The organism is Methylomarinum sp. Ch1-1, assembly GCF_030717995.2.
GTDB classification, from domain to species: domain Bacteria; phylum Pseudomonadota; class Gammaproteobacteria; order Methylococcales; family Methylomonadaceae; genus Methylomarinum; species Methylomarinum roseum.
The window spans coordinates 2360858-2418528 of the sequence record NZ_CP157743.1 but is presented as its reverse complement, the minus strand read 5'-3'; the positions used below and the strand labels follow the sequence as shown (position 1 = coordinate 2418528).

Here is a 57671-nt window from a genome sequence, read left to right as displayed (position 1 = left end):
AAGGCCAACAGATTGGTTTGATCCGCGATGCCCTGAACATCACTCAATAATTTCTCCACTTGGCCCATATGCTCGCCGACATCATGAATCACGCTGACCATTTGCATGCTTTGTTTACTGATTTGCACGATATGATCGATAAAAAAGCCCAACACATCATCGGTTTCCTCGGCAAATTCCTTGAAATTGAGTCCTTCTCCATCGTTATCGCTGGTATCGCCAAAATCCGACACCAGCGAATAAACGATATTGGACTGCCCTTCGGTCAGCGAATGCAAACCATTAAAACTGTTCGACATCGTGACGACGGCATCGGCGACAACCGATTTTAGCTGTAGGAGTTCTTGCTGGAAATTATCGACTTCCTGGCCGATGCATTGCTCCAATTCGCCGACATAGGCGTCGATAGCCTCATCCAGACGCTCATAATCGTTGCCCGTTTCCTTATCCTGCTTGGCCAACCTTTCCTTATTAAAATTACTCGCCAACCATATTATCGCCATCAACGGCACGCCGAGCCAAAATGCCGTTTCCACACTGATGACAAAACTCAATAACAGTACAGCAATGGTGGTCGAAATACAAAGGCCGTTCGTTTTTATTAATTCTTTCATCGCATACCTGTCAGAGTAAAGTCAATAATTGCTCGGCTATTTTATCCAGCGCCAATACATGGTGAGCCGCCCCCAGCCTATAGGCCTCGCCGGGCATTCCCCACACGACGCTGCTGGCTTCATCCTGGACGATATTGATGCTGCCGGCATCGCTCATTTCCTTCATAGCCACCGCGCCATCGGTCCCCATGCCGGTCAGCATCACGCCTATCGCATTGCTGCCGACATTCTGCGCCGCCGAGCGAAACAGCACGTCGACAGACGGTTTATGCCGATTGACCGGTAGACCGTCATTGAGACGACAAATATAGCGCGCGCCATCTCGAGTCACCAATAAATGCCGATCGCCGGGAGCAATATAGATATTGCCCGGCAAGATCTGTTGACCGTCCACGGCGAGGCAGGCGTTCATCGCGCTCGCCTCGTCGACATGCTTGGCGAAAGAGGCGCTGAAGGCCGCCGGTAAATGCTGAGTCACCACGATAGGCGGCGTGTCCGCCGGCAAATTCGCCACGACATTTTTAAGCGCCTCGGTGCCGCCGGTGGAAGAACCGAAGACGATGAGCTTATCGGTGGTGGCGAAGTGTTTTTTGCCTGCCGACGGTCTCAGCACCGCATCGACCGAGTGTCTTCCGGAATGAAGCGCAGCGCTCACTTGACGTTTTGGCGCTGGCGTCAGCGTTCGGACATGGGCCTTGGCCGCCGCCTTGACCTTGGCGATGATCTCCTCGGCATAATCCTGCAGGGAATTAGCCACATCGATCTTCGGCTTGGATACAAAATCCACCGCGCCTAATTGCAAGGCATTCAAGGTGACTTCGGCGCCTTTCTCGGTCAACGTCGAAATCATCACCACCGGCATCGGCCGTAAGCGCATCAGATTGCGCAGAAAAGTCAAACCATCCATCCGCGGCATTTCGACATCCAACGTTAATACATCGGGATTTAGCTGTTTGATTTTCGTTCTCGCGACATAGGGATCCGCCGCCGTACCGACCACTTCCAGCTCACCCGACGAGTTAAAAATCTCGGTCAGCATTTTTCTGATTAAGGCCGAGTCATCAATGATTAATATCTTGATTTTTTCCATTAGAATAATTCCACTTCGCCCTCGACCGGGATATCCTTAATCGCCGAGCGATACTGTCTTTCTCTATTGACGATGGTGTCATTATGCAAGTCTTTGATCTTCTTAACCCTGACCCGTCCTGTACGGGGATAATAATTGACCTTGCGGGGATAGATGTCGCCTAAATCACGGGACACCAGCTTAAGCGCTTCGGTATCGATATATTCTAGAACAAAATCGATATTCCTTTGCCCCACATCGCCTAAGGTCGGAATAATTTTACCCCCGCCAAACAACTTAACCTCGAGATTTTTACGCTTACCGCCATAACGTAGAATGCTGTTGATTAAATGCTCCATCGCATAATTACCATAGCGCGTCGCAGTGCCGACGACCGCTTCATCGCCGCCTGTCAAGCGCTCTACCGATGTTTCCGGCAGCATGAAGTGGTTCATACCGCCGATGGCCAATTCGCGGTCCCTGATACAGGCGGAAATGCAGGAACCCAATACCGTCGTGATCAACTCATCGTCGCGGGTGACATAGTATTCACCGGGCAACAATTTAGCCGCCGTCATCTCATGTTGCCTATCCCAATAGCGTTTGATGCCGGAAAATCCCGGCAACGAAGGTTTGACAATGGTATTCAAGCTGCCCCCCGCTATTGGATTTTACGATAGATGGTATTGCCGATCAGTTTGAAACCGGTCTCAAGGGCATGCAAAGACTCGGAATGGCCGATGAATAGATGAGCGCCGGCCGGCATTAAAGCGCCAAACCGGTTCGCTAACGATTCCTTGGTCGTCCGATCGAAATAAATCAATACATTGCGACAAAAAATGAAATCGAAGGGTCCTTTTAGCGGCCACTCCTTCATCAAATTCAGTTGCTTAAAGTGAATCATCCGCTGCAGCTCCTCTTTCACCTTCACCTTGTCAGCATTCCTTCCCGTTCCTTTTCTGAACCATCGTTGCAGACGTTGACGCGGCAACGCCGCGACCCGATCCATCGTATAAACGCCATCGGCGGCGGCCCGCAATACCTGAGTATCGAGGTCGGTCGCCAGTATTTTGACCGTCCAATCGCCCGGTAAGCGCTCGGCCAGCGCCATGGCGATGGAATACGGCTCCTCTCCACTGGAGCAACCGGCGGACCAAACCCTGACTTGTTTTTCGGCCTTTTTTTCTTTCAACAGCTTCGGAAGCAGCTGTTCTTGCAGATAATCGAAATGATGCCGCTCCCGAAAAAAAGAGGTCAGGTTAGTCGTAATCGCATTGATGAATTCGCCAAACTCGCGATCGGGATGAGCCTGCAAAAATCGACAATAATGCTCGAAATCAGGCACACCCAGCTTACGCACGCGTTTCGAGAGGCGTGAATAAAACATGTCGAATTTGTCATCCGGGACCAAAATGCCGGAATGCTCATTGGATAATTTCCTGAGCACATTAAAATCGTCCCAAGTATAGGGGAATTCTCGCAAGTTCTCTTTCACTTTGTTCCGGGACTCCCTCATTAAAAAATACCTGAACCAACACATTGGCTAATATCGCGTCATCCCTCTGGGCGGGGCGGGTTATTTAACCCGCCCCAAACGTTTAACTGACTCTAGTCACGGTTGAATCGTTCAGGACCTCGTTGACCTGCATTTCGCATAGCGACATGCGGCTACTTGCGCCGTGGCTCCGCCAACGTCTGCCCGTAGGAGGCCCGCCCTCGGGCCGAATGGCTCTTTTCGCGCCGAGGGCGGCGCTCCTACGCAAAGCACCGCCTTGCCTTCGGATGTGCCGAGCAGCGTGAAGCGCATCAACACATGGTGCGCTTCCTATCGTCAGCACACCCTACCGCATCGTAGGGCGGCTTCGCGTAGGGTGGCTTCGCGAAGCAAGCCACCACAACCCGCACCGAGGGCCAAATTGGCGTAGGATGGATCAAGCGCAGCGGATCCGCCAACCCCCCGCACCGGAGCCAAATTAGCCGTTATTGGTATCCAGGCGGATTGCCTGGCGGCGAATCCACCCTACGGTTGCGATGCCCATGTAAAGCCGATCGTCGTGAAGCACATCGAAACATGGTGCGCTTCCTATCGTCAGCACACCCTACCCACACCGTAGGGCGGGGCGGAACGATGACCAACCCGGTCTAAATAAGTTACACGATCAGTTAAAAAAATCCGGCGGCAGCCTGGTCCACATCCAGCATTTCCGCCAAGCCCAGTAATTCAGCCGCTTCAATAAAGTTTTCCGAAGGAAAATCGATGACCACCTCCTTACCGGCCTTGAGCGCCGATATCTTCAATACGATCAACAACTGCATCACAGCGGTATCAATCGAATTAACCCGTGAGGCATCTATCTCGATTTTTTCACGACTGTCCAGCCTGGCGATCATATCCTGATGCAAAGCCGCGACATGAGCAATCGTCAACGTCGAGTCCAATAGCAACGCTGCCTGCTCGGAATATGCGCCAGTATCATCCTCGCCGTCCACTTGTCTCACCGCCATCGCCTCCGCTTCATTTTCGGCTTCGGCGAAAATATGCGCATCATCGCCGGGCCCTTCGACGGGGGGCGCCTCGACTTGATTTTCTTGCTGTTCCAGCCAAGCCAGCGGATCATAACCGATCAAACCATGCTGTTGTTTTTCCGCCATCACATCACCTTATTTTCCAAAAAGTCCTGCGCCAGATTCCTGAAATCCCTTGCCGAACGGCTGCCGGGCCGATATTCGTGGATTGTCTTGCCGGCGCTGGGACATTCCGCCAATAAGGCAGACTCCCGGATCACCGTCGCCAATATCTGTTTGGGGAAATGTTTCTGCAGCGTGTTCAGCACTTCCCGAGAGATCCTCCGGGTCGTCGCATAGCGAGACATCAGCAACGCCGTCTTGTAGTGCTTACGCAATGCTTTCTCAAAACGCTTGATCGTGCCCATCAAATAAGCAAGGCCCTGCAACGACAAGAAATCACCGCTCATCGGAATCAAAATCTCATCGGCGGCGAACAGCGCGTTGGCAACCAATACGCCCGAAGAAGGCGGGCAATCGATAAAGACGAAATCCTGATCATGCAAGCTTTGCCGTAGCGCCCTGCTCAACAAGCCTCCTCTAGCCGCGCCCCCTGCGGCCAATTGCTCAATTTCCTGCAGCCTCGGTCCGGCGGCGATCAAATTCAGATTCTCCCTGACCTCCAACAACTGCTGGTCAATATCGGCCGTTCCCAGCATCACCTCGTCGATGCCGGCTCTATCGACGGCGACCATGCCCAGCGAAACGGCCAGATGGCCTTGCGGGTCCAGATCGATGACGGTGACTTTGTAGCCCATCCTGGCCAGCGCATGCGTCAGATTCGCCGATATCGTTGTTTTTCCGACGCCGCCTTTCTGATTGAGTACGCCGACGATCCTCGCTCCCATCAAAGTCCCTCGACCCCGTCAAACTCTTCCGGATTCAGCAACTTGGCTACATTCAGCAATAACACCATCTTGTCCTCGATGACATACATGCCGCGCATATAGCGGGTGTCGATATGGGAACCGAGATTGGGCGCCTCCTTGATATCGACTGCATTGACATCCAAAACATCGGAAACCGAATCGGCCACAATCCCCATCACCGAGGTCCCCGATTGATGCTCGACACAGAGGACAATGACAACCGTCATCGGCGAGTAGTCGGTCCTGTCCATCTTAAAGCGCTCTCTCAAGTCGACAATCGGCACGATAGAACCGCGCAGATTTAAGGCGCCTTTGATGAAAGCCGGGGTATTCGGAATCTCTCGAACCGGCTCCCAACCTCTAATTTCCTGAACCTTCAGAATGTCGACCCCATAGACTTCGCCGGCGATTTCGAAGGTCAAAAATTGATCGATTTCTTTATTGGACAATGCGTCATCTGTCATGATTGGAGTTCCCGGCCATTAATCAAAACTCTTCCCATTCATCATCATCGAGGGTGGAACTATAACGCTTACTTTCTGAATACGAGACCTGACTCGGCTCCGCCGTCTTGGTCGGCTTTGACAGCCCGGCTTCTGTCCTGGCTTGCGACTGCCCGCTTTGGACGCTCTCCGCCTTGACGCCGTCGATCTTGAAAAAAGACAACAGTTCCACCATCTGATCCGATTGTTCGCTCATCGAAACGCTGGCGGCCGAGGCCTGTTCGGCCAACGCCGCGTTTTGCTGAGTAATCTCATCCATTTGGGCGACGGCCTGGTTCACCTGTTCGATGCCGGCGGATTGTTCGGCGCTGGCCGCGGCGATTTCCGCGACAATATCGCCGACTTTTTTAACGCCGCCGACAATTTCGTTCAGCGCACTGCCGGTTTCGTTGACAAACTCGGTGCCTGTTTTAACCTTTTGCACGCTGTTTTGAATCAGCTCCTTACTTTCTTTGGCCGCTGTCGCACTGCGTTGCGCCAAATTCCTCACTTCCGTCGCAACCACCGAGAAACCGCGGCCCTGCTCACCGGCTCTCGCCGCTTCCACCGAAGCGTTCAGGGCCAACAAATTGGTCTGGAAGGCAATCTCATCGATGACACCGATGATGTCGGCAATTTTATTACTACTCTCGTTGATCTCCTGCATCGCCGAAACCGCCGAAGAAACGACTGAGCCGCCTCGTTCCGCCAATTCCCTGGCGTTGTTAGCCAAGCTATTGGCCTGTTGGGCGTTGTCGGCATTATTCTTGACGGTGCTGGTCAGCTCCTCCATGCTGGAAGCGGTTTCCTCGAGACTGGAAGCCTGCTGCTCGGCGCGCTGCGAGAGATTATTATTGCCGCTGGCGATTTCCTGGGAGGAATTGTTGATGAAGCTGGCCGAACTATTGATCTGAGCGAAAATATCGGCCAATTTATCGATCGTCGCATTGATATCGTTTTTACAGGCCAAATACGCGCCTTCATATTCACTGCTGATTTTGTTGTTCAAATCGCCACCGGCCATGCTCTTCATCGTGCTGCCCACATCGCTGAAGACATTTTCGATGACGTCGGCCAATTCATTGATGCCTTCGCTCAATTTGGCGAAGAAGCCGTCTTTATCGGCCAATTCGATGCGATTATTCAACTGTCCCGTTTTCACCGCCTCGACGATATCGGCGATCTCCTGCTCGATTTTCACCTCGTGCGTTCTGTCCACCCATTCCACGACGATGCCGATGCGTTCATTGCCATCGTTCTTAACCGGGTTGGCGACGATATCCATGTGTCGATTGCCGATCACCAGCGTCGAAGCAAAGGTTCTGTCCAGACGCCCCAATAAATCGCGTTGATGGGCCGGGTTCTTATGAAACTGATCTATGTTCGCGCCCATCAGATCTGCCGCGGAGAAATTCGGCAACTGCTGGCGTATATCCGCCTCGGCGGTTTCAAACATCTTCTGAACGGTGTGATTCATGTATATGATGTCCAGATCATTATTCGCCACCATCACGCAAGAGCCGACGTTATCCAACGCCTGCTTGATCCGCAGGTTGGCGGCGCCGACCTCCTTGGAATGGGCCAAATCGGAATTCAATTTAACCTGCATGCTGTAAAGCGCACGCTGGAATTCGCCGATCTGATCGTTGCGGTTCAGCTCGATCTTGTTCCGGAATTGTTCATCGGCAAGGCGATAGAAGATATCGGAGGATTCGGCCAAGGTATCGACGAATTTTTTCACCATCGCCCCGCCGACAAAGACCGCGGCCACAGTCAACAAGGTCATCAACGCCAACAAACTCCAGTTTTGTTGCAGATAAAGTTGGTACAGCAAATACAGGTCGGGAGCCAGGAAGCCAGCCGTGGCCAGTCCGGCCTTTTTCCAGATGGACATTTCCTTGAGGTTTTTAACCACGGCGGCGACGCCCTTGGGCCTGAGCTGCGCCTTATTGGCGTTGAGTCGTCGATAAAGCTCCTCCGCCCGCATGATCTGCTCACGGGTCGGCGCATAGCGGACCGACAGAAATTCCTGCACCTTACCGTTTTTATAAACCGGCGTCACATTGGCTTCCACCCAATAATAATCGCCCGACTTAGTTCGGTTTTTGATCGGCGCCGTCCACGCTTTGCCCGCCTTCAGACACTGCCACAGATCCTCGAACGCCGCCGGCGGCATATCGGGATGACGGACGATGTTATGGTTCGATCCGACCAACTCTTCGCGAGTGAAGCCGCTGATCTCGACGAAGGCGTCATTGGCGTAAGTGATAATGCCTTTCAGATTGGTGCGGGTGACCAGTATTGTCCCCTGTTTCATCAAGACTTCGTGATCGGTGACCGGGTGGTTGATTCTCATGCTAAATTCTCCTTTGCGACCCAGTTATATTGATTATTCGTAATTATTCAGCGTATTTTTATCAGGGGGAGTAGGCTATTGATTTATCGGGCTGTCTGCAACAGGACGTTGCAGTCAGAGCTTACATGGAAGTATTCACGCGTCCCGAGAAATCAATGGTCTACTCCCTAAACCTTGAAAGATACTGAATAGTTACGATTATTCTTTATGTTCATCATCCCCATCCAGACTCTCAAGATTTAGTAATTTATCCACATCCAACAACATGACCATCTTGTCGTTGACAGCGGCCAGTCCGTTAATAAACTCTGTGCTGACCTTGACGCCGAAATTGGGCGTCGTCTGAATGACGCTTTTGTCGATATCGACGACATCGGAAACGGCGTCGACGACGACTCCCATCGCCCGCGTCCTACCAGAGATATATGCCTGCAACACCACGACCACGGTCAACGGACTGTAATCCAGATGGCCCAGGCCGAAACGCTCCCTTAAGTCGATAATCGGCACGATCGCGCCGCGCAAGTTGACCACCCCTTTTTCGTAACCGGGCACATTGGGGATGCGCGACACGGGTTCCCAACTGCGAATTTCCTGAACCCGAAGTATATCGACGCCGTATTCCTCCTGACCCAAGGTAAAACTCAGGATCTGCATCGCATCGGCCGACGGCTTGCCGTCCCCGACGACTTCGGTCTGCTGCATTGCCAATTCTGCTGTCATATCTCACTCAAATCCGAATTATTGGTTAGACAAGCGCACTAGCCCGGGAATATCGAGAATCAGCGCCACCGAGCCGTCGCCCAATATGGTCGCGCCGGACACGCCTTCAATACGCCGATAATTGGCTTCCAGCGACTTGATCACCACCTGCTGCTGACCCAGTAAATCGTCGACGAACAAGCCGCATTTAACGCCCTGGCCTTCGACGACGACGAGCAAGCCCTCGCTCAACTGGGTGGCTCGCGCCGACTCGACATTAAAAATCTCATGCATGCGCACGATCGGCAGATATTCGTTGCGCAGGCGAAATGTCTCTCCTTTGCCGGCGACGCTGTTGACTCTGTCTTCGCCGATATTCATCGATTCGACGATCGAGCCCAGCGGCACGATGAAGCGCTCTTCGCCAACGGCGACCGACTGCCCGTCCAGAATCGCCAAGGTCAGCGGCAGATGAATCGATATCGTCGAGCCTTTGCCCAACTCGGAAACGAGCTCGATGTTGCCGCCCAAGGCCTGGATGTTCTTCCGCACCACATCCATGCCGACGCCGCGTCCGGACACATCGGTCAGTTGCGCCGCCGTGGAAAAGCCCGGCATAAAAATCAATTCATAGGTTTGTTTATCGTTCAGGATCGCGTCTTCCTCAATCAAGCCTTTTTCGATGGCCTTCGCGCGCAGCTTATCCTTGTCCAATCCACGGCCGTCATCAACCACCTCGATGACGATGTTGCCGCCGCGATGATAGGCCTCCAGCACCACCGTGCCGATCTCCGGCTTACCGGCCGCCCTTCTTTCTTCCGGCATTTCGATGCCATGATCCAGGCTGTTGCGAACCAGATGCACCAGCGGATCACTCAGCAACTCCACCACGGTCTTATCGACTTCGGTCTGTTCGCCGACCAGCTTCAGTTCGATTTTTTTACCCAGCTTTGCGCTTAGGTCATGAACCAATCTTGGAAAACGGCTGAATACGAAGCTGATAGGCAGCATGCGAATATTCATCACGCTTTCCTGCAGCTCGCGGGTATGGCGCTCCAACTGAGACAGACCGTTTTTCAGCTGGTCGAGCTTATTGACCTCAAAATGTTCGCCGATCAGGCTGAGCATCGATTGAGTAATGACCAATTCGCCGACCATGTTGATTAGGGTATCGATTTTTGCGGTATCGACGCGTATCGAACTGGAGCCTTTCTGAGTGGATTTGCTGGCTTCTTTTTTTGCATCTTTAGGCTTCGCCGGTGATGAATCGGCCGGCTTCGTCGAATCATTCGTCCCCGTTTTAACGGGCGCCTGAACTTGTCGAGGCGCGCTGAATCGGTCGCCTGTTTCGTTTTGTGTTGCTTGCGGCGCCTCATTATGCTCCGTAACGCCGCCGAGCGACGCCTGTATCGCCAAATCGCACTCGTCTTCGACCCAAGCGAAAATCTCATCGATTTCGGCCCTGGGAATATCCCCATTGACGCTTAGCTGCCAGGATAGATGACATTCTTCTGGATCCAAGTCATGAATATCCGGAACGCCCTGAAAATCGACCGTGGCTTCGATGTCGCCGAGTTCGGCTAGTTCTCGGAACATTCTCACCGGATCGTTGCCGGTTCTGAGCAAATCGGTATGCGGACTGAAAGCGATGCGCCAGCCTTCGACCTCGCTCGCTTGCTCGGCGACAGCGTTGCCTTCCACACCGGTATCGTCTGACCGAGGGGATACCGAGCCGCCGCTTTCGAATTCCCGTTGCAGCGCTTGTTGATGGGCGGCGACGCTTTCCGTATCGAGATTCTGCTGATCGCGGATGGCGGTCAGCATTTCTCGCAAACAATCGACCGAACCGAGCAAAACATCGACCGCGGACTGAGTGACCGGTCGACTGCCGTCGCGCATTTCATCGAGCAGGGTTTCCATGACATGAGTAAAATCGGAAACCGAGGTAAAACCGAAGGTGCCACTGCCGCCTTTAATGGAATGGGCGGCTCTGAAGATGGTGTTGATTGCATCGATATCGCCCTCATCCAGATTCAACAATCCGGTTTCCATCGCGTCCAGGCCTTCGAAACTTTCTTCGAAAAAAACCTGATGAAACTGAGCCATATCAATAGACATAGGACTGCCTGTACAGTGTGGACGTCATTTAGGGAGTCTGCTTTGACATTTATTCAGGGTTGCTCGGCGCCCGGCAACAATCGATGAGGGAATATTCCCTCAATACCAAGCTGGATGGTTACATCATGCAAAAAAAGCCGCATGCTCAATCGTTCTCCAACAGCTTATCGACTAGCCGATGACTTTCTTGATGGTTTTTAACAATTGGTCTGGATTAAAAGGCTTGACGATCCAGCCGGTCGCGCCGGCCGCCTTGCCCAATTGTTTTTTGTCGGTTCCCGACTCGGTGGTCAGCATCAGCAGAGGGGTGAATTTATAAGCCGGCAACGCGCGCAAATCCTTGATCAAGGCAATACCGTCTTTATTCGGCATATTGACATCGGTCACGACGCAATCGAATTTTTGGGCTTTTGCTTTATTCAGCGCATCGACGCCGTCAACCGCCTCAACGACGGTGTGGCCCGCCCCTTTCAAGGTGAACGAGACCATTTGTCTCATCGATGCCGAATCATCTACAGAAAGAATAGTTGCCACATTAATCTCCTCGTTAATCATTAATCTTTAATGATGTATTAAACTAGTTGTATTTTTTATTGTAGTACATTAAATATTTCATGTAATCTATTGATTACATGTTCAGGAAATATTGCCGCCATTTCCCGAGAATCACTATCCAAGTATTTATTGGAACTTACCAGGCATATTTAGGCTGTCAACACATTTTCGTGACCTCGATCGCATTTTTTCTAACTGCCCAGCAATTCCCACTTTGGCGTTCAAAAATGCTCAAACTGGGAATTGCTGCTAACTGCCTATAACGTTTGAAAATTAAAATATTCCTGCTAAAGACAATACTAATAAACATAACTCAAGTCTTTTCAAATGCAAGCTCAGTCACCTTCTTTGTTCGATTTACGCCGGCAATTCCACCAACAACTGCCAATCAGGCTAGCCGCCATGTATGAACATTTTCAGCGCACGGACGCCAGCCTTTGGCTATCGGAAGAAAGCGCAGCCCTGCACCGGGGGATCCATGATCTGATAGGCCTAGCCGGCACATTCGGCATGCAATCGCTAAGCTATGCCGCCCGAGTGACAGAAGCCCAGGTTGCGGAAGTGGTTCGGGCCGGCATAGCGCCCGACGAAACCACCCGGCAAACCATCGATTCATCACTGAACAGCTTGCGGCAACTTGCCCTCAGCCGGCTAGACCATGATGCCGAAACGCCTTACCCTCCACATCTGAACGCACGCCTCGACGCTGCGCCGTTAGTTCACATGCTGGGGAATGATCCGGTCCAGAACGAAACGATCCTGCGCGTTTTACGGGAAGCGGGCTTCCGCACCCGCTGTTTCAAGGAAACAACGGAATTTCGCACCGCCTTGAAAACCTCCGCCGCTGAACGACCGGCCGCCGTGATCGTGGACCACAACCCTGAACAACAGTCGAAAAATGCGCCGACCATCGCCGAACTCGACCTCGACAAGGAATGCGAAATCCCCATCATCGTGCTGTCGGAAACAGACGATCTCGCGGCGCGACTGGCGGCGTTGCGGGCCGGGGCTCGTCACTATCTGCGCAAACCGGTTGACGCCCTGCGCCTAACCGAGATTCTGGAAGAGCTGAGCAACCGCCAGCCGCAACAAGCCTACCGCGTCCTGCTGATCAACGACGACCCGCTGCAACTCGAAGCGCACGCCGCGATACTGCGCTGCGCAGGCATGGAAACGAGGACTTCGACGCAAGCGTTGCGGATACTGGAGATCATGGATGAATTCGCTCCCGAAGTGGTCCTGCTCGATGTCTTCATGCCCGAAGCCCACGGCTCGGAATTGGCAGAGCTATTGCGCGAGCGCGACCATGACGCCTATTTCGCTATTCTGCTCACTTCCGCCGACACCGACTTGGCTCGAAGGGTGCTGGCAAACAAGCCCGCCCATGACGGTTTTCTAAGCGTACCCGCACACCCTAAGCAGCTGATCGGCGAAGTCACGATTCAAGCCCGACGGGCGCGGCAAAAAAACACACTCCAACAACGTTACCAAGCCTCGCGTTACGAGCTAGAACGCGAGCATACGACAATCAATCAGCACGCCATCGTCAGCATTGCCGACCGGGCCGGGAATATCACCTACGTCAACGACAAGTTTTGCCAAATCAGCGGCTATAGCCACGACGAACTGTTAGGCCAAAATCACCGCATTGTTAAATCCGGCGAACATCCTCCCGCTTTTTACCAGGACTTATGGCAAACGATCCTCGACGGCGAAATCTGGCAAGGCGAAATCTGCAATCGACGCAAAGACGGCCGCCCCTATTGGGTCAAAACGACGATCACCCCATTTTTCGATAATCAGGGACGCCCTTATCAATACGTTTCGATCCGCACCGACATCACCGATATCAAGACGGCGGAACAACGCTTACGACTAGCGCAACGCGCGCTCGCAGCGAGCAATAGCGCCATCAGCATTGTAGACGCGCGGCAAGCCGATAGACCACTGATCTATGTCAACCCGGCTTTTGAACGAATCACCGGCTATCGGCAAGATGAGGTATTAGGCAAGAATTGTCGATTGCTTCAGCGCGAGGACCGCGATCAACCGGCTCTGGTCGAATTACGCCAGGCATTGACTGAAGGCCGGGACGCCAAAGTGCTGCTGCGCAATTATCGCAAGAACGGCGACCTCTTCTGGAACCAACTCCATATCGCACCGGTTTTCGATGAATCCTCTCAGTTGACCCACTTTGTCGGCATTGCCGAGGATGTCAGCGAAAGCCTCAAGGCCACCGAAGCCCTGGAAAAAAGCGAGGAGCGTCTGCGTCGAGGACAACTCTACGCCAATATCGGCACCTGGGAATGGGACATCAGCAGCGGCCAGATCTATTGGTCGGAAAGCATCGGACCACTGTTCGGCCTCCCCAAGGGCGACTTGAGCACCCGCTACGATCGCTTTATGGATGCAATCCATCCGGACGACCGTCAGGCCGTGAACGACGCCATTAATAACTGCATCGAAAACGACACCGAATACAACATCGAGCACAGGGTGATCTGGCCCGATGGCACCGTGCGATGGCTACAGGAGCATGGCGCCGTGAGGCGGAGCTCCGAGGGTCGACCGCTGCAGATGCTGGGCGTGGTGCAAGATATCGGCGACCGCAAACAAGCCGAGCAGGCCTTGATCGACGCTCGCGACGCCGCCAACCGCGCCAATCAAGCCAAATCCGATTTCCTATCCAGCATGAGCCACGAACTGCGCACGCCTTTGAATGCGATCATCGGCTTCGGCCAACTGATGGAACTTGACGAGTTATTAGGCGAAACCCATAGGGACGACGTACGAGAAATTCTTAATGCCGGACGCCACCTGCTGGATCTGATCAACGATATCTTGGATCTGGCCAAGCTGGAATCGGGCCGGCTTTCCTTATCACTGGAGCCGGTCATGATCGGACCGCTGATCGAGGAATGCTTGAGTCTGGTCCAGACGCTCGCCGACAAACGTCAAATCCGTCTACGCCATAAGAAGCTTGATGCGGCGGTGGCGCAAAGTGACCGCACCCGACTGAAACAGGCCCTGCTGAACCTACTCTCGAACGCGATCAAATACAATCGCGACAGCGGCGACGTCACGATCGAAGTCATATCGCTAGGCGAGGAAAGGTTGGGCATCCAGGTGACGGACACCGGTCACGGCATCGCCGCCGAACGCTTGCCGGAACTATTTCACCCCTTCAACCGTCTCGACGCCGAAAACAGCGGCGTCGAGGGCACCGGCATCGGACTCACCATCACCCATCGCATCGTCGCAATGATGGGCGGCGCCGTACACGTGGAAAGCGAAGTCGGCGTCGGCAGCCGCTTCCTCATCGAGCTGCCGCAGTCCGCCCAGCCCCAGCCGAATTATCGTTCCGCACCATCATCGAGCCTATCTTCGACGGCGGCGGACGTCATGCCCGGAGAAAACCTCGTCCTTTATATCGAGGATAACCCCTCGAATCTTAGATTGGTCAACCAGATACTAGAGCGGCGCAAACATATCCACTTGCTCACCGCGCATACCGCCGAATTGGGCATCGAACTGGCGCGCACGCGACGTCCCGATTTGATCCTGCTCGACATCAACATGCCGTCGATGAACGGTTATCAAGTGATCAAGGTCTTGCAAAGCGAGCTCGACTTGAAAACCATCCCGGTCGTCGCGATTACCGCCAATGCGATGCCTCGCGATATCGCCCGAGGCAAGCAAGCCGGTTTCGCCGAGTATCTAACCAAGCCGCTGGATATCAAGCAATTTCATGCCGTCATGAACCGCTTCCTGAATCGCAACCCCGTCTCCCCAATGTCATGATAGATTCCTGAGCCGAAACCTATCTAGACTTGATCATGCAATTTTACGGCCTGCATTTTTACCCTAGGCGCGATCGCCTACGTTTTACCGAAGGCAAGACGATGCTTTGCGTAGGAGCGCCGCCCTCGGCGCGAAAAGAGCCATTCGGCCCGAGGGCGGGCCTCCTACGGGAGGACTTTGGCGAAGCCGCGGCGCCCGCTCCGCCCTACAGTGCGGGTAGGGTGTGCTGACGATAGGAAGCGCACCAGTTTTTGATGCCTTCGCGTTGTTCAGCACATCCTACGAAAGGCATCGCGACCGTAGGGTGGATTCGCCGCCAGGCAATCCGCCTGGATACCAATAACAGCCAATTTGGCCCCGGCGCGGGTTTTGGCGGATCCGCTGCGCTTGATCCACCCACGCCAATTTTGCCCCCGGTGCGGGTTTTGGTGGCTTGCTTCGCGAAGCCGTCCTCCGCGATGCGGTAGGGTGTGCTGACGATAGGAAGCGCACCATTTTTTGATGCGCTTCACGTTGTTCAGGCATCCTACGAAAGGCATCGCGACCGTAGGGTGGATTCGCCGCCAGGCAATCCGCCTCTGGATACGCACAATGGCCAATTTTGCCCCGGCGCGGGTTTTGGTGGCTTGCTTCGCGAAGCCACCCTACGCGAAGCCGCCCTACGTTGGCGGCGGATCCGCTGCGCTTGATCCGCCCTACCGGTACGGGGTGTGCTGACGATAGGAAGCGCACCAGTTTTTGATGCGCTTCACGTTGTTCAGGCATCCTACGAAAGGCATCGCGACCGTAGGGTGGATTCGCCGTCAGGCAATCCGCCTGGATACCAATAACAGCCAATTTGGCCCCGGCGCGGGTTTTGGTGGCTTGCTTCGCGAAGCCACCCTACGCGAAGCCGTCCTCCGCGATGCGGTAGGGTGTGCTGACGATAGGAAGCGCACCATTTTTTGATGCGCTTCACGTTGTTCAGCACATCCTACGAAAGGCATCGCGACCGTAGGGTGGATTCGCCGCCAGGCAATCCGCCTGGATACCAATAACAGCCAATTTGGCCCCGGCGCGGGTTTTGGCGGATCCGCTGCGCTTGATCCACCCACGCCAATTTTGCCCCCGGTGCGGGTTTTGGTGGCTTGCTTCGCGAAGCCACCCTACGCGAAGCCGTCCTCCGCGATGCGGTAGGGTGTGCTGACGATAGGAAGCGCACCAGTTTTTGATGCGCTTCACGTTGTTCAGCACATCCTACGAAAGGCATCGCGACCGTAGGGTGGATTCGCCGCCAGGCAATCCGCCTGGATACGCACAACGGCCAATTTCCCCCGGTGGGGGGAAGGCAAGACGGTGCTTTGCGTAGGAGCGCCGCCCTCGGCGCGAAAAGAGCCATTCGGCCCGAGGGCGGGCCTCCTACGGGCAGACTTTGAACGTTTGGGGCTGGTTAAATAACCCGCCCCTCACCCAGACTATCCCGGTCGTCGCGGTCAGCGCCAACGCCATGCCAATCGACATCGAACGCGGCATCGCAGCTGGCTTCGACGATTACCTGACAAAACCTATAGATATGTTAGACTTGCACGATAAAATCGATCGCAACCTAAGGAAGCGCTGATTAAACCGGCAGTTCCTACAGTGCATCGGCGGCCGCCGAGAAGGCGCTGGGTGAACGGCGTCTACTGAAACAACTGATAAAAAAGCATTTTTATACCGAATAGTTACCCGTTTTCTTAAATAACTAATCACATTCAACCGCATGTGCCCTGAAGTCCTAAAAAACGAACGCATTCTACTCATTGACGACGAACCGGTGAACCTCAAGCTGTTGGATAGAACCTTGCGTCAGCAAGGCTACCAGAACCTGGTGCTGGTGGAAGACCCGCGCGAGGTCGTCGACCGTTATCTCGAGGAGCGAACGGACCTGATCCTGCTCGACCTCAATATGCCCCACCTGGACGGCTATCAGGTGATGGAACAATTGCAGGCGCAGCACGACCCCTTATTGCCTCCCATCGTGATCTTGACCGCCCAACACAGCAAAGACTTCTTGATGCGGGCCTTGGCCGCCGGCGCCCGCGACTTCATCACCAAGCCATTCGACCGCAATGAACTGGTGATGCGCGTACACAATTTATTGGAGGCGCAGTTGGCTCATCGCCTGCTGCACGATCAAAAATCGGTATTGGAAAAGATGGTGAGCATACGCACCGAAGAGCTGCACCACACCCGGCTTCAGATCGTGCAGCGCTTAGGCATGGCTTCGGAATATCGCGACGAGGAAACCGGCAATCATATTTTGCGCATGAGTCACATTTGCGCGTTGCTAGCCGAAGCCATCGGCTGGGACGAGGCGCAATGCGACTTGATCCTGAACGCCAGCCCGATGCATGACATCGGCAAGATCGGCATTCCCGACGCCATATTATTGAAACCGGGAAAATTCGAGCCGGAAGAATGGGAAATCATGAAGAGCCATGCAGAAATCGGGGCCAAACTGCTCGACGGAGACGACTCCGAGCTGCTGCGCATGGCCCGAGATATCGCACTGACGCACCACGAAAAATGGGACGGCAGCGGCTATCCTAACGGCTTGGTCGGCGAAGAAATCCCCCAAGCCGGACGCATCGCCGCACTGGCCGACGTATTCGACGCCCTAACCTCGCAGCGCCCCTATAAAAAGGCCTGGAGCGTCGAGGCTGCGCTCAGTTTTATCCTCGACAACCGCGGCCTGCATTTCGACCCGGCGCTAACCGATGTTTTCGCAGAGCAATTACCGGCAATCGTTGCCATCAAGCAACGCTACGCCGAACCGTAACCCGAAATAAGGCGAGGTTTATTCGGCCGCCAATGCCCTTGCCAATTGCTTGGCCGGCACATAACCGGGAAAGATATTGCCTTTCTCGGTGACGATCATCGGCGTCCCTCTCGCTTCGAATTCCGCGCCTAACTGCATGTGCTCATCGACCGGATTGTCGCAAGTTTTCGCTTCCGGCTCATTGCCTTGTTTCGCCGAAGTCAACGCGGCATTGCGGTCGTCGGCGCACCATACCGAAATCGCCTTTTTGTAGGAATCGGATCCTTTGCCGGCGCGCGGGAAAAACAAATATTGGATGGTGATGCCTTCGGCCATGTACTGATCCAGCTCCGAATGCAGTTTACGACAATATCCACAATCGATATCGGTAAACACGGAAACCTTATAACGACTGTTTTCCGGTTTAAAGATAATCGTTTGCTCCTCGCCCAGTTCCTCGATGGCCGCAACCCTGTTACCGGCGAGTTTATTTTCGGTTAAATCCTTTCTCGCGGCAATATCGATAACATGGCCTTGCACCAGGTATTTGCCGTCATCGGATACATAAAAGATATTGGAGCCGACCGTCACCTCATAGAGACCGTCTATTTCCGAAGGCTTGACGGCATCAATCTCCAGCGCAGGCATGGAAACACCGAGAGCCTGCCTGATAGACGCTTCATCGGCTTGAACGCTCGAAATAAGGAGGGCGCTGGACAGCGCGGCGAGTTTGATTATTTTTTTCATCGATTTCCTTAGCGGTGATCTAATAAATTTACGATGGCCGTTCGACTATTGCAGCCCTCTTTAGTTTCCTGCCGGGTAAACAAATGGTAATTATTCAGCGTATTTTTATCAGAGGGAGTAGGCTATTGATTTATCGGGCTGTCTGCAACAGGACGTTGCAGCCAGAGCTTACGCCGCACAAGGAAGTGCAAGTGCAGCGTGAAGCAGGATGCTGTTAGCAGCCATGGATGTATTCACCCAGCACCTAAATACCCTAGGTTATTGGCTATGATTAATAATCTTCGTTAATTTAGGTGCTGGGTGAACGCGTCCCGAGAAATCAATGGTCTACTCCCTAAACCCTGAAAGATACTGAATAGTTACAACAAATGTTGCGCTATGCTCGATATTAAAACAGACGATCAAGATCGAGAAAAATAGCCAACATCATCAAGGTGACTAATAACAGAACGCCGAGTTGCTGAAAATAAATCTGCACATTTTCCGAAACCGGACTGCCCTTGATCGCCTCGATAGCGAAAAACAGCAAATGCCCGCCATCGAGGACCGGAATCGGCAGCAGATTCAAGATTCCCAGGCTGACGCTGATCAGCCCCAGGTATTTCAAAAACGACACCAAGCCCATTTCCGCAGACTGGCCGGCATATTGGGCGATACTGATAGGACCGCTCAGATTCTCAACCGAGGCCTTGCCTATCAACATTTTCCCCATCATCTTCAACGTTCCGACCGAATACAGCCAAGTTTTTTCGAAGGCCGCCGGAATCGCCGCCCATGGCGATAAACTATAAGTGACTCGAATTTCTTCCAGCAAATCTTCCGGCACCTCGACGGCGGCCCCTATCTTGCCGACCGTTTCATCCTCCTGCTCCAAGGCATTGGGAATGACATTGAGCGGCAATCGGACGCCATCTCTTTCCACGACCAGCTTAATCAAGGTGTTTGGCCGCTGCTGTACATACTCGACCCAGGCCATCCAATCATTGATAACCTCGCCGTCGGCGCTGATAATCAGATCGCCGGCGCGCAATCCGGCTTCCTGCGCCGCCCCGCCATCGAGCACCTTGCTGATTAGCGGCGGCAAATTCGGATACCAAGGCTTCAAGCCAAGCCGTTTATAGAGGGTTTGCGGCTTGGCGATATCGCTATCGACCAGCTTGAGCATGCGGGTTGCTTCCGTGTCATCCGGGGTTTTCACGGTCAACTCAATCATGCGATCGCCGCTGTTAGCCTCCGAAAACAATAAGCCGATCGCTTCCGACCAGGTCGGCGCCGGTTTATCATTGATCTTGAGGATTTCCTCGCCCTCCAACAGGCCGGCTTCGGCCGCCAACGTGCCCGGCTCGACCGCGCCGATGATCGGTCGGATGCCGGTTTCGCCAAGAATCAACACCCACCAGAATAAAAAAACCGCCAAAATCAAATTAAAGATCGGCCCGGCGGCGACGATCGCCGAACGAGCGCCCAGGGACTGACGATTGAAGGAATAAGGCAGATCCTCTTCCTTGACTTCGCCTTCCCTTTCATCGACCATTTTGACATAGCCGCCCAAAGGGATCGCCGAGACCACATATTCGGTCGTTTCCGGGTTTTTTTGATACGACCAGACCGCCTTGCCGAAGCCGATGGAGAAACGCAGGACCTTGACGCCCGATTTTCGGGCGACCCAGAAGTGACCGAATTCATGGAAGGCCACCAAAATACTGACAGCCACGACAAAATAAAATAGGCTGTGCAACACTTCCATCAGACGACCAAGGTCTCTATGAGACGTTCCGCCGCATCTCTAGCCTGTTGATCGGCCCGCAGCACCTGCTCCAAGGAATCCGCTTTGTCAGCGCTAAATTGACTCATAGTATTCTCGATAATGTTGGCAATCTCGGTAAAACGTATCCGTTCATGCAAAAAGGCGTCCACTGCGATTTCATTGGCTGCATTCAATACAGTCGGCATGATGCCGCCCGCCTTGATCGCTTCATAAGCTAACCGCAAGCAGGGAAAGCGCTGCAAATCAGGTTCTTCGAAATCCATTTGCTTGACATCAAAAATATTCAATGGTTCGACACCGGAATCGAAACGGTCTGGCCAGGCCATCGCGTGAGCGATCGGAATGCGCATATCCGGATTGCCCATCTGAGCCAACACCGAGCCATCCACATAATCGACCATCGAATGGATGATGCTCTGCTTGTGTATCACCACTTGAATATCATCGGGCGACATAGTGAACAGCAAACAGGCCTCGATCAGCTCCAAGCCCTTGTTCATCATCGTCGCCGAATCCACCGATATTTTCCGGCCCATATCCCATTTAGGGTGGGCGACGGCCTGTTCGGGGGTCACATCGTCCAAGGCTTCAATCGGGGTTGTCCGAAAAGGTCCGCCGGAGGCCGTCAACAGTATACGCCTGGCCTGTTTGGCATTGGAACCGGCCACATAGCCGCCCGGCATGCACTGAAAGATGGCGTTATGTTCGCTGTCGATCGGCAGCAAGTGGGCGCCGGACTCCTTGACGGCCTGCATGAAGATATCCCCGGACATCACCAAGGCCTCTTTATTGGCCAGCAATACCGTTTTGCCGGCCTTCGCGGCGGCCAGCGTCGGCAACAAGCCGGCGGCGCCGACGATCGCCGCCATCACCGAATCGACTTGATCCAGCGTAGCGACCTGCTGCAAGGCGTCGGCGCCGGCCAGCACCTTGATATCGGCGACCGGCGATGCAGCGATCTTTTCCCTAAACGCATCGGCCTTGTCTTCGGCCGCGACGACGACATATTCAGGATGGTGAGTCAGACACTGTTGATATAATACCTCAACATTGTTATTGGCGGTCAAGGCAACGACCCGATAATGGTCCGCATGCCTGGCGACCACATCCAGGGTGCTGACGCCGATTGAGCCCGTGGCCCCGAGTATGCAAATACCTTTCATGAAAACACGCTCCGACCGATCAAAATAATACCGGCATAATAAAACGGCGCCGCGGCGATAATGCTATCGATCCGGTCCAACACGCCTCCGTGCCCCGGCAGCAAGGCTCCGCTATCCTTGACGCCCTTTTGTCTTTTCACCAAACTGAAGAACAAATCGCCATAAATCGACACCAGCACCGTCAATACCGACAGCAGCGTGAAATCGGTCGCGATCATAAACGGAAAACCATAAATCAGGCTCAGCACGACGGCGCACAACAGGCCTGCACATAATGCCCCATACATGCCCTGCAAAGTCTTACCCGGACTGATCGGCTCACACAATTTTTCCTTGCCGAATTTTTTACCGCTAAAATAAGCGGCGATATCGGCGGCCCAAATCAGGATCAAAAAATACATCACCATTTCAGAACCGTAATACGCCCTCAATTTAGTCAAGAACATCCATGCAGACAATAACACAAACCAACCGGTGAAAGCCTTATATTTGCGTTTCAAGTCCAGTTCCAACAACTGATCCGGCACTCTTCTGATCAGCAGCATCATCACCACCCAGAACAAAACCGGGCCGATGACTAGCCATTCCAAGACTCCCGAGTATTCCTTTACGCCTGGCCACTCCAGCGCTTGAGCCAAAATTTCCAGCAACACCGTCCAGAATTGAATGCCCAGCATCGGAACAATCAGAGCGACAATAAAACCTAATTTAGCGGGCAACTTGTCGATACCGACCAAGGCCGTCCATTCCCAGGCGCCCAACAACACAATCAGGCCGATAAACAATGCAAAATAATGGATTGGCAACAGAAAAACCGCGGAGACGGCGACTGCAACCAAGACCAAAGCGGTTAAGATACGAGGTAATAGCATGATGATATTAAGGTAATTATTATGATTTTTTAATGACTTGTTCGCCGGTGTGGCCGAAACGTCTTTGTCTGCGTTTAAAACTATCGATGGCGTCCGCCAACAAGGCTTGGTCGAAATCAGGCCACAGCGCCGGGGTAAAATAAAATTCGGTATAGGCCAATTGCCATAACAAAAAATTACTGACCCGCTGCTCGCCGCCGGAGCGTATAAACAGATCCGGCTCCGGCAAATCGGCCGTGGACAAGTGTTGGCCGATCAACTCCTCGGTGAGATCGTCGGCTTGCAGCTCACCGGCGGCAATTTTTGCCGTGATCTGTCTGAAAGCCTGTGTGATATCCCAGCGACCGCCGTAGTTGGCGGCGATGACCAGGGTCAAACCTTTGTTATCCCGTGTCTGCGCCTCCGCATCGGCGATTTTCGCCTGCAATTTGTCGGAAAAAGCCGTTTTTTCACCGATGATGCGCAGGCGAATATCATTTTCATCCAGCTTATCGACTTCGCTCTGCAGGGTCGCCATGAACAGTTCCATCAACGTATTGACTTCGCCTTTAGGCCGACGCCAGTTTTCACTACTGAATGCAAATAACGATAACACCTCGATTTTCTGTTCGGCACAGTATTCGACGACCTTACGCACCGTCTTGACGCCTGCACGGTGCCCCATCACTCTGGGCATCATGCGCCTTTGCGCCCAGCGTCCGTTACCGTCCATGATAATGGCGATATGACGTGGATTCCCGCTATCGGGCGTAATAGTTTTATTTACATCAGTTGTCATTTTTGACGGCTCAATCACATGGAGAGTAAATCAGCCTCTTTTTCTTCAAGATGCTTTTCTACTTCCTTGATAAACTGGTCGGTGATTTTCTGGATTTTTTCTTCCCCCGCACGCGCCTCGTCTTCGGAAATCATTTTTTCCTTCAACGCTTCCTTGATTTCGCTGTTGGCGTCTCGTCTGATGTTTCTGATCGCCACCCGTCCCTGCTCGGCTTCCTGTTTAACGAGTTTGACCAGATCACGACGACGCTCCTCGGTCAGCGGCGGCAAGGGAATGCGGATCACGGCGCCTTGGGTCGCAGGGTTCAAGCCTAGATCGGAGGTCATGATGGCTTTTTCTATCGCCTGCACCATGCCTTTTTCCCATGGCGTCACCTTCAGCGTCCGCGAATCCTCGACCGAGACATTGGCGACCTGGGACAGCGGAGTTTCAGAACCGTAATAGGAGACGTTGATCTGATCCAGCAGACTGGGGTGGGCGCGGCCCGTTCTGATTTTGGAAAAAGCTTTTTGTAATGCCTCAATACTCTTCGCCATACGGGCTGAAGCATCCTGTTGAATATCACTGATCATTTTTTTTCCTCTTCTCGATAAGGGAGCCAATATCCTCACCCTGCATCAGTCGCATGATGGCTCCCGACTCAAAAATATTCATCACACGCATAGGTAAATCGTTATCCCGACATAAAACCAACGCCGTCGTATCCATCACATTCAAGCGTTGATCCAAGGCTTCATCATAAGTCAGGTGCGGATAGAACACCGCATCCTTGACCTTTTCCGGATCGGCGGAATAAACCCCCTTAACTTTTGTGGCCTTTATCATCAACTCCGCATTAATCTCGATGGCTCTCAGACTGGCGGCGGAATCGGTGGTAAAAAACGGGTTGCCGGTGCCGGCGGCGAATATGACCACCCGACCTTTTTCCAGATGCCTGACCGCGCGGCGGCGAATATAATCTTCACAGACTTGATTAATTTTCAAGGCCGTCATGACTCGAACCGGTTGGCCCAAATATTCCAATGCATCCTGCATCGCCAAGGCGTTGATGACGGTCGCCAGCATCCCCATCTGATCGCTGGTCACTCGGTTAAGTCCCTCCGAAGCGGTTTCCGCGCCTCTCAATATATTGCCGCCGCCAATTACCAGCCCCACCTGTATACCGGCTTCACAGAGATCCATCACTTCTTGAGCAAGACGCCTGACGATATTCGGGTCGATACTGCCGCCCTGCTCGCTCATCAGCGCTTCGCCACTTAATTTAAGTAAAATTCTCCGGCAAATCAATTGACTCATAATCCAAAATCCACTGTGTCTATGTAAAAGGTGTTAAGGATTTGGTGAAAAATTATTTCTCGCCATCACTAGGTTGCAAGAAGCACCGAAACGTGACGTATCGACGATACATCCGAACGATACGCCTTCTTTCCTCACTCAAGCCCAATGCAAAAAGGGAAATGATTGACCTCCAAACCCCAAAATAAACAGCTCACACAAAAAACCCGGTAAAAACCGGGTTTTCCGAGAGTTATCAGCCTCTTACCTGAGCCATAACCTCTTCGGCGAAGTTCTCTTCTTTTTTCTCGATGCCTTCACCCACTTCGAAACGCGCATAACGCACGACCGAATTATCCTTGGATTTCAACAATTGTCCAACCGACATTTTGTCGTCCTTGATAAACGGTTGACCCACCAAGGTGATTTCGCCGAGGAATTTCTTGATCCGGCCGGTAATCATTTTCTCGACGATTTCCGCTGGTTTGCCGCTTTCCAGGGCTTGCGCCGTGAAAATTTCCTTCTCTTTTTCGACCGCCGCCGGATCAACCTGGTCTTCGTTCAAATAAGCCGGATTGCTGGCCGCCACATGCATCGCAATATCCTTGCCCAACTCGGCGTCGGCTTTTGCCAATTCAACAATCACGCCGATTTTGCTGCCATGCAGGTAATAAGCCGTGCCGCCTTCGGCATTGTATTTGGCGAAGCGTCTGACGGTGATGTTTTCACCCAACTTGGCGATCAAGGCGCGACGCGTGTCATCGACGCTTTCACCGCTCGCCAATTCAGCCGCCAGCAACTGATCGATATCGGCGATGTCGTTGCTCAGCAGTACATCGGTGATGGCATCAACGAAATTGACGAAGTCATCGCCCTTGGCGACAAAATCGGTTTCACAGTTAACATCCACCATGACCGCTGTCTTGGCATCGTCGGACACTTTTGCGCCGATCACACCTTCGGCGGCAGTACGATCGGATTTCTTATCCGCTTTCGCCAGTCCGGCTTTGCGCATGTTCTCAATGGCCGTATCCATATCGCCATTCGCCTCAACCAAGGCTTTTTTACATTCCATCATACCGGAACCGGTTCTCTCACGCAGTTCCTTAACCATTGCGGCAGTAATACTCATTATCTTATTTCCTCAATATTTCTTAAACTAAAAAAACGCCTCACGAAGGAGGCGTTTAAAAAGGCTTAGCGAATCCAGGCCGACGCGAAAACCGGCCGGATTAAATAGTCGCCGTGCATCATTAAGCCGCCGATGCAAAGCAACAAGAATTACTCTTCGGTAGAGACTTCTTCGACAAATTCGTCCGTTTTTGCCGAGCTGTCCAGCACCGCTGTTTTTGCTTCCAGCACTGCGGCGGAAGCGGCTTGGCAATACAGCTTGACGGCGCGAATAGAGTCATCGTTACCAGGGATCACATAATCGACGTTGTCCGGAGAGTTGTTCGAGTCAACGATAGCAACGACAGGGACGCCCAGTTTTTTCGCTTCCATGACGGCATTTTTTTCATAACCGACATCCAAGACAAAGATTGCGTCGGGGATGCCGCGCATATCCTTGATGCCGCCCAGGCTACGCTCAAGCTTTTCCATCTCGCGCTCCATACCCAACGCCTCTTTTTTATTGAAACGTTGATATAAGGTGCCGTCGGCCTTCATCGCTTCCAGTTCTTTCAAGCGATTGATCGATTTCTTGATGGTTTTGAAGTTGGTCAACATGCCGCCCAACCAACGATGGTTGACATAAGGCATGCCACAACGCTTGGCTTCTTCCGCCACCACTTTACGCGCGGCTTTCTTAGTGCCGACGAACAGGATATTGCCTTTGTTAGCGGTCATCTGACCCAGATAATTCATCGCATCGTTAAACAGAGGAAGCGTTTGCTCAAGATCGATGATATGAATTTTATTACGAGCTCCGAACAGATAGGGAGCCATTTTTGGGTTCCAGTAACGGGTCTGATGTCCAAAATGAACACCCGCTTCTAGCATTTGACGCATTGACACTGCTGCCATTGATTTTCTCCTAAAAATCGCCGGATCTTGCCGGCATTGGGTTACGCCTCCACCTGTCCCGCCTGGAAACCTGCCATGCTAAGCATAGAAAGGCACCCTACCAGCCGTGCCGACAAGTGTGAGTATTAAAAAATGAACTTACCTTTATACCATAAATCTCTATTAACAGCAATACCGCCTCCGCCCGAACAAAAAGCTACATTGCCCTCACAACCGTAGTGGATTCGCCGCCAGGCAATACGCCTGGATACGTACAACGGCCAATTTTGCCCCCCCCCCCGGTGCGGGGTTTTGGCGGATCCGCTGCGCTTGATCCATCCTACGCCAATTTGGCCCACGGTGCGGGTTTTGTGCGGGTTTTGGTGGCTTGCTTCGCGAAGCCACCCTACGCTGCGGTAGGGTGTGCTGACGATAGGAAGCGCACCAGTTTTTGATGCGCTTCACGTTGTTCAGCACATCCTACGAAAGGCATCGCGACCGTAGGGCGGATTCGCCGCCAGGCAATCCGCCTGGATACGCACAACGGCCAATTTTGATTCCTCGGTGCGGGGTTTGGCGGATCCGCCGCGCTTGATCCATCCTACGCCAATTTGGCCCACGGTGCGGGTTGTGGTGGCTTGCTTCGCGAAGCCACCCTACGCGAAGCCGCCCTACGTTGGCGGATCCGCTGCGCGTGTTCCACCTCACGGATGTGGGTAGGGTGTGCTGACGATAGGAAGCGCACCGGTTTTTGATGCGCTTCACGTTCGTTCAGCACATCCTACGAAAGGCATCGCGACCGTAGGGTGGATTCGCCGCCAGGCAATCCGCCTGGATACGCACAACGGCCAATTTTGACCCCGGTGCGGGGTTTGGCGGACCCGCTGCGCTTGATCCCCCTACGCCAATTTGGCCCTCGGTGCGGGTTTTGTGCGGGTTTTGGTGGCTTGCTTCGCGAAGCCACCCTACGCGAAGCCACCCTACGCAAAGCCACCCTACGCAAAGCCACCCTACGCAAAGCCACCCTACGCAAAGCCACCCTACGCAAAGCCACCCTACGCAAAGCCACCCTACGCAAAGCCACCCTACGCAAAGCCACCCTACGCAAAGCCACTCTACGCAAAGCCACCCTACGCGAAGCCACCCTATGATGCGGTAGGGTGTGCTGACGATAGGAAGCGCACCGGTTTTTTGATGCGCTTCACGCAGTTCAGCGCATCTACAAATGTTCGGGGCGGGTTAAATAACCCGCCCCGCGTGAAAAGACAAGGGAGCGAATTACGTAACAATCACCCGCGGCATCACGTGATTATCCTGAATATTACATAACGACAATTGTTCTCGACTGACGGATTTTGTTATAGTTAGGCCTTGCAGACATCTTGACCGCACTAAATTCCGATGCAACTATTCAGTCTCTTTCAGGATTTAGGCAGCAGGTCATTGATTTCTCGGGACGCGTTCACCCAGCACCTAACCTAAATAAACGCAGCAATTCCCACTTTGGCGTTCAAAAAGGGCATGGGGTGTGTTTGGCGAGGATGTCGGCAGCAAGGATGCGGCCGTCAAGCCCCCAGGGATGGGTTTACGGCGCTCCTCGACAGACACACCCCATGCCCTAAACACAGCAAAAATGCTCAAACTGGGAATTACTGAAATAAACGACGATTATAAATCATAGCCAATAGTCTATGATATTGTCGAATAATTACATTCCGATAAGCTAGACGATGACAAGGACCGACGCCGCCGGGACCGCCTCGACTATCGCCGTTAAAGCGATAGACCGAAGCCCTATAAAACTTAAATGGCTGTCAACAACATAAGGATACGGTTACACTCGACTGATTTTCTCTCCGGTGTTCACACCCATCGTCAAACGCTATCAACCACCCGAACCGCAAGCTAACAATCAAAGCGTATTAAATCACACAACATGAGCATTACAATCAAAACGGCCGATGAAATCGAAAAAATGCGCATCGCCGGAAAACTGGCCGCCGAAGTTCTGGAAATGATCGCCCCGCACGTGGTCGCCGGCGTCACGACCAACGAGCTAGACCGAATTTGTCATGACTATATCGTCAATGAACAGCAAGCAATCCCGGCGCCGCTAAACTATCGGGGCTTCCCTAAATCAATCTGCACCTCGATCAATCAGCAGATTTGCCACGGCATTCCCAGCGAAAAAAAGCTCAAGAACGGCGACATCGTCAATATCGATATCACCGTGATCAAGGACGGTTACCATGGCGACACCAGCAAGATGTTCTGCGTCGGCAAGGTGACCCCGCACGCCAAGCGCCTGGTGGACATCACCCGCGAGGCGATGTTCCTCGGCATCGAGCAAGTCAAGCCGGGCGCGACCCTCGGAGATATCGGCCACGCCATTCAGAAACATGCCGAATCGAATCGCTATTCGGTGGTGAGAGAATTCTGCGGCCACGGCATCGGTCAAAATTTCCATGAGGACCCTCACGTCATGCATTTCGGCAAGCCTGGCGAAGGAGCCGTACTGAAACCGGGCATGATCTTCACCATCGAGCCGATGCTGAATCTGGGCAAACGCCATATGAAAATCCTCAAGGACGGCTGGACCGCGGTCACCAAGGACCGTAGCCTGTCGGCGCAATGGGAACATACCATTTTGGTCACCGATGACAGCCATGAAATCCTGACATTACGACAAGAAGAATTGTGAACACAGAAAGCGACGCCATCGCCTCGTTTACTCAGTATTTTGCGCAAACCAACGCCATCGCTTTGTTCAAAGAAGCGATTATCGATAAAAACGCACAACTGACAAACAAATTCGACCCGCAGCACGATGTGCTTGATTTACTCAGGGAAAAATCCTTATTTATCGACCATGTCCTGAGCGCGTGCTGGCGTCATTTTTTAGACACACACGCCTCCTCGCACAGCCTGATCGCAACCGGGGGTTACGGTCGCAACGAACTGTTTCCCCATTCCGATATCGACATCGTCATCCTGTTAAACGATCAACAAGATAACGACTTCAAGGAGAAACTCCCGAAGTTCTGCAATTTTCTTTGGGATATCGGCCTCAACCCCGGGCAAAGCGTCCGCACCATCGAGGAATGCATCGACAAAGCCTGCGAGGACCAAACCATCATCACGAGTCTGATGGAGATGCGCCTGATCACCGGCAACGAAGAGTTGGCGCAACGACTCAAAACGCAAATTTCCAGCGATCGACTATGGCCGTCGGCGAGCTTCTTCCAGGCTAAGATGGCGGAACAAACCCAGCGTTACAATAAATTCCATGACACCGCCTACAACCTGGAGCCCAATATCAAGGAAGGCCCTGGCGGCCTGCGCGACCTACAAATCATCGCCTGGGTTTTCAAACGACATTATGATTCGCCGACGCTGCGGGAACTGATCAAATACGATTTCATGCCGGCGTCCGAATATGACGAGCTGATCCTGGCCAGAAACATCCTGTGGCGCCTCAGATTCGCCCTGCATGCGCTGACCAACCGTTGCGAAAACAGGTTGCTATTCGATTATCAACGCGACTTGGCCAAGCAATTCGGCTACTTGGATCAGAAACAGCAGCCGGATGTCGAAGCCTTCATGCAGTTTTATTTTAAAACGGTGGCCAATATAGAACAGCTGAACGAAATCTTGCTGCAGCTGTTTAACGAACGCTTCATCAAGGCCGCTAAAAACAGCAAGCCCTCGCCGATTACCGCAAATTTTTCGGTCATCAACGGCTACCTCGAAGTCAGCCATAAAGATGTTTTTAACGACAACCCGCTGACCCTGCTGGAAATCTTCTTATTGCTGCAACAAAGTCCGTCGATCAAGGGAATCAGAGCCACGACGATCCGCTTGATCCGCAAAAGCCTGCATCTAATCGACGATGACTTCAGGCGCAACAAGAAAGCCAATCGTCTTTTTATCGAGATCCTGCGCCAACCTCGAGGCATCACTCATCAATTGCGCCGCATGAATCGTTACGGCATCCTGGCCGCCTACCTGCCCAGCTTCGCCAATATCGTCCAGCGCATGCAATATGATTTATTTCATATTTACACCGTCGATGAGCACACCCTGTTCGTGATCCGCAACCTACGCCGCTTTGCGCTGGATAAACACAACAACGAACTGCCATTTTGCAACAACATCTTCTTGTTGATTCCAAGTCCGGACATTCTTTACATCGCCGCCTTGTTTCATGATATCGCCAAGGGCAAGGGCGGCGATCATTCGCAGCTCGGCGAAAAGATCGCCAATGACTTCTGCCTACAGCACGACCTGCCTTCCCGCGACCGCAAACTGATTACCTGGTTGGTGCGCCATCACCTGCTGATGTCGACCACGGCACAGAAAAAAGACATCAGCGATCCGACGATCATCCATGAATTCGCACAGCAGGTCGGCAGCATCAAATATCTGAACTATTTATACCTGCTCACCGTCGCCGATATACGCGCCACCAATCCCAGCCTATGGAATTCCTGGAAAGACTCGCTGCTGAAAGAGCTCTACATTTCCACCCACAACGCCCTGCACCGCGGCCTGGACAAACCAATCGCCCGCTCGGAACGCCTGGAGGATAACAAAAAAGAAGCCGCCGACGAACTCCTCAGGCTGGGCATCTCGCCGGCCACGATCAAACAATCCTGGCAACACTTCAACGACGACTATTTTCTGCGCTATTCGGGGGACGAAATTGCCTGGCACACCATCGCCATCGCCGCATCTAAGCCCGAGGACCTGCCGCTGGTGCTGTTGCGCCCGCACACCCAGCGCGGCAGCGCCGAAATCTTCGTCTACACGCAAAACAAGGACAAGTTGTTTTCGATCTGCACGGCCACCCTGGACCGCCTGGGCATGAACATTATGGATGCGCGCATCATCACGACGGCCGACCAATACGTCCTGAACAGCTTTCAAATCCTCGAGCAATCGGGCGAAGCGATCAACGATCTGCATAGAGAAATACATATTTGCACCTCGCTACGCAATAACCTGATCAGCCGAAAATTAAAACGCCAGAAAAACGTTCACAGACAATCCAGACAGGCGCGCCATTTCCCGATCAAGACCCGGATTTCTTATCTGGAAGACCCCATGCATAAGCACACCGCCATGGAATTGATTACCACCGACAGAGCCGGGCTACTATCGATCATCGGTCAGGCATTCAGGCAGAAAAACATTCAATTGCATGACGCCAGGATCACGACGATCGGCAGTCGCGCGGAAGACATGTTTTATATTACGGACCGGCATTCACAACCGATCAAAGACGCCGACACCCTGGCTGAATTGAAGAATTTAATATTGGAACTATTGGACGGCTGATTCTCTACATCGCAGCCAAATTGGCGGCTTGCTTCGCGAAGCCGCCCTACGATGCGGTAGGGTGTGCTGACGTTCCTGGTTCCCACGGTCCTCCGTGGGAACCCATACTTTGCCACCTTATGCCCCCGGTATGCATTCCCACGCAGGAGCGTGGGAACGAGAGTCACGCATCGCAACCGCAGGGTGGATTCGCCGCCAGGCAATCCGCCTGGATACTACCCAGCCTAATCGTTGGATGCCATGGCATATTCGATGAATCGAATCAATTTTCCTTGTAGCCTGGATTTCGGCAATCCCTGCCGGAATGACATGATTCACATAAAGATGTGTATAACGATGAGCGGTCCTCCGTGGGAACCCATACTTTGCCACCTTATGCCCCGGTATGCATTCCCACGCAGGAGCGTGGGAACGAGGGTCAGGGTGTGCTGACGTTCCTGGTTCCCACGGTCCTCCGTGGGAACCCATACTTTGCCACCTTATGCCCCCCGGTATGCATTCCCACGCAGGAGCGTGGGAACAAGAGTCACGCATCGCAACCGCAGGGTGGATTCGCCGCCAGGCAATCCGCCTGGATACTACCCAGCCTAATCGTTGGATGCCATGGCATATTCGATGAATCGAATCAATTTTTCATAAGCCTTTTTTTCCAGATTAAGATAGCGCATGCCTATCTTACACCTGTCATTGGCGATGCGGCGCGAAAATGCCACATGACAACGAGCCTCGATCTTGGCAGTGCCGCCATTCTCATCAGGCAGATCCAACCAAACGAACAACTCGACCGGTTTACCATCGCGGACAAAATTTCCGCCTGGCGTCACCAAGTTTCTTTCTATGGTATTGCACTCCACGCAAAGTCCTTCGCTGGAAGCATCCATAGCCATCACCTTCAACTTAATACCATCCTCATTAGCGATGACAGCCGAAAAATTGGCCGCTACACGGGGATAAACTCTTTTTTCCATGCCCTATACTCAACCAATAGATAACAATGACTAAAATTAGACTATATTTTATTTTTTTCCAGCTTAAATAGAACTTAAAATCCCTAGTAAAGCCAATGTTTGTCAGCCCAAAATCGTATTACGAAAATTTCCCGAGCGGTAAAATTACCGCCCTCCATGACTCGTCCTTGCAAATCGAATAACCATGCTGACGACTATCCTGATTATTTTCTTAGCTTCACTGCTCATCCTTGCAACCATCAGCTACAACCGCCTCATCAGGGACAAAAACCGGGTGTTGGCCGCTTGGAGCGATATTAATGTCCAACTCGCCAGACGTCACCAACTCATCCCCAAGCTGATCGCTGTGGTCGACTCCTATGGCCATTATGAACAACAGACATTGACCCGAATTATCGAGCTGCGCACAGCCAGCCAAAACAGCGACAGACCGGAACAAAAATCACTGCTAGAAAACCGACTCGGCGACAACTTCAGACAGATTCTGCTACTGATGGAAAATTACCCGGATATCAAGACGAATCAACAATATCTCAGTTTGCAAGACAATTTGAGCGAGATCGAAAACACGATACAGTCGGCTAGACGCTATTATAACGGCGCCGTCCGCAACTTAAACACCCGCATCGACTCTTTTCCCGACTTACTGATCGCCAGGCTGCTCAATCTTAAACCGGCGACCTTCTTTGAACTACAATTAGGCCCATCGACTCATTAAGCAACGCCATGACAATACCCAATCGCCTAATTTTATTTTTTGCCTTATCGCTCTTGCCGCCCACCGGCCACGCCACCGAGACGATCCACCGTTTTGACAGCGAAATCAGCATTCACCGCGACGCATCGATGCAGGTCGTCGAAACCATCACCGTCAGCGCCGAAGGCAATCAAATAAAACATGGCATCTACCGAGATTTCCCAACCGACTATCGTAGCCCTTCCGGCCAGCGCTATCAAGTGGGCTTTAAGGTATTAGGCGCGTCGAGAGACGGACATCCGGAGCCATTCCATATAACAAAGCGCAGTAACGGCGTAAGAATCTATATCGGTGCAAAGAACCATTACCTGGAACCGGGAACTTACACCTATACTCTCCGCTATCAAACCAACCGGCAATTAGGATTCTTCGCCGACCACGACGAGCTCTATTGGAACGTCACCGGACACGGCTGGCGTTTCCCAATCCAAAAAGCCACGGCCACTGTGCATTTCCCGGCGTCGATGCCGGAAAACTCGGTCGCGCTGGCCGCATATACCGGAAAAACCGGCCAACAAGGCAGTGATTACCTGGCCTATCAACCGAATCCGAAAAGCGCTTTTTTTCAATCGACCCGCCCCTTCCCGCCCGGCCAAGGCTTGACCATCGTCGCCAGCTGGCCGAAAAACCATGTCATCGAACCGGACGCCGCCGCCCGGCTCCATTATTTTCTCGCCGACAATCCCGAATCGGTCGTCGCCGTGATCGGCCTGACCGTGATCCTAGGCTATTATTTATTGGCCTGGGCCAAAATAGGTAAAGACCCTGAAGCCGGCGTCATCGCGCCGCTTTATCAAGCACCGCCGGGATTTTCGCCGGCCTCGATGCGCTTTATCAAACGCATGGGCTATGACCACAAGACCTTTGCCGCCGCGGTGATCAATCTGGCCGTCAAAGGCCATTTAAATATCGAGGAAGGCGCCAGCGGCAAATTCGTGCTGAGCCGAAAACAAAGCGGCGCGGCGCTGGCGCCCGGCGAAAAGGCCTTATTGAACAAACTGTTCTCATTCGACCGCCAGTTCATCGAGCTTAAGAACAGCAATCATAAACAGCTAAAAAAAGCGCTGCAGGCGCATAAAAAGTCTTTGCAAAGGAATTATCAGAAGCTGTATTTCTTGACCAATTCAAGCTATCTCGCGCCGGGCCTCGTTTTCACCGTCGCCACACCGGCGATTATGATGATCGTGATGCCGGAGGGGGCTCAAATCGAGGCGGTATTATTTTTCCTGGTCTGGCTGTCGATCTGGAGCATCGCCGTGCTCGCGCTGTGCATGCACGCCTACAGACGCTGGAAAACTTATTTTTCCAACCGCACCTTATTGACGCTGACGCCGGCGCTGATCAACACGCTGTTCGCCATCCCCTTTGCTCTTGGCGAGGTCTTTGGACTGAGCATGCTGGCGAGAGAAGGCTCATTCAGCATCGCCATCACCCTGCCCCTGCTGGCGCTGATCAATTATGGTTTTTATCAATGGTTGAAGGCGCCCACCTTGGCCGGGCGAAAAGTACTGGACAAGTTTGACGGTCTGCAACTTTATCTGTCTGTCGCCGAAAAAGACGAATTAAACTTCCTCCACCCACCACAAAAAACTCCGCAATTATTTGAACACCTGCTGCCCTACGCTTTGGCTTTGGACGTGGAACAACAATGGTCGGAAAAATTCGCCGATATCTTGCAACAGGCCAGCCTGGGCTCCGATTATCAGCCGCGCTGGTACCATTCCAGTCATCATGGACAGCATGATTTCACCAGCTTCGCCTCGACCATTGGCGGCAGCATGGCGACGGCGATCGCCTCGTCATCGACCGCCCCGGGCTCACGTTCCGGCGGTGGCGGCGGATTCTCGGGCGGCGGAGGTGGAGGCGGTGGCGGCGGCGGTTGGTAGCAGCCGTAGGGTGGATTCGCCGACAGGCAATCCGCCTAGTGGCTTATGAAGGAGGAGCAGAACATGTCCAATTATCGACGCAACTGGGTGGCAGGCGGCTGTTATTTCTTTACGGTCAACCTAATGGATCGGCGACGGTCATTGCTGACAGATCACATTGATCTATTGCGCGACTCTGTCCGACGGATACGCCGTCTACACCCATTTCACATCGACGCCTGGGTGGTCTTGCCGGATCATATGCATTGTATTTGGACTTTGCCGGACGATACCGATGATTATGCGATTCGCTGGCGGTTAATCAAATTGTTATTTTCCAAAGGCTTGCCGAAAAACGAACGATTACCGGCGGTTCGCCGACGCCGTTCGGAACGGGGCATTTGGCAACGGCGCTATTGGGAACATACGATTTTAACCGCCGAAGACTATGCCCGTCATGTGGACTATATCCACGCCAACCCGTTAAAACATGGCCATGTGGCACGGGCTCAAGACTGGCCATATTCCTCATTCCATCGCTATGTTGAACAAGGCGTTTTACCGCCGAATTGGTGTGGGGATACCGACGACTTAACGACAGCACCAGATTGATCCATCGGGTGTGGCGGTTTGCTGCGCATCGCAACCGTAGGGTGGATTCGCCGACAGGCAATCCGCCTTTGATACGCACAATACCAATTTTGCACCCCTGTGCGGGTTTGGTGGCTTGCTTCGCGAAGCCACCCTACATTGGCTACGTTGGCATCGCAGCGGTTTTGGCGGCTTGCTGCGCGAAACCACCCTACGCCTTTTTAAAACAAGCTTTCGCCGCGCGCCAATTTCGGCAACTTGCCTTCCAAGCCCATCGCGGCGCGCATCACCTTGTTTTTGGCCGGCTTGATGCGCTCCGCCAAGCCCAAGCCCAGGTTTCTGAAGAACTTGACCGGCAAAACATCATTACTGAAAAAACGGTAAAACACATCCATCACCGTCATCATCTTTAGATTCTCGTGACGGCGCATTTCTTCATAACGTTTCAACACCGCAACATCGGCGATATTTTCCCCACGTCTGTCGGCCTCGACGAGCACCTCAGCCAACGCCGCAGCATCGAGCAAACCGATATTGACGCCCTGGCCCGCCAGCGGATTGATCATATGCGCCGCATCGCCGACCAGCGCCACCCCCTGCTTGACATAATGCTGGGCATGCTGACGCTTGAGCGGAAAACTGGCCACACCCAACACCCTATTGATGCCGCCCAGACAGTCCGGAAAAGTCGCAGTCAATTCCCGTATCAACGCTTCCTGATCAAGCCCCTTCAGGCGCTTGACCTCATCCGGCGAGTTATACCAGACCAGCGATGCATAATTGCCCGTTAACGGCAGAAAAGCCTGCGGTCCGCTAGGGACAAAACGCTGCCAAGTAATATCCTGCTGCGGATAAGAGGTTTCCACATAAATGACCAAGGCATGTTGGCTGTAATCCCAACTGGTCACTCCCAGCCCTGCCGCCTGCCTGACCAACGATTGACCGCCATCCGCCGCGACCAACAGCGAGGCTTGCAATACGCGACCATTGTCGAGTTGCAACTGCGATTGCGCCGGCCGATAATCGATCTTCTGAATCGTCGACGATGCGATCAGTTCGATATTATCGAACTGTTGCAAACGCCCCAATAAAGCCAACTGAGTCACCCGGTTTTCAACGATGAAGCCGAGCTCGGGGTAATCGATGTCGTCGCTGTTGAATTCGGTGTCGCCGGCGGTTTCCCAGACTCGCATACGTCTGAACGGGCATAGCCGCCGCTGACTGACACCCTGCCAGGCGCCAACGGTCTGCAGTATTTTTTGCGAAGCGATGCTAAGCGCCGACACCCTCAGATCATGCGGCTGTTCCGGTGAAAACGGTTCCGGCAAAGAACGCTCCAGCACCGCCACCTTCAGTGCGCTGCCCCCCAAACCACAGGCAACGGCCGCACCGACCATGCCACCGCCCACGATGACGACATCGAATTGTTCAGTCATGACGAATTAATTTTTAACTAAAAGACAATGATCATTGTATCCGAAGTTTGCCCATTTTACCGTGAAAGTACGCGCGGCAGAGGCGCCAGGCAGATAGGATGCCGCCAAAGAAGGTGTCGCATCCATTTCTAGGCGGGCAGGTTAGTTAACCCGCTCCGAACGTTCAACTTGCTTTGGGCTCGGTTGAACTGTGCGGGGCGGGTTATTCAACCCGCCCTGAACGTTTTGGTTTTTAGTTCGGCATACGATTGAAAGACTCAGGCCGGGGTTACAAACCCCGGTCTGCTCAAGGAGGGATTTAACCGGTCCTGCTCATATCTCATCATATTTAGCGGCGCATGTCGGATAATGGCTATATTGCCAGCAATTCCCACTTTGGCGTTCAAAAAGGGCATGGGGTGTGTTTGGCGAGGATGTCGGCAGCAAGGATGCTGCCGTCAAGCCCCCAGGGATGGGTTTACCCAGCACCTAAATTATCCTGGAATGTAAAATATAGTCCAGTAGCCATGGAATTTAGGTGCTGGGTGAACGGCGCTCCTCGACAGACACACCCCATGCCCTAAACACCGCAAAAATACTGTGCGGGGCGGGTTATTCAACCCGCCCTGAACGTTTTGGTTTTTAGTTCGGCATACGATTGAAAGACTCAGGCCGGGGTTACAAACCCCGGCCCGCTGAGATCCAGCGGACTATGGGCCGAACGACGACGCCAGAGAAAGCGCATGAATGACAGCACTTACCTTTCATGGTACAATTGAGAAGTTTCACTAACTGAAATTAATCAGCTTAGCCCAAGAAATTATAGCGGCATTGGCAGTTCGCAATCGAACTCACTCTATGTAGTGGACTCTAACACGCAACTGACAAAAAAACCATAAAGGCTGCAGCCTGACACATTCAGGTAATCCATTAACGGTAGGATAGGATCGGGATGACGATGACTAAAAACTCCCAACAACAAGACACAGAAACGATGCTTTACGACGCTGACCTTTCACAAGACAGCTGCGGTGTAGGCTTTATTACCCATAAGCAAAGCAAGCAGACTCATGACTTACTGGCAAAGGCGCACGAAGCGCTTTGCACTATTCCGCATCGCGGCGGCATGAGCGCGGAAGGTATCGGTGACGGCGCCGGTGTCAACATCGACTTATCGTTAAAGTTCTTTCGCAAAATCACCGGCATCGCCGACCTGGAACTCGGTCAGTTTGGCGTCGCCAACTTCTTCTTTCCGGAAGATCACGCCCATTACGATTCGGTCGCCAAGAACCTGGTTGACCAGCACCTGCAGGATTTCGACCTGTCGGTCATTCTATGGCGCGACATACCGGTAGACAACAGCGTATTGAACCCGGAGGCGGTCAAAGCGCAATTGCCGATCAAGCAAGTCATTTTCACCCGTCCACATGCGCTGAAGCATGACTCTCAACAGTCTTTCGAAAAATATATTCAATCCGCGTTATTAGCGATCGAGGCGGACGGCTTCAGCCGTGACGAACTGCAAGGCTTTTACCCGTTGTCGATGAGTTCACGGACCCAAGTCTATAAAGGCCGCCTGAATTCGTTCGAGGTCATCCCGTATTTCACCGATCTTTACGACAAGGATCATGAAATCAACACGCTGTTTTTCCATACCCGCTTCTCCACCAACACCGCGCCGGCGACGATGATGGCCCAGCCATTCCGTTATATGGCGCACAATGGCGAACTGAATACCGATAAGAAAAGCCGGTTAAGCGAAAACGCCATCGCCCGACAAAAAAACAAACACATCGTCTTCCCTTGCGGACAATCCGACTCCGGTCGTCTGGATCAAACCCTGACCCGTCGCATCAATGAAGACGAACTGGACATCGTCACCGCGATCCTGGCGATGATGCCGCCGGCCTGGGAGAACGACACGACGCTGCCCGAGGATGTCCGCGCCATGCTGGAATATTTCAGCCTGTACGAAGAGAAAAACGACGGCCCGGCCGCGCTGATCTTCAACGACGGCATCCGCGTCGGCGCCCGCCTCGACCGCCTGGGCCTAAGACCTTTGCGTTCGGTGGAAACGAAAGACTATCTGGCGGTCATGTCGGAAGCCGGACAAATCGACTTCCCATCCGAGCAAGTATTGCGACGCGGTCGCATCGAAGCCGGCGGCATGCTGTATTTCGACCACAGCACCGGGCAATCCTATGACAGCTACCAGGTCATGGAACGCCTAGCCAGTGAACGCGATTACAAGGCGATGTTGAAGGAAAAATGTGTCCATATCTCGGAATTGCCGGAAGTGAACTTGGACGAAATCGACAACGAGCATGCATTCAACATCGATCAACGCCACACCGCCTATTCCTTGAACCAGGAGAGCTTCAAGTTCCTGCTCGACCCGATCCTGACCGCCGGCCTGGAAAAGGTGTCGGCAATGGGTTACGGCATCACGCCGAACGCGCTGAGCGGCGCCGAAGGCGGCATGTCCCGCTATTTCAGCCAGCGTTTCGCCCAGGTCACCAACCCGCCACTGGATTCGTTGCGTGAAAGCGACGGCATGACGCTGCGCGTGGCCTTAGGCGGAAAACCGACCTTTTCCTCGGAAACAAGCAAACAGCTGATGATCGAGACACCGGTTCTGCAGCGCACGCAATTGGAGCAGATCCGCCGACAAACCGCGATCAAGGTCGCCACGCTGGACATGCTGTACACCCCGGACTTCGAGGACGCAGAGAAAAATGCCCAGGCCCTGGAACAAGCATTCCTGGCAGTCTGCGATCAAATCGAGGCGGCGGCCAAAAGCGGCGTCGGCATCATCATCCTCAGCGATTACAACATCGGCAAAGACAAAGCGGCGATCCCCGCCTTACTGATGGTCGCGGCGGCCAACCAACACATGGTCAACAAGGGCATACGCTTCAACTCATCGCTGATTCTGGAAACCGGCCAAGCCGCCAGCCCGCACGATGTCGCCACTATCTTGGGCTTCGGCGCATCGGCCATCTGTCCGCTGAGCGTGCACAACCGCGTCATCACCGAATTCAACGGCGAACAACATCAGAAAATCCTGGATAACTTCCAGAAAGGCATCGCCAAATCGCTGATGAAAACGATGGGCAAATTCGGCCTGTGTACCGTGGAAAGCTATATCGGCGGCGAGATCTTTGAATCCAACTACCTGGACACCAACGAACCGAAACTGAATCCGTATTTTCCGAATATCAACGCCCCGGTTGGCGGCGCTCACTATGCCGATATCGCCGCCAGCGCCACCGAATGGCACCATAAAGCGCTGACTGTCAAAGACGAAGGCGATATTCCGTTCCTAGGTCTGTTCAAGGAACGTCAGGACGGCGCCGGTCATACCTTCGGCAACACCGCGGTCAGGGAATACATCAAGATGACCGACGAGGAAATCCTGTATATTCCGAAACAAAAAACCTCCGAGGTCAGCGATACCGCCTATTTGGATTTCGGCTACGAAAAACGCACGCCGGAACAAATCGACGCCTTCGGCATCACCCCGGCTTATCGCAGCTTCACGAAAAATCTGTACCTGGAACGACACGACAGGCCGGCGGCGCTGCGCGACATCATGGCATTTCCGGTCGATGTCTCGTCCGCACAAAGCCAGGAGGATTTCGATCGCCTGCTGGGCAGTCAGAATCTGCACGGCAACAACAATTACCTGATTCGCGGTCTGACCGTCCATAAAACCAACGGCGTCGTCTTCAGCGTCAGCCTGTGCAACGACAGCAATCCACAGCGTCTTGAACAACTGGCCGCGCATTTGCAAGGCCGTTTCGCCGGCGAGGATTTCAACATCGCCGTTGAAGGCGATCATCTGACCGTGCGCGTTTCCGACGGCGACAACCTATTGCACCGTTATCTGTCCTCGGTGCAGACTGCGCGCAACAGCATCGCGCTGGACAATGTGCAACCGGCCCACCAAATCACCCCGACGCTGGCGTCCGGGGCAATGAGTCATGGCGCCCTGTTGGCGGAAGCGCACGAGGCGGTGGCGATGGGCACCAACATCGTCGGCGCGATGAGTAATTCCGGCGAAGGCGGCGAACATTCCAGCCGCTTCAATACGCTGAGATCCAGCAAAATCAAACAGTTCGCCTCCGGTCGTTTCGGCGTCTGGGCCGGCTATCTGGCCGACCCCAATGTCGAGGAAATCGAAATCAAGATCGCCCAGGGCGCGAAACCGGGCGAAGGCGGCCAGTTGCCGGCGCCGAAAGTTTCGGTGGAAATCGCGTCGTTGCGCGGAGGCACCCCGAAAGTCGAACTGGTCAGCCCTCCGCCTCATCACGACACCTATTCGATCGAGGATCTGGGGCAGTTGATACACGACGCCAAGGCTGCCCGGGTTAAGGTGATCGTCAAACTGGTGTCCTCGGAAGGCATCGGCACGATTGCCGTCGGCGTCGCCAAGGCCGGCGCCGACGTCATCAACGTCGCCGGCAATACCGGCGGCACCGGCGCGGCGGCGGTCACCAGTCTGAAGAACACCGGGCGCTCGCCGGAAATCGGCATCGCCGAGGTGCATCAGGCGTTGGCGGCCAACGGTCTGCGCGACAAAGTGGTGCTGCGCTGCAGTTCCGCCCACCAAAGCGGCATGGACGTGGTTAAATCGGCAATCCTGGGCGCCGATTCCTTCGAATTCGGCACCACGGCCTTGATGATGCTGCGTTGCGTGATGGCGAAAAACTGTAACGTCAGATGCCCCGCCGGCCTGACTACCGCCCATGAAGAGTTCAAGGGCGACCCGCGCGTGCTGGCGCAGTTCTTCATGAACCTGGCCCACGAAGTCAGGGAAATACTGGCCGAACTGGGCTACAACAGCTTGACGGAAATCCGCGGACAAACCGACTTGCTGCACCTGATCGATCACCCGAGCATGATCGGCCAACTGGATTTCACCAAACTGCTGGCCCAAGTCGAGGAAATCAAGGTCGCCAATCCGATCTATTTGGAAGCGAACTTCAGCGTCGACGACCAGTTCATCGAGCAGATAAAAACGCATTTGATAGACGGCGAGCAAACGCAATTGCTCATCGAAGGCGATCAATACAAGCTGAACAACCGCAACAAAACCGTTGGCGGCCAAACCGCGATCGATATCGAACGCATCCTGGCTTACCAAATCAGCGAAGAACAGGCCGCGGCTTCGAAAATCATCTATACCAATCAGCATGGCCGCCGTTATTTGGCCCCCGATAGCGTCATTATCCGCACCCACGGCTCGGCCGGCCAAAGCTACGCTGCGTTCAACAATGACGGCATGCGTATGGAGCACACCGGCACCTGCAATGACGGCGTCGGCAAAACCGCCTGCGGCGGCGCCATTATCGTCAAATCACCCGGCGGCGGCTCGAAAAAAGACGGTGAAAATGTGCTGATCGGCAACTTCGCGCTGTTTGGCGCAACCGGCGGCAAAGCCTTCATCAACGGCCAGGCCGGCGACCGCTTTGCGGTGCGCAACTCCGGCGCGATGGCCGTCGTCGAAGGCGTCGGGGATTTTGCCTGCGAATACATGATCAACGGTTCGGTACTGAACCTGGGCGGCTTCGGCAAGGGCTTCTGTACCGGCATGTCAGGCGGCAACGCCTATCAATACGACCCGCACAATCGTCTGCAAAACCTGCATGACAAGTCGTCGGTGGAAATCCGCAGCCTGAGCGAAGAAAGCGAGATCTCGGCCAGCCACGAACAGTTCATACTGCATATGCTGGAACAGCATATCGAATACACCGGCTCCAGCAAAGCCCAGTCGATTCTGGATAATTGGGCCGAGGAACGTAAGCATTTCCGCTTTGCGATTCCATTGTGGTTGTACAAAACTCAGACCGCCGAGTATCTGAGCCGAGACTTAGACCGCAAGGCGATAATCGAGGAATTGTCCGTAGCCTTCACCCAACAGCAGATCGACCAGGTCAAACAAGGCTATCAAGCCGGACGCCCGCTGTTTGCCGGCGCGACGCCTGCCTACGGCGAGACCGACACCGATTTGACGTTCAGGCTGATCAACAGCTTCGCCGTCATCGACAAGGCGCAACAGATCGTCAAAGAGCAATTGAAGAAGCAAGGCCTTCAGCAGCTTGACGACAACCTGATCAACGACCGTGCTTATAAATTGCTAACCGAACGGCCGCGTAAATTGCAGGATGCGCTGATCAAGTCCGTCCGCGAAGCCTATAGCAACTATAGCGATGAACAGCTAGCCGCCCTGCTTGCGGAAAAACGCCTGAAAGATTATAAAACGGCGTTGATCCGACGCGATGTGCAAAGCATTTATTCCTTGGGCTCCACCGCCTGGATTATCGAGCAGGATAAAATCAACAGGACGGCCCTTAAAGACGTTCCATCAGTCGAGAAAAATCTGGCGACCCTGGCCAGCCAAGGGATCGTGCAGGAAATGCTGGAACAAGATCAGGCCGCTTAGTTCATTCCGCCCGCTCCATACCGGAGCGGGTGCTTTATTCAAGCAGAAACTTAACAACTACATGTCGCCGGCATGACGATGCGTCCGGCTAAACGGTTAACAACAACATGAAAGCACCTTATATTCCATATAACGCACCCTACAGTGACAATCAACGGGCCTGGCTAAGCGGTTTTTTTGCCGGCATGCACAGCCATATGTTGCAAAGTGCCGGTTCAGTCAATCAGGCGGACGCCAGAAAGCTCAATATTCTATACGGCAGTCAAACCGGCAACTCCGAGTCGGTCGCCGAGGACGTGGCCGCGGCGGCGAAATCGCACGGCCTGGTGCCGTTAGTCAAAAGCATGGATGAAATTGATATCGCTCAATTGGCGCAAATGGAATATGTCCTGATCGTCACCAGCACCTACGGTGAAGGGGAAATGCCGGATAACGCGCAGATCTTGTGGGAGGACGTATCCGCCGATGACGCCCCTAGCATGGAACAGATAAAATACTCGGTGCTAGCGCTGGGCGACACCAGCTATGACCAGTTCTGTCAGGCCGGCATCGAATGGGATCGACGCCTGGAAGCCCTAGGCGCGAACAGATTATTCGAGCGTATCGACTGCGACGTCGATTTCGAGGAACCGGCGGAAAGCTGGATCAGCGAAGTCGTCCCGTTAATGGCGGAAGGCGCGGCCACGACGGCGATTATCGATACCGAGGCCCAGCCCGCGAAACCGACTTATAACCGTAAAAATCCATTCCCGGCGAAATTATTGGTTAACCGTCTGTTGACCTCCCCCGATTCATCGAAGGAAACCCGCCACTATGAAATTTCCATTGAGGGTTCTGGTTTAAGCTATGAAGCCGGCGACGCCCTGTGTGTGCTGCCGACCAACTGCCCCGAGCTGGTCGCCGACATCATCGAGGCCATCGGCTGTAATGGCGACGAAGACGAGCCGGTAAACGGCGAACTGATGACGCTGTCCGAAGCCTTGCGCACGCATTTCGAAATCAAGCTGCCCAGCAAGGAACTGCTCGAGGAAATCGCCCGACGTTCCGGTGATCAGGAGCTGAATGCGCTGCTGGAATCGGGCGACAAAGATAAACTGTCCGACTATCTTTGGGGCCGCGACACGCTGGATCTGTTGTTGCAATTCCCCGATATGGAATTCTCCGCGGCCGAATTCTTGGCGCTGCTGAAACCGTTGCAACACCGCGCCTATTCCATCTCATCGAGCGGCAACATGCATCCGGACAACGTCCATTTGACCGTCGCCAGCGTCCGTTATCACAGCCATGACCGCGATCACAAGGGCGTCTGCTCGACCTATCTGGCCGACTTGGTTGACGAGGAGACCGAAGTCAAGGTGTTCTTCCAGCCGAACAAAATCTTCAGAGTGCCCGACAACGACGACGTGCCGATGATCATGGTCGGCCCCGGCACCGGTGTCGCGCCTTTCCGCGCCTTCCTGCAAGAACGCGAATTGAGACAGGCGAAAGGCAAAAACTGGCTGTTTTTCGGCGACCGCAACGCCGCCACCGACTTCATCTATCGTGAAGAACTGGAAGCGATGCAGGAAAAAGGCGTATTGAGCCGCCTGGATCTGGCTTTTTCCAGAGACCAGGCGGAGAAAATCTATGTTCAGGACAAAATGCGTGAAAACGGCGCCGAGCTTTTCGCCTGGCTGGAACAAGGCGGCTATTTCTTCGTATGCGGCGACGCCTACCGCATGGCCAAGGACGTCGACAAGGCCCTGCACGACATCATCGCCGAACACGGCAAGCTATCCGAGGCCGAAGCCGCCGATTATGTCAATCAGCTGAAAAAAGACAAACGTTACGTCAGAGACGTTTATTAACCGTAACTATTCAGTATCTTTCAGGGTTTCCTGGTTCCCACGGTCCTCCGTGGGAACCCATACTTTGCCACCTTAAGCCCGGTATGCATTCCCACGCAGGAGCGCTCATCGTTATACATAAGTCTCGTCATACCCGCTGGGATGCGGGTATCCAGGGTCAAGGATGACAGCCCAAATACATCCATGTAGCCTGGATTCCGGCAATCCCTGCCGGAATGACATGGATAACATAAAGATGTGTATAACGATGAGCGGTTCTCCGTGGGAACGCCAACCAAACGCATCGCGACCGAATACCGCCGGCGTAGGGTGCATTTTATGCACCGAAAACATCGCACAACGGCCAATTTTCCTGGTTCCCACGGTCCTCCGTGGGAACCCATACTTTGCCACATTAAGCCCGGTATGCATTCCCACGCAGGCGCGTGGGAACGAGGGTCAACATCGCACAACGGTCAATTTCGCCCCCTGCGCGGGGTTTGGTGGTTTGGTGGCTTGCTTCGCGAAGCCACCCTACGCATCGCAACCGTGGGGGACCCACCGTAGGGTGGATTCGCCGTCAGGCAATCCGCCTGGATACCGCACAACGACCATTTTTGGCCCCGGCGCGGGTTTTGGTGGTTTGGTGGCTTGCTTCGCGAAGCCGCCCTACGCATCGCAACCGTCGGGGACCCACCGTAGGGTGGATTCGCCGTCAGGCAATCCGCCTGGATATGCACAATGGTCAATTTTCGCCCCGGTGGCGTGTTTTGGTGGCTTGCTTCGCGAAGCCACCCTACGCGAAGCCGCCCTACGCGAAGCCGCCCTACGCGAAGCCGCCCTACGCGAAGCCGCCCTACGCGAAGCCACCCTACGCGAAGCCACCCTACGCGAAGCCACCCTACGCGAAACTACCCTACGAACTACTGCCGCATTTCATCTAAAAACATTGCCCTTATCGTTTGCAACGATTACTATTTGCTGTATCCAGCAAACAAAAAAAACGGGACTCGATATGTTTCTCTTCACCGAAATGCTGCGCATAGTCATTGTGGGACTGATGATTGTGGTTCCTGCGATCGTAATCTATAACCGCGCCGGTCTGAACCCCTGGTGGGCTGGCCTGGTCTTCCTACCCGGCATCGGTTTATTGCTAATCTGCCTGCAACTTGCCTTCACGCCCTGGCCCAACCAGAAACTCGATTGAGGTGACGAATTATGGAATTTTTTTATTTATTGGTCGCCGCATTCGCCCTCTTAGTCTTATGGCTATGCAGCATTATTCTGGAAAAAGCCGGACTCAACAAACTTTGGACCCTCGTTCTGTTGATTCCGGTGGTCAACATCATCATGCTGTGGGCCTTCGCCTTCGTCGAATGGCCTAAAGTACGGGGAAAACAACCCTGATCACCGAGCGCCCTTGCCCCATAGGATCACCTCGACGGTATGAATGATGATGATCAAGTCCAAAAATAGGCTGTAATTCTTGACGTAATACAGGTCGTATTGCAATTTCTGAATGGCATCGTATTCATTGGCGCCATAGGGATAACATAATTGCGCCCAACCGGTAATCCCCGGTTTGACCCGGTGTCTCTTACGATAATAAGGGATGCTTTCGGCAAACTGATCGACAAACTGGGGACGCTCCGGACGCGGGCCGACGAAACTCATATCGCCGCGCAACACATTCCAGATCTGCGGCAACTCATCCAGGCGGTATTTTCTGATCACCGCACCGACCTTGGTGACGCGATCATCATTCTCGCTGGCCATGCGGGCGCCATTCATTTCCGCGTCGGTGCGCATGCTGCGAAACTTCATCACCTCAAAATTCTCATTCAATTCGCCCACCCTGGTCTGGCGATAGAGTATCGGCCCCTTAAAACGGCTTTCCAGCATTATCGCGATCGCCACCGCCAGCATGAAAGGCCAACTGACCGCCAATAAAAACAGGCTGGCGAGTATATCCACCAGTCGTTTCTGCATAGCCCTGAAATCGCCACCGGCAAAGCCGTCGGAAAAAATGAACCAGCTAGGGTAAAGATTCTCCAGATCGATAATGGCCTTTTCTCGCTCGTAAAATGTCAGCAAATCAACCACATCGACCCCATAAACCTTGCAATCGAGCAACTCATCCATCGGCAACCGGCTGCGTCTGTCGTCGATCGCAACGACGATTTCATCGACACCCGTTTCCCGGACAAAGGGCAGTAATTCGCTGGGCTGCGTCAAGATATCGACCCCATCAACGGCTTTATCGGCGCCTTCCAACGCCATGCAGCCACAGACCTGGAAACCCTTATGCAAATAATGATCATTGCTGTTAATCAGTTTTTTCGCCTTCTGGCCGGCGCCGATGACCAATATCTTTTTTTGTAATTTGTTTACTTTTACATAGCGGTAAAACAAATATCTAAGCGCCAACATGCCGACAAAACTGAAAGCCAGCGCATAAACCAATACACTGCGGGCAATGGTAAATGCCGGTATCGCATAATAAACAATGATCAAGGCGATGGCCGCGACCGTGAAACTGATGCCGACGCGGGACAACAGCTTATAGTCATTCCAACTGATGGAGCGCCGGTATAGCCCTATGCCGATATTGGACAACGACAAAACGGTCGCAAAGATGATGCTCGATAAGCCGACATATTCATCGGAATACCAGGAATCCGTGTACATAAAACGGAAGTCATGTCCATAACGCATCGACAGAAAAAACAGGGCGTATTCCAGCAGGAACAACCCTAAATAAACACCGGAAATGTAATGGCGAAAAATTCTTATCATGATGGTTTACGTTATTGTAGTAATCCTTTGTCTTTCAATAGATTGCGTAAATGAACGATCGGTATTGCATAACTGATGCCGCTGGGTTTGGACAACACATTTTCCTTGCTCTCCTTGACGAAAACCTTATTGATAATGCCGATGACCTCCCCGGTTTGCAGGTGATACAAGGGACTGCCGCTATTGCCGGGATAGGCGGTCGCATCCAATTGATAGACATTATAGGGAGCGCGCAATCTCTTCATGACTTTTGCGTTCAACTGACTGGAATTGATCATCGGTATCGCGACCGGGCTGATCGCCGAAATGATGCCCCGATGGGTGACCGGATAAAGCCCCAGCACCATGCCGATCGGATAACCGGTGAAGGCGTATAACTCCCCCTCTCTGACATCCTTCCCGCTTAACTTTAAAGGAGTCAACGAACCCTTATCAAGTTTTAACACCGCAACATCATGACTCGTATCGACGGCGACTTCTTTCGCATAGTATAGAGAATCTCTGCCGTTTTTCTTGATAAACACGGCAATACGCTCCCGCCTTTCCACTTGCAGTGACTCCGGCAAAACATGGGCATTGGTCACCACCAAGCGGCCATTACCGATAGCAAATCCCGTCCCCCTGAACTGCGCCCTAGGAGAGCGTTTAGGCATATAAGTGCCGACGGCGACGATCCCTGGTTTAATATCATCCAGTGTAGCAACTAAACTTTGCTCGGCGCTAGCCTCTTCTCCCATGATCAGAAGAGAAATCGCCGCTAAGGCCGACGTCAACAGCCATAAAATATTGCGTTCCCAGCTTAAAGTTCTATTCATATTAGGAAGTTTACCGGTTAACTCATATGCTCCATCTTAAAACATCAGACGAAAAGAGCAAAAACATAATTTTCTTGCGTTTTCTAGCTTCGAATTGATATTAATTTCTCTGTACACACAAAAAATCAATTAAAAACTCTGAAAGCAGTTTGTAATTCTATGTTCAATCCATATTGCATATACTCGAGACTTACTGGGCGGGGCGGGTTATTTAACCCGCCCCGAACGTTTAACTTACTCTAGCCACGGTTAAACCGTTCAGGACATCGTTGACCTGCATTTCGCATAGCGACATGCGGACTACTTGCGCCACGGCTCCGCCAAAGTCTGCCCGTAGGAGGGCGGCGCTCCTACGCAAACAAAGCATCGTCTTGCCTTCCGATGTGCTGAACTGCGTGAAGCGCATCAAAAACCGGTGCGCTTCCTCTCGTCAGCACACCCTACTCACATCCGGTAGTTAATTTTCTGTTTTGCCACTCATCCATTTAATGAGATAGCCCTGCTTTGAAAGCAGTTTGTAATTGTATGTTCAATCCATATTGCATATACTCGAGACTTACTAATAGTACTTCTTAATTTATGGAGGGGGTATTGCCATGTTTAAAACCAATCATTTTTTTACGATCGTATTAAGCTTCCTTATTACAAACTACGCGGCTGCCAACTGTAGCTCCCCTAGTGTTACTGGGCAAAGTCTTATAGATGCTCTCACCGGCAACACGGTCTGCACCTCGGATTCCCAGGAAGAGCACCATTCCGGAGGTCAATTATGGGATTATAAAACCGGCGATACTTCCGACCCTGTTGACCCAAGAAAACAAATTGGCTCATGGGGTATAGCTGCTGACCAGGTGACTTATAATTACGATGACGGCACCAATACCTCTGGTCCTTTCACCTTCAGCCTACACTATAATGGCGGCAACAGTTACTCCTTTTGCCAAGGCGCAAGCGAAATAGTCACGGCAACAATTATTAGCGGTGTTAACGTCGGTTGTGGCTTTTAGTCGCTCATGAGAAAACTAAAAGGATGAATGAGCCGCGACACTAAGCCGGCAATAGACGAGGAAAACCGAGAAACTATCCTCAGGACTTGCCGGCAGCCCGAACCCGCCGACACCCTAACCCAACACACCTTGAACATCTTGATCATTAGACGTTTTTTGCTCGACCAGGAGTATATTGGGTTGTTATCACATCTGTATACAAAGTTATGGATAAACTAACCAGCGACATATTAACAGCACGTTACCCAAGACGAACATGACACCGATTAACATGCGAAAATTTTTATTTTTCGCCGTTACTTACAGTCTCTTCATCATCTACGGCAGCCTGGTTCCGCTAGATTACCGCCCCATCCCTTTCGAACAAGCTTGGCAATCCTTTAAAAACATCCGCTATCTGAGCCTGGGCGCGGCTTCAAGAGCCGACTGGATTGCCAACATCGTCTTATACATCCCGCTGACCTTCTCGTTATCGGTTTACTGCCGCCACAAAAGCCAATCCTCCTGGCGAATTGTTTGGCTTTCCGCACTCATTTTAACACTCAGCCTCGCTCTCGCCGTCACCATCGAATTTTGCCAACAATTCTTCCCCCCGCGCACCGTCTCCCAAAACGACTTGATCGCGGAAACGATCGGCAGCCTAGTCGGCCTGGCGCTTGGCTTGACACACGGCAAACGTCTGCTGGAGCTATTTCAACATATTTTGTCAGGCGGCAAAGGCGCATTCTTGGCCAGCGCCGGGCTATACGTCATAGGCTATCTGGCCGTCAGTTTCTTTCCTTACGACTTCGTCACTTCGTTTCAGGAACTCGGCGACAAATTAGCAAGCGGACAAGACAGTCTCTTTATTTCATCCAGCTGCGGTGGCTTGATCCGCTGCAGCGCCAAACTGACATCGGAAATTGTTCTGGCCGTCCCTCTAGGCATATTCTTCGGCGCACTCCTCAAATGGCATCCGCAACGCCTCACCGCAGTCATGCTGATAGGCTTTATTTTCGGCACCGTCATCGAAGCCAGTCAAGTGCTTCTGGTTTCCGGTGTCGCCCAGGGAATCTCGGTATTGACACGCATACTCGGCATGGGGCTGGGAGAAAAGCTCTACAAAAATATCGGCGCCCGCCGGTCACGCACCTTTATCAATCCCGCCCTGCGCAAATATATCGTCATTGCATGTCTACCTTATGTTCTGCTGTTGGCCGGCCTAAACGGCTGGTCATGGTCAAACACATATAGCGACGATGTGACCGGCAAACTGTCCGACATTCATTGGCTGCCCTTCTATTATCACTACTACACGAGCGAATCCGTCGCCTTAACCAGTCTGCTGAGCGTTTTGTTCATGTATATGCCGGTAGGCCTGGGGCTCTGGCTATGGAAAAATTCGGGCGGATACACGCTGGCCGGTTCGAAAAAGTTTAGTGCCGGCTTATATGCAGCCGGCCTGGCGTTTGCGCTAGAAACCAGCAAATTATTTCTCAATGGCAAACACCCGGACCCGACCAACCTGCTGATCAGTTTTATCTCGGCCTATTTGACTTATGCCATGGCCGACCTCATGTATGGATGGTTTCATCAGCAACAACCGGAACAACACAAACCCCATCCTGACGCCTCAAACAACAACGATGAATCGGAAACGGAACAACCCGATCAAAAACCGCCGTCAACCGACAGACAATCTTCCTCCGTTGCGGGAAAAACCCTCGCCGCGCTGATTTTCGCAGCCCTGGCCTGGAAACTGATCGATTATCCGGGCAATTCGCCCGCCTTGTGCATTGTTCTTGTGCTATACAGCCTTTTAATCTACCGGTTTCCACAAGCCTGGTTAATCGCCCTGCCGGCATTATTACCGATATCCGACCTCTCTCCCTGGACCGGACGGCTGTTTTTCACCGAATTCGATTATTTTGTGCTGACGACCATCGCCATCAGTTGCTGGCGAAACAGATTAGCCTCGCCATTTAAAAACTATTCATCGGGCGCTTTGCTCCTGCTGCTTCTCTATGCGATTTTTTACACGGTAAGCATGATCAAGGGGCTACTGCCCATACAACCTTTGGACGCTAACGCATTTTCCACTTATTACAGCCATTACAATAGCCTAAGAATCGCCAAGGGGCTATATTGGGCGCTGCTTTTACTTCCTATGTTGTCGTTCAGCCTGAGCCGGCAAAAAAACGCGACTCGTTATTTCGGTTACGGCCTGCTAGGCGGCCTGACCATCGTCTCTTTGTTTGCGATCGCCGAACGCGCCGCCTTTACCGGACTGTTCGATTTTTCTTCGGATTTTCGCATCACTTCCACCTTCTACAGCATGCATACCGGCGGCGCGCACCTGGACGCCTTTTTATTAATCGGCCTGCCATTCATCTACTTATTGCTGAACAACAAGCCGAGTCATGCCCTGTTCGGCCTGATTTTGTTTAGCGGCGGCCTTTACACGCTATTAATGACCTTTTCCCGGGGCGCCTATCTCGCGCTGGGCGTTGAATTCATCGCACTCTTCATCGGCTTGCTGATCGGTTATAAACGACTATTATCGCAACAACAGCCTAAGTGGTTATGGGCGTCGGCGATGGTAATATTGGCCATTGCGATATCGACGCCGGTATTACAAGGCCGCTTCATTCAACATCGTTTTCAACAATCCGACGAGGAAGCGCAGATCCGCAGCTCACATTGGCTAAATGCCATCAATATGATGGATTCCGACTGGCCTACGGCCTTATGGGGCATGGGACTGGGAACATTTCCCAGAAGTTATTTCTGGAACAGTATCGTTCAGCCTATGCCCGCCACATTCAGCCTGAAACAGGATGAACCGGAGCCCTATTTACAACTCCGGGGCGGCGCTCCGTTATATCTGGAACAAATTATCGATGTCGATGCATACACCGATTACCCATTAACATTCGAATATCGAGCCTACGCCAGCAACAGCGGTCTAAACATCGATATCTGCGAAAAAGCGGTGCAACATTCTTTTGACTGCCAAAGCCTGTCATTCAATACAGGCGATAGTCAAAATTGGCGGCAGTTCAAGCAAACCATCAACACAAGGGAAGCAGGCAACAAGAAAGACAATTTACTTGCAGGCACGCGGGTCAGGCCGGTCAAGCTAATTCTGCATAATGGACAAACAGACAGCGTCATCGACATTAAAAACATTGCCTTACTCTCGCCTTCCAAAAACAATCTGCTCAAAAACGGCGATTTCACCCAGGATATGGATCATTGGTTTTTTACCGCCGACGACCACATCCCCTGGCGCAGCGAAAACCTGTGGGTGCAAATACTTTTCGAACAGGGTTGGTTGGGCGCCATCCTCTTCACATGGCTTATTATGTCGGCCTTTCTAAACCTTTATAAGCAATTGGGCCATCGACAGATAAGCCCCGTTATACTGGCGTCCCTATCCGGCCTTGTCATCATAGGTATCGTTGACAGCTGTTTCGATGCGCCCAATATCGCCTTAATTTCTTACTTGATTATATTTTTAAGTTTGCAAATAATAGATCCTAAAAACGAAAAAAGACCTTAGATTCTTGAGCAAGACGGAGTTTGTAACCCCGTCATGAACGGTTGAATCGTTCAGGACCTCGTTGTCCTGCTTCGCATAGCAACATGCGGACTACTTGTTTTTCGCGCCGAGGGCGGCGCTCCTACGCCACTTTACCTTTGTGGATGTGCTGAACAATGTGAAGCGCATCAAAAACGGTGCGCTTCCTATCGTCAGCACACCCTACCGCATCGTAGGGTGGATCAAGCGCAGCGGATCCGCCAACGTAGGGCGGCTTCGCGAAGCAAGCCGCCAAAAAACGCCACCGAAGGCAGAATTAGCCGTTATGCGTATCCAGACGGATTGCCCCTCGTTCCCACGCTCCTGCGTGGGAATGCATACCGGGGCTTAAGGTGGCAAAGTATGGGTTCCCAAGCGCATCAAAACCGGTGCGCTTCCTATCGTCAGCACACCCTACCGCATCGTAGGGTGGATCAAGCGCAGCGGATCCGCCAACATAGGGCGGCTTCGCGTAGGGTGGCTTCGCGAAGCAAGCCACCAAACCCCGCCACCGGAGGCAAAATTAGCCGTTGTGGTATCCAGGCGGATTGCCTGTCGGCGAATCCACCCTACGGTGGGCCGACCCGACGGTTGCGATACCAACGTAGGGCGGCTTCGCGTAGGGCGGCTTCGCGAAGCAAGCCGCCAAAAAACGCCACCGAAGGCAGAATTAGCCGTTATGCGCATCCAGGCGGATTGCCCTGGCGGCGAATCCACCCTACGGCTGCGATGCCAATGTAGCCTTGCCGTTGTAGGATGTGCTGAACAACGTGAAGCGCATCAAAACCGGTGCGCTTCCTATCGTCAGCACACCCTACCCGCAACGGATGTAGCCCTGATACAATTAGCCTTCGCCCTAGCCAAGCCTATCACTGGAGCGCTAAAAAATGAATGAGCATCCCGGTCGACATAAGCAGATCAGCATTCTCGCTATCTTTACCGCGACAATCATCGCTGGCATCCTGATCGCAACTACCCTTGTCTATACCGCAGAGCATGATCAAACGCCTCAAGAACCTCCATTAGCCGACAACATAGCAAAAATCGAAATCGCCAACTTTCGACGACAACACCCTAGACTTCCAGCTCCGACAGCCGATGACATCAGCCAGATACAGAAGCATTACCCGAATGTTGCCCGCGCCACTCTCAATGTCGACAAACACAGCCCCCGCGACCTTTATCGCACCATCGTCAAAACAACGTTCCATCCGACGCCGGCCTCATTGAACGAAGTTTATCGTTTGATGACCAACCTAAAATTTTCTGGGAGGGGAGACCGACAAGCCAAACCGCTGGCCCAAGCCTATGACTGGTTATACGACTCATGGTCCGCGGAACAAAAACAAAACCTTCAACAAAAACTGGCCGAAGGCTGTCGATATTTGATCGATGTCATCGATAAACAACAACTCTCTCCATACAACGTGTTTTTGTATAACAGCCCTTTCCAAGCCTTGATGGCTACGGCCATTGCGCTCTATCAGGATCACCCTTATGGGGGAAAATGCATGCATTATACCCGTAATCTCTGGATAAACCGGGTGCTGCCCGTTTGGCGGCAAATCATGGGCAAGAACGGCGGCTGGCACGAAGGCCTCGAATATGTCGGCATCGGCATCGGCCAAGCGGTCTACCAAGTGCCGGCGATGTGGCGCAAGGCGACCGGCGAAGACCTTTTCAAAACCGAAGCCGGCATCAAAGGTTTTCTCGATTTCCTGATTTACCGCACCCGACCTGACGGGACGCATATGCGCTGGGGCGACGGCGCCTATTTTGACCGCATCGTATCGGATCGATTGGCCCTAGCCATCGAATACAACCATAAAGCCGCCTATAGTTTTAAAGGCTGCCCGCGCCCCTTCGCCTCATCGACTTATCCGTGGGGACCGTTGACCACGGACCGATTGTGCGATTCAAACGCCCTACACCGACTCCCCCTGGAAAAACATTTTGACGGCATCGGCATGGTCGTCGCCCGCAGCAACTGGGATAACGATGCAACCTACGTGACTTTCAAAGCCGGCGACAATTACTGGTCTCACTCTCATCTTGACCAAGGTTCGTTCACGCTGTACAAAGGCGGGCCATTGATTATCGACAGCGGCCTATATGGCCCTCGTTACGGTTCCGATCATCACATGAACTACAGTTATCAAAGCATTGCCCACAATGTAATCACGGTAACCGACGAACAAGACAACGTTCCCGCCCCCGGCAAAGACAAAAAACCACCCCGCCCCATCGCCAATGACGGCGGCCAACGGAGAATCGGTTCCGGCTGGGGCGTCGAACCGGCGCCGATGGATCTGAACGAATGGCTGAACAAAAAAGACCTCTACCATAGCGGAAAAATCGAAAAATACTACGCCGATGAGAACTTCGTTATCGCCATCGCCGATTTAACCCCCGCCTACACCAATCAAAAATCAGGAAGCGGCGCTTTTTCCGCCCGGAGCAGACGGGTTGAAGATTACTGGCGCACCTTTATCTATGACAAGAAGCTCGACATCGTCATCATCCACGATGATATTACCTCGACCGATAAAAACTTCGTCAAACGCTCGATATTTCATACCATCAACCAGCCCCAGCAGGAAAACAATAAAATCGTTTCCCGCGTCTTATCCAACTCCCCCCTCTTTATTCAACCAAGCGGCGAACTCGAAGCGACGGTTTTGTTTCCGAAGAAAGCCCACATCAATATCATCGGCGGCAAGGGCGCTGAATTTCTTGTCGACGGCAAAAATTACGACGAAAACGGAACGCTATGGGATGTCGTCCAAAAACGCACCCGCAATCCGCCCGAACCGGGCTCCTGGCGGGTGGAAATCACGCCGCCCTCGGCTCAGAATAAAGACCGCTTTTTAATCGTTTATAATCCTAAACTGTCCAACGATAGAGAAAACCTGTCGATCAAGCGGCTAGAAACGCAAAGCCAAATCGGTTGCCGTATTGAAGGAAGCACACTCGCTCATGAATTCCTGTTTGCAGAAAACGAGCATGATCTAACTATCAAATTGAGTAACGGCTTGAAACAAAAAACCATAAATCTTTCAGTTCCTTGAACTAAAATACTATAGAACCCCACTTTGTAAGATGGTAAATATGTGTGGCTGCCAAATGCGTTTGGCGTTAACCTAGGGACTGATAGCTTGATTTAAGAATTTAAGAGAACACTGTAGATATAGGCTGGTTGTATCCTAAAAGAAATACTTGATTACTTATAACTCTCGGCTACTTGGCGAGTGTTCGGTGGCTTAATCTGCAAGTGTGTGAGGCATGGATGCAGAACCCAAGCTTATAGGGATATATTTACCCAGCACCTAAATTCCATAGGCTAATGGCTGCGATAAATCATCTTCGTTTATTTAGGTGCTGGGTGAACAGCGTCTTGCAGAGCAAGTTACCGAATGCTCGTTTTTCATCTATCTTAGCAAGTACGTTTAATGCAGTTAATCATTATTCTTTAAAGCTGGCGGAAACTTATGGGTAATCAGGAAGATATATGAATGTAGCATCACACAACACAAATCTGAATATTGGTTTTCATCGCCTGCTACCAACCTAGCTTTGCGCCATTAACGGTGAAAACAAATTAAAGAAACCAGGTTAAATCTTAAAACACTCAAACACCATGACGCCTTGGATAGTTAAAAATATCGCCTTCCCTTTGCACGAAAAGCTGTTACAACGGCCGACCATCGCATATGCCGACGACTTGGAAAAAAGCCAATGGCTATCCAGGCAAGAAATTGAAACTCTGCAACGAC

Annotated in this window: 41 protein-coding genes (2 of these 41 running past the window's edge); 17 read left to right on the top strand and 24 right to left on the bottom strand. The window is 52.8% G+C overall.

All coding sequences use genetic code 11. From position 1 onward, the window contains the following. The 11 genes from Q9L42_RS11215 to Q9L42_RS11165 form a co-directional block, all read right to left on the bottom strand. Positions 1-614 carry the 5' portion of a methyl-accepting chemotaxis protein gene (locus tag Q9L42_RS11215; RefSeq protein ID WP_349431093.1) on the bottom strand. It extends 583 nt beyond the left edge of the window, so only the first 614 of its 1197 coding nucleotides appear in the window; the start codon lies at positions 612-614; its stop codon lies off the left edge, out of view. Between the two features lie 10 nt (positions 615-624). Beyond that, positions 625-1704: a protein-glutamate methylesterase/protein-glutamine glutaminase gene (locus Q9L42_RS11210; RefSeq protein WP_305908315.1), complete on the bottom strand. Its 1080-nt coding sequence runs from the start codon at positions 1702-1704 to the stop codon at positions 625-627. Next, on the bottom strand, positions 1704-2261 hold the full coding sequence (cheD, locus tag Q9L42_RS11205) for a chemoreceptor glutamine deamidase CheD (protein ID WP_432648900.1): 558 nt from the start codon (positions 2259-2261) through the stop codon (positions 1704-1706). Before cheD ends, Q9L42_RS11210 begins: the two co-directional genes overlap by 1 nt. A gap of 83 nt (positions 2262-2344) precedes the next feature. Beyond that, the gene (locus Q9L42_RS11200; RefSeq protein ID WP_349431092.1) at positions 2345-3178 is read right to left on the bottom strand and encodes a CheR family methyltransferase; all 834 of its coding nucleotides are present in this window, start codon (positions 3176-3178) and stop codon (positions 2345-2347) included. A 668-nt stretch (positions 3179-3846) separates the two neighbouring features. After that, a complete protein-coding gene (locus Q9L42_RS11195) occupies positions 3847-4335 on the bottom strand; it encodes an STAS domain-containing protein (RefSeq protein ID WP_349431091.1) in 489 nt (162 codons plus the stop codon). Then, positions 4335-5096 (bottom strand): ParA family protein, encoded by a 762-nt coding sequence (locus tag Q9L42_RS11190; protein ID WP_305908322.1) that lies wholly within the window; start codon positions 5094-5096, stop codon positions 4335-4337. The genes Q9L42_RS11195 and Q9L42_RS11190 overlap by 1 nt, the downstream gene beginning before the upstream one ends. Then, positions 5096-5581 (bottom strand): chemotaxis protein CheW, encoded by a 486-nt coding sequence (locus Q9L42_RS11185; protein ID WP_305908323.1) that lies wholly within the window; start codon positions 5579-5581, stop codon positions 5096-5098. The genes Q9L42_RS11190 and Q9L42_RS11185 overlap by 1 nt, the downstream gene beginning before the upstream one ends. Positions 5582-5603: 22 nt before the next feature. Continuing rightward, positions 5604-7955 carry a methyl-accepting chemotaxis protein gene (locus tag Q9L42_RS11180; protein WP_305908324.1) on the bottom strand — a complete coding sequence of 784 codons (2352 nt, stop codon included), beginning with the start codon at positions 7953-7955 and terminating at the stop codon, positions 5604-5606. Between the two features lie 198 nt (positions 7956-8153). Beyond that, positions 8154-8660, bottom strand: coding sequence for a chemotaxis protein CheW (locus tag Q9L42_RS11175; RefSeq protein ID WP_305910223.1), 507 nt, complete (start codon positions 8658-8660; stop codon positions 8154-8156). 36 nt (positions 8661-8696) lie between these two features. Continuing rightward, positions 8697-10775, bottom strand: a complete 2079-nt coding sequence (locus Q9L42_RS11170; RefSeq protein ID WP_349431090.1) for a chemotaxis protein CheA — start codon at positions 10773-10775, stop codon at positions 8697-8699. A gap of 171 nt (positions 10776-10946) precedes the next feature. Further along, positions 10947-11309 (bottom strand): response regulator, encoded by a 363-nt coding sequence (locus tag Q9L42_RS11165; RefSeq protein ID WP_305908326.1) that lies wholly within the window; start codon positions 11307-11309, stop codon positions 10947-10949. A 348-nt stretch (positions 11310-11657) separates the two neighbouring features. Between Q9L42_RS11165 and Q9L42_RS11160 the strand changes: the two genes are divergently transcribed. From Q9L42_RS11160 to Q9L42_RS11150, 3 genes are all read left to right on the top strand, one after another. Further along, positions 11658-15131, top strand: a complete 3474-nt coding sequence (locus Q9L42_RS11160) for a PAS domain S-box protein (RefSeq protein ID WP_305908327.1) — start codon at positions 11658-11660, stop codon at positions 15129-15131. 1411 nt (positions 15132-16542) lie between these two features. Next, complete coding sequence (locus Q9L42_RS11155; protein ID WP_305908331.1) at positions 16543-16731, top strand: response regulator; 189 nt, start codon at positions 16543-16545, stop codon at positions 16729-16731. Positions 16732-16872: 141 nt separating this feature from the next. Next, positions 16873-17931: an HD-GYP domain-containing protein gene (locus tag Q9L42_RS11150; RefSeq protein ID WP_305908332.1), complete on the top strand. Its 1059-nt coding sequence runs from the start codon at positions 16873-16875 to the stop codon at positions 17929-17931. Positions 17932-17949: 18 nt separating this feature from the next. Here Q9L42_RS11150 and Q9L42_RS11145 read toward each other — a convergent pair whose 3' ends face one another. From Q9L42_RS11145 to rpsB, 9 genes are all read right to left on the bottom strand, one after another. Continuing rightward, positions 17950-18657 (bottom strand): DsbC family protein, encoded by a 708-nt coding sequence (locus Q9L42_RS11145; protein ID WP_305908333.1) that lies wholly within the window; start codon positions 18655-18657, stop codon positions 17950-17952. Between the two features lie 388 nt (positions 18658-19045). After that, the gene (gene rseP, locus Q9L42_RS11140) at positions 19046-20404 is read right to left on the bottom strand and encodes an RIP metalloprotease RseP (RefSeq protein WP_349431089.1); all 1359 of its coding nucleotides are present in this window, start codon (positions 20402-20404) and stop codon (positions 19046-19048) included. Then, entirely contained in the window at positions 20404-21588 is a 1185-nt protein-coding gene (ispC, locus tag Q9L42_RS11135; protein WP_305908334.1) for a 1-deoxy-D-xylulose-5-phosphate reductoisomerase, read from the bottom strand. Before ispC ends, rseP begins: the two co-directional genes overlap by 1 nt. Beyond that, the gene (locus Q9L42_RS11130) at positions 21585-22460 is read right to left on the bottom strand and encodes a phosphatidate cytidylyltransferase (RefSeq protein ID WP_305908335.1); all 876 of its coding nucleotides are present in this window, start codon (positions 22458-22460) and stop codon (positions 21585-21587) included. The genes ispC and Q9L42_RS11130 overlap by 4 nt, the downstream gene beginning before the upstream one ends. Before the next feature lie 19 nt (positions 22461-22479). After that, positions 22480-23238, bottom strand: coding sequence for an isoprenyl transferase (locus tag Q9L42_RS11125; RefSeq protein WP_305908336.1), 759 nt, complete (start codon positions 23236-23238; stop codon positions 22480-22482). A 14-nt stretch (positions 23239-23252) separates the two neighbouring features. Next, a complete protein-coding gene (gene frr, locus Q9L42_RS11120) occupies positions 23253-23810 on the bottom strand; it encodes a ribosome recycling factor (protein WP_305910225.1) in 558 nt (185 codons plus the stop codon). Then, complete coding sequence (gene pyrH / locus Q9L42_RS11115; RefSeq protein ID WP_349431088.1) at positions 23800-24534, bottom strand: UMP kinase; 735 nt, start codon at positions 24532-24534, stop codon at positions 23800-23802. The genes frr and pyrH overlap by 11 nt, the downstream gene beginning before the upstream one ends. A gap of 235 nt (positions 24535-24769) precedes the next feature. Further along, positions 24770-25645, bottom strand: coding sequence for a translation elongation factor Ts (tsf, locus tag Q9L42_RS11110; RefSeq protein ID WP_349431087.1), 876 nt, complete (start codon positions 25643-25645; stop codon positions 24770-24772). A 149-nt stretch (positions 25646-25794) separates the two neighbouring features. Beyond that, a complete protein-coding gene (gene rpsB / locus Q9L42_RS11105; protein WP_305908338.1) occupies positions 25795-26538 on the bottom strand; it encodes a 30S ribosomal protein S2 in 744 nt (247 codons plus the stop codon). Positions 26539-27464: 926 nt separating this feature from the next. Here rpsB and Q9L42_RS11100 point away from each other — a divergent pair. The 3 genes from Q9L42_RS11100 to glnD all read left to right on the top strand — a co-directional run bounded on the left by Q9L42_RS11100 (position 27465) and on the right by glnD (position 31854). After that, positions 27465-27668: a pentapeptide repeat-containing protein gene (locus Q9L42_RS11100; protein WP_349431086.1), complete on the top strand. Its 204-nt coding sequence runs from the start codon at positions 27465-27467 to the stop codon at positions 27666-27668. Between the two features lie 785 nt (positions 27669-28453). Next, entirely contained in the window at positions 28454-29218 is a 765-nt protein-coding gene (gene map, locus Q9L42_RS11095) for a type I methionyl aminopeptidase (protein WP_349431085.1), read from the top strand. Further along, entirely contained in the window at positions 29215-31854 is a 2640-nt protein-coding gene (glnD, locus tag Q9L42_RS11090) for a [protein-PII] uridylyltransferase (RefSeq protein WP_349431084.1), read from the top strand. The genes map and glnD overlap by 4 nt, the downstream gene beginning before the upstream one ends. 587 nt (positions 31855-32441) lie before the next feature. Here glnD and Q9L42_RS11085 read toward each other — a convergent pair. Next, complete coding sequence (locus Q9L42_RS11085; protein ID WP_305908343.1) at positions 32442-32822, bottom strand: PilZ domain-containing protein; 381 nt, start codon at positions 32820-32822, stop codon at positions 32442-32444. A 184-nt stretch (positions 32823-33006) separates the two neighbouring features. Here Q9L42_RS11085 and Q9L42_RS11080 point away from each other — a divergent pair, with 184 nt between their 5' ends. The 3 genes from Q9L42_RS11080 to Q9L42_RS11070 all read left to right on the top strand — a co-directional run bounded on the left by Q9L42_RS11080 (position 33007) and on the right by Q9L42_RS11070 (position 36056). Further along, a complete protein-coding gene (locus tag Q9L42_RS11080) occupies positions 33007-33540 on the top strand; it encodes a LemA family protein (protein WP_305908344.1) in 534 nt (177 codons plus the stop codon). 8 nt (positions 33541-33548) lie between these two features. Further along, entirely contained in the window at positions 33549-35465 is a 1917-nt protein-coding gene (locus Q9L42_RS11075) for a DUF2207 domain-containing protein (protein WP_349431083.1), read from the top strand. A 63-nt stretch (positions 35466-35528) separates the two neighbouring features. Then, the gene (locus Q9L42_RS11070) at positions 35529-36056 is read left to right on the top strand and encodes an REP-associated tyrosine transposase (protein WP_305908347.1); all 528 of its coding nucleotides are present in this window, start codon (positions 35529-35531) and stop codon (positions 36054-36056) included. A gap of 200 nt (positions 36057-36256) precedes the next feature. Here Q9L42_RS11070 and Q9L42_RS11065 read toward each other — a convergent pair whose 3' ends face one another. Continuing rightward, complete coding sequence (locus Q9L42_RS11065) at positions 36257-37471, bottom strand: FAD-dependent monooxygenase (protein ID WP_349431082.1); 1215 nt, start codon at positions 37469-37471, stop codon at positions 36257-36259. Between the two features lie 937 nt (positions 37472-38408). Between Q9L42_RS11065 and Q9L42_RS11060 the strand changes: the two genes are divergently transcribed. The 4 genes from Q9L42_RS11060 to Q9L42_RS11045 all read left to right on the top strand — a co-directional run bounded on the left by Q9L42_RS11060 (position 38409) and on the right by Q9L42_RS11045 (position 47128). Then, positions 38409-43895 carry a glutamate synthase-related protein gene (locus Q9L42_RS11060; protein WP_305908348.1) on the top strand — a complete coding sequence of 1829 codons (5487 nt, stop codon included), beginning with the start codon at positions 38409-38411 and terminating at the stop codon, positions 43893-43895. 107 nt (positions 43896-44002) lie between these two features. Beyond that, positions 44003-45742 carry a sulfite reductase subunit alpha gene (locus Q9L42_RS11055; protein ID WP_349431081.1) on the top strand — a complete coding sequence of 580 codons (1740 nt, stop codon included), beginning with the start codon at positions 44003-44005 and terminating at the stop codon, positions 45740-45742. A 757-nt stretch (positions 45743-46499) separates the two neighbouring features. Continuing rightward, positions 46500-46928, top strand: coding sequence for a pentapeptide repeat-containing protein (locus tag Q9L42_RS11050; protein WP_349431080.1), 429 nt, complete (start codon positions 46500-46502; stop codon positions 46926-46928). Between the two features lie 11 nt (positions 46929-46939). Then, entirely contained in the window at positions 46940-47128 is a 189-nt protein-coding gene (locus Q9L42_RS11045; protein WP_349431079.1) for a hypothetical protein, read from the top strand. On the opposite strand, the gene Q9L42_RS11040 is transcribed toward Q9L42_RS11045, so the two are convergent. Together Q9L42_RS11040 and Q9L42_RS11035 are read right to left on the bottom strand one after the other, a co-directional pair. Further along, positions 47129-48517 (bottom strand): TIGR03013 family XrtA/PEP-CTERM system glycosyltransferase, encoded by a 1389-nt coding sequence (locus Q9L42_RS11040; RefSeq protein ID WP_305908354.1) that lies wholly within the window; start codon positions 48515-48517, stop codon positions 47129-47131. Positions 48518-48528: 11 nt separating this feature from the next. Beyond that, positions 48529-49332, bottom strand: coding sequence for a S1 family peptidase (locus tag Q9L42_RS11035; protein WP_305908355.1), 804 nt, complete (start codon positions 49330-49332; stop codon positions 48529-48531). 596 nt (positions 49333-49928) lie between these two features. On the opposite strand from Q9L42_RS11035, the gene Q9L42_RS11030 reads away from it, so the two are divergent. The 4 genes from Q9L42_RS11030 to Q9L42_RS11015 form a co-directional block, all read left to right on the top strand. After that, on the top strand, positions 49929-50339 hold the full coding sequence (locus tag Q9L42_RS11030) for a hypothetical protein (protein WP_305908357.1): 411 nt from the start codon (positions 49929-49931) through the stop codon (positions 50337-50339). 271 nt (positions 50340-50610) lie between these two features. Beyond that, positions 50611-53880, top strand: a complete 3270-nt coding sequence (locus Q9L42_RS11025) for a VanZ family protein (protein ID WP_349431078.1) — start codon at positions 50611-50613, stop codon at positions 53878-53880. A 905-nt stretch (positions 53881-54785) separates the two neighbouring features. After that, complete coding sequence (locus Q9L42_RS11020) at positions 54786-56966, top strand: DUF4962 domain-containing protein (protein WP_349431077.1); 2181 nt, start codon at positions 54786-54788, stop codon at positions 56964-56966. 569 nt (positions 56967-57535) lie between these two features. Then, positions 57536-57671, top strand: the 5' portion of a protein-coding gene (locus Q9L42_RS11015; protein ID WP_305908364.1) for a phenylacetate--CoA ligase family protein. It continues 1226 nt past the right edge of the window; the window shows 136 of its 1362 coding nt (coding positions 1-136); it begins with the start codon at positions 57536-57538; its stop codon lies off the right edge, out of view.

What these genes read in the sequence shown, in the direction of transcription:
- Q9L42_RS11160 (WP_305908327.1), top strand. Translation starts at nt 11,658, where the DNA reads ATGCAAGCTCAGTCACCTTCTTTGTTCGATTTACGCCGGCAATTCCAC.
- Q9L42_RS11075 (WP_349431083.1), top strand. Translation starts at nt 33,549, where the DNA reads ATGACAATACCCAATCGCCTAATTTTATTTTTTGCCTTATCGCTCTTG.
- ispC (WP_305908334.1), bottom strand. Translation starts at nt 21,588, where the DNA reads ATGAAAGGTATTTGCATACTCGGGGCCACGGGCTCAATCGGCGTCAGC.
- Q9L42_RS11175 (WP_305910223.1), bottom strand. Translation starts at nt 8,660, where the DNA reads ATGCAGCAGACCGAAGTCGTCGGGGACGGCAAGCCGTCGGCCGATGCG.
- tsf (WP_349431087.1), bottom strand. Translation starts at nt 25,645, where the DNA reads ATGAGTATTACTGCCGCAATGGTTAAGGAACTGCGTGAGAGAACCGGT.
- Q9L42_RS11190 (WP_305908322.1), bottom strand. Translation starts at nt 5,096, where the DNA reads ATGGGAGCGAGGATCGTCGGCGTACTCAATCAGAAAGGCGGCGTCGGA.
- rseP (WP_349431089.1), bottom strand. Translation starts at nt 20,404, where the DNA reads ATGGAAGTGTTGCACAGCCTATTTTATTTTGTCGTGGCTGTCAGTATT.
- Q9L42_RS11210 (WP_305908315.1), bottom strand. Translation starts at nt 1,704, where the DNA reads ATGGAAAAAATCAAGATATTAATCATTGATGACTCGGCCTTAATCAGA.
- pyrH (WP_349431088.1), bottom strand. Translation starts at nt 24,534, where the DNA reads ATGAGTCAATTGATTTGCCGGAGAATTTTACTTAAATTAAGTGGCGAA.
- Q9L42_RS11045 (WP_349431079.1), top strand. Translation starts at nt 46,940, where the DNA reads ATGGAATTTTTTTATTTATTGGTCGCCGCATTCGCCCTCTTAGTCTTA.
- map (WP_349431085.1), top strand. Translation starts at nt 28,454, where the DNA reads ATGAGCATTACAATCAAAACGGCCGATGAAATCGAAAAAATGCGCATC.
- Q9L42_RS11060 (WP_305908348.1), top strand. Translation starts at nt 38,409, where the DNA reads ATGACTAAAAACTCCCAACAACAAGACACAGAAACGATGCTTTACGAC.
- Q9L42_RS11070 (WP_305908347.1), top strand. Translation starts at nt 35,529, where the DNA reads ATGTCCAATTATCGACGCAACTGGGTGGCAGGCGGCTGTTATTTCTTT.
- Q9L42_RS11080 (WP_305908344.1), top strand. Translation starts at nt 33,007, where the DNA reads ATGCTGACGACTATCCTGATTATTTTCTTAGCTTCACTGCTCATCCTT.
- Q9L42_RS11195 (WP_349431091.1), bottom strand. Translation starts at nt 4,335, where the DNA reads ATGGCGGAAAAACAACAGCATGGTTTGATCGGTTATGATCCGCTGGCT.
- cheD (WP_432648900.1), bottom strand. Translation starts at nt 2,261, where the DNA reads ATGACGGCGGCTAAATTGTTGCCCGGTGAATACTATGTCACCCGCGAC.
- rpsB (WP_305908338.1), bottom strand. Translation starts at nt 26,538, where the DNA reads ATGGCAGCAGTGTCAATGCGTCAAATGCTAGAAGCGGGTGTTCATTTT.
- Q9L42_RS11125 (WP_305908336.1), bottom strand. Translation starts at nt 23,238, where the DNA reads ATGACAACTGATGTAAATAAAACTATTACGCCCGATAGCGGGAATCCA.
- Q9L42_RS11035 (WP_305908355.1), bottom strand. Translation starts at nt 49,332, where the DNA reads ATGAATAGAACTTTAAGCTGGGAACGCAATATTTTATGGCTGTTGACG.
- Q9L42_RS11040 (WP_305908354.1), bottom strand. Translation starts at nt 48,517, where the DNA reads ATGATAAGAATTTTTCGCCATTACATTTCCGGTGTTTATTTAGGGTTG.
- Q9L42_RS11065 (WP_349431082.1), bottom strand. Translation starts at nt 37,471, where the DNA reads ATGACTGAACAATTCGATGTCGTCATCGTGGGCGGTGGCATGGTCGGT.
- Q9L42_RS11180 (WP_305908324.1), bottom strand. Translation starts at nt 7,955, where the DNA reads ATGAGAATCAACCACCCGGTCACCGATCACGAAGTCTTGATGAAACAG.
- Q9L42_RS11055 (WP_349431081.1), top strand. Translation starts at nt 44,003, where the DNA reads ATGAAAGCACCTTATATTCCATATAACGCACCCTACAGTGACAATCAA.
- Q9L42_RS11145 (WP_305908333.1), bottom strand. Translation starts at nt 18,657, where the DNA reads ATGAAAAAAATAATCAAACTCGCCGCGCTGTCCAGCGCCCTCCTTATT.
- Q9L42_RS11025 (WP_349431078.1), top strand. Translation starts at nt 50,611, where the DNA reads ATGCGAAAATTTTTATTTTTCGCCGTTACTTACAGTCTCTTCATCATC.
- Q9L42_RS11130 (WP_305908335.1), bottom strand. Translation starts at nt 22,460, where the DNA reads ATGCTATTACCTCGTATCTTAACCGCTTTGGTCTTGGTTGCAGTCGCC.
- Q9L42_RS11030 (WP_305908357.1), top strand. Translation starts at nt 49,929, where the DNA reads ATGTTTAAAACCAATCATTTTTTTACGATCGTATTAAGCTTCCTTATT.
- frr (WP_305910225.1), bottom strand. Translation starts at nt 23,810, where the DNA reads ATGATCAGTGATATTCAACAGGATGCTTCAGCCCGTATGGCGAAGAGT.
- Q9L42_RS11185 (WP_305908323.1), bottom strand. Translation starts at nt 5,581, where the DNA reads ATGACAGATGACGCATTGTCCAATAAAGAAATCGATCAATTTTTGACC.
- Q9L42_RS11150 (WP_305908332.1), top strand. Translation starts at nt 16,873, where the DNA reads ATGTGCCCTGAAGTCCTAAAAAACGAACGCATTCTACTCATTGACGAC.
- Q9L42_RS11170 (WP_349431090.1), bottom strand. Translation starts at nt 10,775, where the DNA reads ATGTCTATTGATATGGCTCAGTTTCATCAGGTTTTTTTCGAAGAAAGT.
- Q9L42_RS11085 (WP_305908343.1), bottom strand. Translation starts at nt 32,822, where the DNA reads ATGGAAAAAAGAGTTTATCCCCGTGTAGCGGCCAATTTTTCGGCTGTC.
- Q9L42_RS11020 (WP_349431077.1), top strand. Translation starts at nt 54,786, where the DNA reads ATGAATGAGCATCCCGGTCGACATAAGCAGATCAGCATTCTCGCTATC.